Annotated in this window: 58 protein-coding genes (2 of these 58 cut by a window edge); 32 read left to right on the top strand and 26 right to left on the bottom strand. The window is 73.3% G+C overall.

The window, feature by feature from the left end; translation table 11 throughout:
- Nucleotides 1–3,234 carry the 3' portion of a methionine synthase gene (metH, locus tag J2S44_RS41385; protein ID WP_374727952.1) on the top strand. 357 nt of this gene lie to the left of the window's left edge, so 3,234 of the gene's 3,591 nt are visible here — the last part of the coding sequence; its start codon lies beyond the left edge, outside the window; the stop codon is at nt 3,232–3,234.
- A 30-nt stretch (nt 3,235–3,264) separates the two neighbouring features.
- On the opposite strand, the gene J2S44_RS41380 is transcribed toward metH, so the two are convergent.
- Nucleotides 3,265–3,840: a hypothetical protein gene (locus J2S44_RS41380; protein ID WP_310428890.1), complete on the bottom strand. Its 576-nt coding sequence runs from the start codon at nt 3,838–3,840 to the stop codon at nt 3,265–3,267.
- A 22-nt stretch (nt 3,841–3,862) separates the two neighbouring features.
- Between J2S44_RS41380 and J2S44_RS41375 the strand changes: the two genes are divergently transcribed.
- The 5 genes from J2S44_RS41375 (at nt 3,863) to J2S44_RS41355 (ending at nt 8,898) form a co-directional block, all read left to right on the top strand.
- Nucleotides 3,863–4,525 (top strand): maleylpyruvate isomerase N-terminal domain-containing protein, encoded by a 663-nt coding sequence (locus J2S44_RS41375; RefSeq protein WP_310428888.1) that lies wholly within the window; start codon nt 3,863–3,865, stop codon nt 4,523–4,525.
- Between the two features lie 76 nt (nt 4,526–4,601).
- On the top strand, nt 4,602–5,126 hold the full coding sequence (locus tag J2S44_RS41370) for a PadR family transcriptional regulator (RefSeq protein WP_310428885.1): 525 nt from the start codon (nt 4,602–4,604) through the stop codon (nt 5,124–5,126).
- Nucleotides 5,123–5,797 (top strand): ABC transporter ATP-binding protein, encoded by a 675-nt coding sequence (locus J2S44_RS41365; protein WP_310428883.1) that lies wholly within the window; start codon nt 5,123–5,125, stop codon nt 5,795–5,797. The genes J2S44_RS41370 and J2S44_RS41365 overlap by 4 nt, the downstream gene beginning before the upstream one ends.
- Entirely contained in the window at nt 5,794–8,055 is a 2,262-nt protein-coding gene (locus J2S44_RS41360; RefSeq protein WP_310428881.1) for an ABC transporter permease, read from the top strand. The genes J2S44_RS41365 and J2S44_RS41360 overlap by 4 nt, the downstream gene beginning before the upstream one ends.
- A 243-nt stretch (nt 8,056–8,298) precedes the next feature.
- Entirely contained in the window at nt 8,299–8,898 is a 600-nt protein-coding gene (locus J2S44_RS41355; protein ID WP_310428879.1) for a hypothetical protein, read from the top strand.
- Between the two features lie 21 nt (nt 8,899–8,919).
- Here the strand turns inward: J2S44_RS41355 and J2S44_RS41350 are convergent, their stop codons facing one another.
- The gene (locus tag J2S44_RS41350) at nt 8,920–9,345 is read right to left on the bottom strand and encodes a hypothetical protein (RefSeq protein ID WP_310428876.1); all 426 of its coding nucleotides are present in this window, start codon (nt 9,343–9,345) and stop codon (nt 8,920–8,922) included.
- Nucleotides 9,346–9,628: 283 nt separating this feature from the next.
- Here J2S44_RS41350 and J2S44_RS41345 point away from each other — a divergent pair, with 283 nt between their 5' ends.
- Together J2S44_RS41345 and J2S44_RS41340 are read left to right on the top strand one after the other, a co-directional pair.
- A complete protein-coding gene (locus J2S44_RS41345; RefSeq protein WP_310428873.1) occupies nt 9,629–11,527 on the top strand; it encodes an ABC transporter ATP-binding protein in 1,899 nt (632 codons plus the stop codon).
- A complete protein-coding gene (locus J2S44_RS41340) occupies nt 11,448–12,380 on the top strand; it encodes a helix-turn-helix transcriptional regulator (RefSeq protein WP_459837188.1) in 933 nt (310 codons plus the stop codon). The genes J2S44_RS41345 and J2S44_RS41340 overlap by 80 nt, the downstream gene beginning before the upstream one ends.
- On the opposite strand, the gene J2S44_RS41335 is transcribed toward J2S44_RS41340, so the two are convergent.
- Complete coding sequence (locus J2S44_RS41335; RefSeq protein ID WP_310428869.1) at nt 12,358–12,921, bottom strand: TIGR03086 family metal-binding protein; 564 nt, start codon at nt 12,919–12,921, stop codon at nt 12,358–12,360. The two genes, J2S44_RS41340 and J2S44_RS41335, sit on opposite strands and share 23 nt — an antisense overlap.
- A gap of 324 nt (nt 12,922–13,245) precedes the next feature.
- Here J2S44_RS41335 and J2S44_RS41330 point away from each other — a divergent pair, with 324 nt between their 5' ends.
- From J2S44_RS41330 to J2S44_RS41320, 3 genes are read left to right on the top strand one after another with little or no spacing between them, the layout of a single operon-like run.
- On the top strand, nt 13,246–14,760 hold the full coding sequence (locus tag J2S44_RS41330; protein WP_310428867.1) for a S8 family serine peptidase: 1,515 nt from the start codon (nt 13,246–13,248) through the stop codon (nt 14,758–14,760).
- Nucleotides 14,761–14,794: 34 nt separating this feature from the next.
- Nucleotides 14,795–15,202 (top strand): SCP2 sterol-binding domain-containing protein, encoded by a 408-nt coding sequence (locus tag J2S44_RS41325; protein ID WP_310428865.1) that lies wholly within the window; start codon nt 14,795–14,797, stop codon nt 15,200–15,202.
- A gap of 20 nt (nt 15,203–15,222) precedes the next feature.
- Complete coding sequence (locus J2S44_RS41320; protein WP_310428863.1) at nt 15,223–15,498, top strand: hypothetical protein; 276 nt, start codon at nt 15,223–15,225, stop codon at nt 15,496–15,498.
- Between the two features lie 28 nt (nt 15,499–15,526).
- Here the strand turns inward: J2S44_RS41320 and J2S44_RS41315 are convergent, their stop codons facing one another.
- Nucleotides 15,527–16,441 carry an SDR family oxidoreductase gene (locus J2S44_RS41315; RefSeq protein ID WP_310428861.1) on the bottom strand — a complete coding sequence of 305 codons (915 nt, stop codon included), beginning with the start codon at nt 16,439–16,441 and terminating at the stop codon, nt 15,527–15,529.
- Nucleotides 16,442–16,487: 46 nt separating this feature from the next.
- Nucleotides 16,488–17,087: an ElyC/SanA/YdcF family protein gene (locus J2S44_RS41310; protein ID WP_310430142.1), complete on the bottom strand. Its 600-nt coding sequence runs from the start codon at nt 17,085–17,087 to the stop codon at nt 16,488–16,490.
- 196 nt (nt 17,088–17,283) lie between these two features.
- Here J2S44_RS41310 and J2S44_RS41305 point away from each other — a divergent pair, with 196 nt between their 5' ends.
- Nucleotides 17,284–18,687: a sensor histidine kinase gene (locus tag J2S44_RS41305; protein ID WP_310428859.1), complete on the top strand. Its 1,404-nt coding sequence runs from the start codon at nt 17,284–17,286 to the stop codon at nt 18,685–18,687.
- A 16-nt stretch (nt 18,688–18,703) separates the two neighbouring features.
- The gene (locus J2S44_RS41300) at nt 18,704–19,366 is read left to right on the top strand and encodes a response regulator (protein WP_310428857.1); all 663 of its coding nucleotides are present in this window, start codon (nt 18,704–18,706) and stop codon (nt 19,364–19,366) included.
- Here J2S44_RS41300 and J2S44_RS41295 read toward each other — a convergent pair whose 3' ends face one another.
- The 5 genes from J2S44_RS41295 to J2S44_RS41275 form a co-directional block, all read right to left on the bottom strand.
- Nucleotides 19,367–20,125: a maleylpyruvate isomerase family mycothiol-dependent enzyme gene (locus J2S44_RS41295; protein WP_310428855.1), complete on the bottom strand. Its 759-nt coding sequence runs from the start codon at nt 20,123–20,125 to the stop codon at nt 19,367–19,369.
- 40 nt (nt 20,126–20,165) lie between these two features.
- Entirely contained in the window at nt 20,166–20,897 is a 732-nt protein-coding gene (locus J2S44_RS41290) for a VOC family protein (RefSeq protein ID WP_310428853.1), read from the bottom strand.
- Nucleotides 20,898–20,907: 10 nt separating this feature from the next.
- On the bottom strand, nt 20,908–21,864 hold the full coding sequence (locus tag J2S44_RS41285) for a catalase family protein (RefSeq protein WP_310428851.1): 957 nt from the start codon (nt 21,862–21,864) through the stop codon (nt 20,908–20,910).
- A gap of 231 nt (nt 21,865–22,095) precedes the next feature.
- Nucleotides 22,096–23,076, bottom strand: coding sequence for a hypothetical protein (locus J2S44_RS41280; protein WP_310428849.1), 981 nt, complete (start codon nt 23,074–23,076; stop codon nt 22,096–22,098).
- Nucleotides 23,073–23,417 (bottom strand): PadR family transcriptional regulator, encoded by a 345-nt coding sequence (locus tag J2S44_RS41275; protein WP_310428847.1) that lies wholly within the window; start codon nt 23,415–23,417, stop codon nt 23,073–23,075. The genes J2S44_RS41280 and J2S44_RS41275 overlap by 4 nt, the downstream gene beginning before the upstream one ends.
- Before the next feature lie 433 nt (nt 23,418–23,850).
- Here J2S44_RS41275 and J2S44_RS41270 point away from each other — a divergent pair, with 433 nt between their 5' ends.
- A complete protein-coding gene (locus J2S44_RS41270; RefSeq protein ID WP_310428845.1) occupies nt 23,851–24,585 on the top strand; it encodes a methyltransferase domain-containing protein in 735 nt (244 codons plus the stop codon).
- A 224-nt stretch (nt 24,586–24,809) separates the two neighbouring features.
- On the opposite strand, the gene J2S44_RS41265 is transcribed toward J2S44_RS41270, so the two are convergent.
- Nucleotides 24,810–25,547: a GbsR/MarR family transcriptional regulator gene (locus J2S44_RS41265; protein ID WP_310430140.1), complete on the bottom strand. Its 738-nt coding sequence runs from the start codon at nt 25,545–25,547 to the stop codon at nt 24,810–24,812.
- Between the two features lie 222 nt (nt 25,548–25,769).
- Between J2S44_RS41265 and J2S44_RS41260 the strand changes: the two genes are divergently transcribed.
- On the top strand, nt 25,770–26,441 hold the full coding sequence (locus J2S44_RS41260; RefSeq protein WP_310428843.1) for a DUF4097 family beta strand repeat-containing protein: 672 nt from the start codon (nt 25,770–25,772) through the stop codon (nt 26,439–26,441).
- Between the two features lie 38 nt (nt 26,442–26,479).
- Complete coding sequence (locus J2S44_RS41255; protein ID WP_310428841.1) at nt 26,480–27,295, top strand: alpha/beta fold hydrolase; 816 nt, start codon at nt 26,480–26,482, stop codon at nt 27,293–27,295.
- 77 nt (nt 27,296–27,372) lie between these two features.
- On the opposite strand, the gene J2S44_RS41250 is transcribed toward J2S44_RS41255, so the two are convergent.
- The 3 genes from J2S44_RS41250 to J2S44_RS41240 all read right to left on the bottom strand — a co-directional run bounded on the left by J2S44_RS41250 (nt 27,373) and on the right by J2S44_RS41240 (nt 29,913).
- Nucleotides 27,373–27,975 (bottom strand): TetR/AcrR family transcriptional regulator, encoded by a 603-nt coding sequence (locus J2S44_RS41250; RefSeq protein ID WP_310428839.1) that lies wholly within the window; start codon nt 27,973–27,975, stop codon nt 27,373–27,375.
- 100 nt (nt 27,976–28,075) lie between these two features.
- The gene (locus J2S44_RS41245) at nt 28,076–28,792 is read right to left on the bottom strand and encodes an SDR family oxidoreductase (RefSeq protein WP_310428837.1); all 717 of its coding nucleotides are present in this window, start codon (nt 28,790–28,792) and stop codon (nt 28,076–28,078) included.
- Nucleotides 28,793–28,905: 113 nt separating this feature from the next.
- A complete protein-coding gene (locus J2S44_RS41240) occupies nt 28,906–29,913 on the bottom strand; it encodes an NADP-dependent oxidoreductase (RefSeq protein WP_310428836.1) in 1,008 nt (335 codons plus the stop codon).
- A 105-nt stretch (nt 29,914–30,018) separates the two neighbouring features.
- On the opposite strand from J2S44_RS41240, the gene J2S44_RS41235 reads away from it, so the two are divergent.
- Nucleotides 30,019–30,510, top strand: coding sequence for a winged helix-turn-helix transcriptional regulator (locus J2S44_RS41235; protein ID WP_310428834.1), 492 nt, complete (start codon nt 30,019–30,021; stop codon nt 30,508–30,510).
- Nucleotides 30,511–30,600: 90 nt separating this feature from the next.
- A complete protein-coding gene (locus J2S44_RS41230) occupies nt 30,601–31,752 on the top strand; it encodes a right-handed parallel beta-helix repeat-containing protein (protein WP_310428832.1) in 1,152 nt (383 codons plus the stop codon).
- Between the two features lie 73 nt (nt 31,753–31,825).
- Here the strand turns inward: J2S44_RS41230 and J2S44_RS41225 are convergent, their stop codons facing one another.
- A complete protein-coding gene (locus J2S44_RS41225; protein WP_310428830.1) occupies nt 31,826–32,488 on the bottom strand; it encodes a lytic polysaccharide monooxygenase auxiliary activity family 9 protein in 663 nt (220 codons plus the stop codon).
- 152 nt (nt 32,489–32,640) lie between these two features.
- Between J2S44_RS41225 and J2S44_RS41220 the strand changes: the two genes are divergently transcribed.
- Both J2S44_RS41220 and J2S44_RS41215 read left to right on the top strand, forming a co-directional pair.
- On the top strand, nt 32,641–32,970 hold the full coding sequence (locus J2S44_RS41220) for an ArsR/SmtB family transcription factor (RefSeq protein WP_310428828.1): 330 nt from the start codon (nt 32,641–32,643) through the stop codon (nt 32,968–32,970).
- Complete coding sequence (locus tag J2S44_RS41215; RefSeq protein WP_310428827.1) at nt 32,970–33,677, top strand: cation efflux transmembrane domain-containing protein; 708 nt, start codon at nt 32,970–32,972, stop codon at nt 33,675–33,677. Before J2S44_RS41220 ends, J2S44_RS41215 begins: the two co-directional genes overlap by 1 nt.
- A gap of 19 nt (nt 33,678–33,696) precedes the next feature.
- Here J2S44_RS41215 and J2S44_RS41210 read toward each other — a convergent pair whose 3' ends face one another.
- Both J2S44_RS41210 and J2S44_RS41205 read right to left on the bottom strand, forming a co-directional pair.
- Nucleotides 33,697–34,425, bottom strand: a complete 729-nt coding sequence (locus J2S44_RS41210; protein WP_310428825.1) for an alpha/beta hydrolase family protein — start codon at nt 34,423–34,425, stop codon at nt 33,697–33,699.
- A 135-nt stretch (nt 34,426–34,560) separates the two neighbouring features.
- Nucleotides 34,561–35,058 carry a VOC family protein gene (locus J2S44_RS41205; protein WP_310428823.1) on the bottom strand — a complete coding sequence of 166 codons (498 nt, stop codon included), beginning with the start codon at nt 35,056–35,058 and terminating at the stop codon, nt 34,561–34,563.
- A gap of 17 nt (nt 35,059–35,075) precedes the next feature.
- Between J2S44_RS41205 and J2S44_RS41200 the strand changes: the two genes are divergently transcribed.
- From J2S44_RS41200 to J2S44_RS41175, 6 genes are all read left to right on the top strand, one after another.
- Complete coding sequence (locus J2S44_RS41200) at nt 35,076–35,888, top strand: AraC family transcriptional regulator (RefSeq protein ID WP_310428821.1); 813 nt, start codon at nt 35,076–35,078, stop codon at nt 35,886–35,888.
- A 103-nt stretch (nt 35,889–35,991) separates the two neighbouring features.
- Nucleotides 35,992–36,333, top strand: a complete 342-nt coding sequence (locus J2S44_RS41195) for a YbaB/EbfC family nucleoid-associated protein (RefSeq protein ID WP_310428819.1) — start codon at nt 35,992–35,994, stop codon at nt 36,331–36,333.
- A gap of 5 nt (nt 36,334–36,338) precedes the next feature.
- Entirely contained in the window at nt 36,339–36,722 is a 384-nt protein-coding gene (locus J2S44_RS41190) for a YbaB/EbfC family nucleoid-associated protein (RefSeq protein WP_310430138.1), read from the top strand.
- A complete protein-coding gene (locus tag J2S44_RS41185; RefSeq protein ID WP_310428817.1) occupies nt 36,715–37,041 on the top strand; it encodes a hypothetical protein in 327 nt (108 codons plus the stop codon). Before J2S44_RS41190 ends, J2S44_RS41185 begins: the two co-directional genes overlap by 8 nt.
- 1 nt (nt 37,042) lies before the next feature.
- Nucleotides 37,043–38,014, top strand: a complete 972-nt coding sequence (locus J2S44_RS41180) for a hypothetical protein (protein ID WP_310428815.1) — start codon at nt 37,043–37,045, stop codon at nt 38,012–38,014.
- Nucleotides 38,011–39,120: a hypothetical protein gene (locus J2S44_RS41175; protein ID WP_310428813.1), complete on the top strand. Its 1,110-nt coding sequence runs from the start codon at nt 38,011–38,013 to the stop codon at nt 39,118–39,120. Before J2S44_RS41180 ends, J2S44_RS41175 begins: the two co-directional genes overlap by 4 nt.
- 80 nt (nt 39,121–39,200) lie before the next feature.
- Here the strand turns inward: J2S44_RS41175 and J2S44_RS41170 are convergent, their stop codons facing one another.
- The 4 genes from J2S44_RS41170 to J2S44_RS41155 all read right to left on the bottom strand — a co-directional run bounded on the left by J2S44_RS41170 (nt 39,201) and on the right by J2S44_RS41155 (nt 44,240).
- Nucleotides 39,201–40,271, bottom strand: a complete 1,071-nt coding sequence (locus J2S44_RS41170; protein ID WP_310428811.1) for a serine hydrolase domain-containing protein — start codon at nt 40,269–40,271, stop codon at nt 39,201–39,203.
- Between the two features lie 261 nt (nt 40,272–40,532).
- Nucleotides 40,533–42,026, bottom strand: a complete 1,494-nt coding sequence (locus J2S44_RS41165; protein ID WP_374728057.1) for a pectate lyase family protein — start codon at nt 42,024–42,026, stop codon at nt 40,533–40,535.
- 214 nt (nt 42,027–42,240) lie between these two features.
- A complete protein-coding gene (locus J2S44_RS41160) occupies nt 42,241–43,383 on the bottom strand; it encodes a serine/threonine-protein kinase (protein WP_310428807.1) in 1,143 nt (380 codons plus the stop codon).
- 11 nt (nt 43,384–43,394) lie between these two features.
- On the bottom strand, nt 43,395–44,240 hold the full coding sequence (locus J2S44_RS41155; RefSeq protein ID WP_310428805.1) for a helix-turn-helix transcriptional regulator: 846 nt from the start codon (nt 44,238–44,240) through the stop codon (nt 43,395–43,397).
- Nucleotides 44,241–44,364: 124 nt separating this feature from the next.
- Here J2S44_RS41155 and J2S44_RS41150 point away from each other — a divergent pair, with 124 nt between their 5' ends.
- Nucleotides 44,365–45,363 carry an aldo/keto reductase gene (locus tag J2S44_RS41150; RefSeq protein ID WP_310428804.1) on the top strand — a complete coding sequence of 333 codons (999 nt, stop codon included), beginning with the start codon at nt 44,365–44,367 and terminating at the stop codon, nt 45,361–45,363.
- A gap of 21 nt (nt 45,364–45,384) precedes the next feature.
- On the opposite strand, the gene J2S44_RS41145 is transcribed toward J2S44_RS41150, so the two are convergent.
- The gene (locus J2S44_RS41145) at nt 45,385–46,590 is read right to left on the bottom strand and encodes a citrate synthase (RefSeq protein WP_310428802.1); all 1,206 of its coding nucleotides are present in this window, start codon (nt 46,588–46,590) and stop codon (nt 45,385–45,387) included.
- A gap of 67 nt (nt 46,591–46,657) precedes the next feature.
- Here J2S44_RS41145 and J2S44_RS41140 point away from each other — a divergent pair, with 67 nt between their 5' ends.
- Nucleotides 46,658–47,749, top strand: coding sequence for a citrate synthase 2 (locus tag J2S44_RS41140; RefSeq protein ID WP_310428800.1), 1,092 nt, complete (start codon nt 46,658–46,660; stop codon nt 47,747–47,749).
- A 66-nt stretch (nt 47,750–47,815) separates the two neighbouring features.
- Here the strand turns inward: J2S44_RS41140 and J2S44_RS41135 are convergent, their stop codons facing one another.
- The 3 genes from J2S44_RS41135 to J2S44_RS41125 all read right to left on the bottom strand — a co-directional run bounded on the left by J2S44_RS41135 (nt 47,816) and on the right by J2S44_RS41125 (nt 49,737).
- Nucleotides 47,816–48,610: a hypothetical protein gene (locus J2S44_RS41135; RefSeq protein WP_310428798.1), complete on the bottom strand. Its 795-nt coding sequence runs from the start codon at nt 48,608–48,610 to the stop codon at nt 47,816–47,818.
- Nucleotides 48,607–49,185 (bottom strand): RNA polymerase sigma factor, encoded by a 579-nt coding sequence (locus J2S44_RS41130; RefSeq protein WP_310428796.1) that lies wholly within the window; start codon nt 49,183–49,185, stop codon nt 48,607–48,609. The genes J2S44_RS41135 and J2S44_RS41130 overlap by 4 nt, the downstream gene beginning before the upstream one ends.
- A 138-nt stretch (nt 49,186–49,323) precedes the next feature.
- Nucleotides 49,324–49,737, bottom strand: a complete 414-nt coding sequence (locus J2S44_RS41125; protein ID WP_310428794.1) for a DUF6924 domain-containing protein — start codon at nt 49,735–49,737, stop codon at nt 49,324–49,326.
- 138 nt (nt 49,738–49,875) lie between these two features.
- On the opposite strand from J2S44_RS41125, the gene J2S44_RS41120 reads away from it, so the two are divergent.
- Nucleotides 49,876–50,274, top strand: a complete 399-nt coding sequence (locus tag J2S44_RS41120) for an NUDIX hydrolase (RefSeq protein ID WP_310428792.1) — start codon at nt 49,876–49,878, stop codon at nt 50,272–50,274.
- Nucleotides 50,275–50,478: 204 nt separating this feature from the next.
- Nucleotides 50,479–51,285: a nitroreductase/quinone reductase family protein gene (locus J2S44_RS41115; RefSeq protein ID WP_310428790.1), complete on the top strand. Its 807-nt coding sequence runs from the start codon at nt 50,479–50,481 to the stop codon at nt 51,283–51,285.
- A gap of 470 nt (nt 51,286–51,755) precedes the next feature.
- On the opposite strand, the gene J2S44_RS41110 is transcribed toward J2S44_RS41115, so the two are convergent.
- Entirely contained in the window at nt 51,756–52,751 is a 996-nt protein-coding gene (locus tag J2S44_RS41110) for an ArsR/SmtB family transcription factor (RefSeq protein ID WP_310428789.1), read from the bottom strand.
- Nucleotides 52,752–52,817: 66 nt separating this feature from the next.
- Between J2S44_RS41110 and J2S44_RS41105 the strand changes: the two genes are divergently transcribed.
- Both J2S44_RS41105 and J2S44_RS41100 read left to right on the top strand, forming a co-directional pair.
- Complete coding sequence (locus J2S44_RS41105) at nt 52,818–54,002, top strand: MFS transporter (protein ID WP_310428787.1); 1,185 nt, start codon at nt 52,818–52,820, stop codon at nt 54,000–54,002.
- 340 nt (nt 54,003–54,342) lie between these two features.
- Nucleotides 54,343–54,488, top strand: the start of a protein-coding gene (locus tag J2S44_RS41100) for a hypothetical protein (protein WP_310428785.1). It continues 877 nt past the right edge of the window; only the first 146 of its 1,023 coding nucleotides appear in the window; the start codon lies at nt 54,343–54,345; the stop codon falls past the right edge of the window.

The following is a 54,488-nucleotide window of genomic DNA, read 5'->3' as shown; positions in this document are numbered from 1 at the left end:
GAGGCCGGCGGCAAGTGGGTCGCCGGTTCCGTCGGTCCGCTCAACGTGACGCTGTCGCTGTCGCCGCGCGTCGACGACCCCGCCTACCGCGCGGTCACCTTCGACCAGGTCAAGGCCACCTACGCGGAGCAGATGTCGGCGCTGGTCGAGGGCGGCGTCGACATCTTCCTGATCGAGACGATCTTCGACACGCTCAACCTGAAGGCCGCGATCTCGGCCGCGCGTGAGGTCGCGCCGCAGATCCCGCTGTGGATCTCCGTGACGATCGTCGACCTGTCCGGGCGCACGCTGTCCGGGCAGACCGTGGAGGCGTTCTGGCGGTCCGTCGAGCGCGCCGAGCCCCTCGCGGTCGGTGTGAACTGCTCGCTGGGCGCGGCGGAGATGCGGCCGCACGTGGCGGAGCTGGCCAAGCTGTCCAACGTGTACGTGTCGTCGCACCCGAACGCGGGCCTGCCGAACGCGTTCGGCGGCTACGACCAGACGCCCGCGGAGACCAGCGCGCTGGTCGCCGAGTTCGCCGAGTCCGGGTTCGTCAACATCGTCGGTGGCTGCTGCGGCACGTCGCCGGCGCACATCGCGGCGATCGCGTCGGCCGTGCGGTCGTTCCCGCCGCGCGCGATCAACCCGCCGGCGCCGACCACCCGGTTCTCCGGGCTGGAGCCGTTCGAGATCGGGCCGGACACCGGCTTCGTCATGATCGGTGAGCGGACCAACGTCACCGGGTCGGCGAAGTTCCGCCGGCTGATCGAGGCCGAGGACTACCAGGCCGCGGTCGACGTGGCCCTGGAGCAGGTGCGCGGCGGCGCGAACCTGCTGGACGTGAACATGGACGCGGACCTGCTCGACAGCGAGCGGGCCATGACCACGTTCCTCAACCTGATCGCGACCGAGCCGGAGGTCGCCCGGATCCCGGTCATGATCGACAGCTCGAAGTTCTCCGTGCTCGAAGCGGGCATGAAGTGCGTGCAGGGCAAGGGTGTCGTCAACTCGATCTCCCTGAAGGAGGGGCCGGAGTCGTTCCTCGCGCAGGCCCGGGTGATCAAGTCCTACGGGCTCGGCGCCGTGGTGATGGCCTTCGACGAGCAGGGGCAGGCGGACACCACCGAGCGCAAGGTCGCCATCTGCGGGCGCGCCTACGACCTGCTGGTGTCGGAGGCCGGGTTCGCGCCGGAGGACATCATCTTCGACCCGAACGTGCTCGCGGTCGCGACCGGCATCTCCGAGCACAACGGGTACGCGAAGGCGTTCATCGACGCGCTGCCGCTGATCAAGGAGCGGTGCCCGGGCGCGCGTACGTCCGGCGGCATCTCCAACCTGTCGTTCGCGTTCCGCGGCAACGACGTGGTCCGCGAGGCCATGCACTCCGCGTTCCTGCTGCACGCGGTGCGCGCCGGCCTGGACATGGGCATCGTCAACGCCGGTCAGCTCGCCGTCTACGCCGACATCCCGGCCGACCTGCTCGAGCTCGTCGAAGACGTGATCTTCGACCGGCGGCCGGACGCCACCGACCGGCTCGTGACGTTCGCGTCCACCGTCACCGGGTCCGGCACCAAACGCGAGATCGACCTGTCCTGGCGCGAGGGCACGGTCGCGGAGCGCCTGTCGTACGCGCTGGTCCACGGCATCGTCGACTACGTCGAGGCGGACACCGAGGAGGCCCGGCAGGAACTGCCCCGGCCACTCGACGTGATCGAGGGTCCGCTGATGGACGGCATGAAGGTCGTCGGTGACCTGTTCGGCTCCGGAAAGATGTTCCTGCCGCAGGTCGTCAAGAGCGCCCGCGTGATGAAGCGCTCCGTGGCCTACCTCGAGCCGTACATGGAGAAGGAGAAGGCGTCCGGCCGCGGGCAGGGCAAGGTCGTGCTCGCCACCGTCAAGGGCGACGTCCACGACATCGGCAAGAACATCGTCGGTGTCGTCCTCGGCTGCAACAACTACGAGGTCATCGACCTCGGCGTGATGGTGCCGGCCGCCAAGATCCTGGAGACCGCGCTGGCCGAGGGCGCGGACGCGATCGGCCTGTCCGGCCTGATCACGCCGTCGCTGGACGAGATGGTCGCGGTCGGTCAGGAGATGCAGAAGCGCGGCATGACCATGCCGCTGCTGATCGGCGGCGCCACCACCTCCAAGCAGCACACCGCGGTCCGGATCGCGCCCGCCTACACCGGCGACACCGTGCACGTGCTGGACGCCTCCCGCGTCGTGGGTGTCGTGTCCGACCTGCTCGACGCGGACCGCCGGGTGACGCTGCGGACCGCGAACCTGGCCGAGCAGGAGCGGCTGCGGATCGCGCACGAGAACCGGCACTCCCAGCCGATCCTGAGCCTCGCCGAGGCCCGCGCGAACCGGGAGCAGGTGTCGTTCGACGAGATCCCGACGCCCGAGTTCACCGGGGTCCGGCGGGTGGAGCCGACGATCGCGCAGCTCCGCGAGATGATCGACTGGCAGTTCCTGTTCCTGGCCTGGGAGCTCAAGGGCAAGTACCCGGCGATCCTGGACCAGCCGGTCGCGCGCGAGCTGTTCGACGACGCCAACGCCATACTGGACCAGATCATCGCCGAGGGTACGCTGCGGGCCGCGGGCGCGTACGCGTTCTGGCCCGCGCACGCCGACGGGGACGACATCGTGCTGCCGACCGCCGGCGTCACCTTCCCGATGCTGCGGCAGCAGACGCAGAAGCCGGCCGGGCGGGCGAACCGCTGCCTCGCCGACTACATCGCGCCCGCCGGTGCGGGCGATCACCTCGGCGGGTTCGCGGTGGCGATCCACGGGGCCGAGCAGCTGGCCGCGCGGTACGAGGCCGAGCAGGACGACTACAAGGCGATCATGGTCAAGGCCGTGGCGGACCGGCTCGCTGAGGCGTTCGCGGAGTACCTGCACCTGCAGGCGCGCCGCGAGTGGTTCGAGCCGGACGCGCAGCCGGAGCTGGCCGACCTGCACGCCGAGCGGTTCCGCGGCATCCGGCCCGCGCTCGGCTACCCGGCCAGCCCGGACCACAGCGAGAAGCGCGACCTGTTCACACTGCTCGACGCGGAGGGGATCGGGATCGGGCTGACCGAGTCGTTCGCGATGACGCCGGCCGCCGCGGTGTCCGGCCTGATCTTCGCCCACCCGGACTCCCGCTACTTCACGGTCGGCCGCCTCGGCCGCGACCAGATCGAGGACTACGCGGCCCGCCGCGGCATGCCGGTCGACGAGGTCGAGCGGTGGCTGCGCCCGAACCTCGCCTACTGAGGCCCGTAGCGCCGTCGGCCGTGACCCGGATCAGCCGTTGATCCAGGTCACGGCCCTGCCGTCGGTGCCGTAGCCGACCACGCCGGTGATGTGCTCCGAGCCCACGCCGTCGCCGGCCGGCAGCCAGACCGCGTACGCGCCGATCGTGTCGCCGACGGCCGTCACCGCACCGGTGGCGGCGTGCCCGGCCATCGTCACCGTCACCTCCGCGATCTGCCCGCGGACCGTACCGATCAGCAACACGCGGTGCCGCGCGTAGTCGTGGATCGGCAGCTGCGGCACCGGTTCCGTGCCGAGCGCAGGCGGGCCCGGCTCGGCCAGGTCGCCGAGCCCCAGGCACTGGCCGCCGTGGTCGTGGAACTCCGGGTCGATCACGCGGGTGCAGAACCCGGAGTCGCCCCTCAGCCAGGCCTCCACGGTCCAGCCCGGCAGCGTGGCGTCCAGGACGACGGCGCCGGGCTGCGCGGACGCGGTCGCGCGCGGCGGATCGTCGCCGAAGCCGACGGTGATGTCGGCGGCGATGCCGGTGGCGGCGCAGGCGATGCCGGTGGCGGCGGTGCAGGCCAGGACGGTCAGGACGGGGACGGGCGGCACGCGCGGGCGCATGACCGGATTATGCTCGGGCACCATGCAAGATCGTGCCCTGGACGCCTTCGCCGCGGAGGCCTCGGCGCTCGCGGCCGCGCTGTCCGGCGTACCCGCGGCGGCCTTCGCACTACCGTCGCCGTGCCCACCGTGGACGGTCGCCGGGCTGTTCGGGCACGTCATCATAACCGTCGACCGGGTGCCCGGGATGCTCGACGGGCCGGCCCCGGCGGTCGCGACGGTCGACGCGGCCGGCTACTACCGGGCGGACGAACGATTCTCGCCGTCGGCGAACGCCGCACGGATCGCGGCCGGTGACGACCGCGCGGCCCGGCCGGGACCGTCGCTGGTCACCGAGTTCACCACCATCTGCGGGTACGTGGTGCGCCGGTGCCGCGCGGAGCCGGCCGGCCGGGTGGTGTGCACCCGGCACGGCGACGCGATGCTGCTCACCGACTTCATGCTGACCCGGGTGGTGGAGGTGGCCGTGCACGGGCTCGACCTCGCGGCCGCGCTCGGCCGGCCCGCCTGGACCACGCCGCCCGCGGTCGCGGAGGTCGGCGCGCTGCTGCTCGGCGACGCGCCGGTGCCGCTCGGCTGGGACCCGCTGACGTTCGTCCGCAAGGCGACCGGCCGGCTGCCGATGACCGCGGACGAGCGGGCCGCGATCGACCGGCGCGAGATCCGCTGGCTGTCCCTCGGATGAGTTCGTGCGGTATTCGGCAAAACGTCACTGAGCTGCGTACACACCGAGTGTATAGGCGGGGTGTACAGTGGCTGGCATGTCAGTGGGATTCGCGTTGCTGGGGCTGCTCGAGACGGGCCCCAAGCACGGCTACGACCTGAAGCGGACCTATGACGAGCGGTTCGGCGCCGGGCGGGCGCCGCTGCACTACGGCCAGGTCTACTCCACGCTCGCGCGGCTGCTCAAGCACGGCCTGGTCGAGGTGGAGTCCGAGCCGGGCGACGGGCCCGATCGCAAACGCTACGCGATCACCGACGCCGGCATCACGGACGTCTCCGAGTGGCTGGGCCGCCCGGAGAAACCGGAGCCGTACCTGCAGAGCACGCTGTTCACCAAGATCGTGCTCGCGCTGCTGACCGGCCGGGACGCGAACGATCTGCTGGACACGCAGCGCCACGAGCACCTGCGCCTGATGCGCGAGTTGACCCAGCGCAAGATGAACGGTGACCTCGCCGACGCGCTGATCTGCGACCACGCGCTGTTCCACCTGGAGGCCGACCTGCGCTGGCTGGAGCTGACGGCCGCGCGCCTCGACCAGCTCGCCGAGCGGGTCACCCGATGACGCTGCTGACCGCGTCGGACCTGCGCCTGAGCTTCGGCCCGACCACGGCGCTGGACGGCGCCTCGCTGACCGTGCACGCCGGGGAGATCCTCGCGCTGATGGGACCGTCCGGTTCCGGCAAGTCCACGCTGCTGCACTGCCTGGCCGGCATCCTCCGCCCGGAGTCCGGCACGGTCGCGTTCGACGGCCGGGAGCTGGCCGCGATGACCGACGCCGCGCGCAGCGAGCTGCGGCGCACCGCCTTCGGGTTCGTGTTCCAGTTCGGTCAGCTGGTGCCCGAGCTGACCTGCCTGGAGAACGTGGCGCTGCCGCTGCGACTGTCCGGCACCGGCCGCCGCGCCGCGCACGCCGAGGCCGCGACCTGGCTGGACCGGCTGGAGGTCGCCGACCTGGCCGGCAAACGCCCCGGCCAGGTCTCCGGCGGGCAGGGGCAGCGCGTCGCGGTCGCACGGGCGCTGGTCACCCGGCCCCGCGTGGTCTTCGCGGACGAGCCGACCGGCGCGCTCGACTCGCTCAACGGCGAGCGCGTCATGCGGCTGCTCACCACGGCCGCCCGTGACACCGGCGCGGCCGTGGTGCTGGTCACGCACGAGGCACGCGTCGCGGCCTACTCCGACCGGGAGGCGATCGTCCGCGACGGCCGGGTCCGCGAGCAGGAGTTCGCCGGATGAGCCTGCGCCGCCGCGCCGCCGACGTCGCGCTCGGCATGCGGTTGTCCGTCGCCGGCGGCCGGGCCGGCTGGACCCGGCTGGCGCTGATCGCGGTCGGTGTCGGGCTCGGCGTCGCCATGCTGCTGATCACCGCCAGCATCCCCACGCTGGTCGCCGCGCGCAGCGCCCGGCTCGCCGAACGCGCCGAGGCGATCAACTTCTACCATCCCGTGCCGCGCGGCGACAGCACCGTGCTGGTCGCCCCCGCCGACACGGACTTCGCCGGCCGGTCGATCCACGGCCGGTTACTTCAGGCCGACGGCACCAGCCCGGTGCTGCCGCCCGGCGTCACCGTCATGCCGAAACCCGGCGAGATGGTCGTCTCCCCGGCGCTCGCCGCGCTGCTGCGCTCCGGCGACGGCGCGCTGCTGCGCGGCCGGTGGGACGCGCGCACGATCGGCGAGATCGGCCCGGCCGGGCTGGCCGGCCCCGCCGAGCTCGCGGTCTACCTCGGCACCGACCGGCTGACCGACGACGCCACGCGCCGCGTCGACCGGTTCGGCCGGCCGGAGCTGGACGAGGGCAACGACCCCACGCTCGTGCTGCTCGGCGCGGTCGGCCTGGCCGTGCTGCTCGTCCCGGTCGCGGTGTTCGTCGCGACCGCGGTCCGGTTCGGCGGCGAGACCCGCGACCGGCGGCTCGCCGCGATCCGGCTGATCGGCGCGGACGCGGACATGACCCGGCGGATCGCGGCCGGCGAGACGCTCGCCGGCGCGCTGCTCGGCCTGCTCACCGGCACCGTCGGCTACGTGCTCGTGGCGAGCGTCGGCGGTGGGCTCGTGCCGGCCGGCCTCAGCTTCTACGCCGCCGACGCCCGCCCGCACCCCGCGCTCGCGGTCCTCACCGCGCTGCTCGTGCCGTCCGCGGCCGTGCTGGTCACGCTCGCCACGCTGCGCCGCGTCGTGGTCGAGCCGCTCGGCGTGGTGCGGCACAGCGCCGACCGCCGCCGGCGGCTGTGGTGGCGGCTGATCCTGCCGGCCGTCGGCCTCGCGTTGCTCTGGCCGATCCACGACGGCATCGGCGACGAGGACGTCGGCTTCGAGGTGCCGGTCCTCGGCGGCCTGATCGCGCTGCTGCTCGGCGTCGCGCTGCTGCTGCCCTGGTGGGTCGAGGCCACCGTGCGCCGGCTCCGCGGCGGCAGCGTCGCATGGGAGCTGGCCGTCCGCCGGCTGCAACTGGACAGCGGCACCGCCGTCCGCGCGGTCTCCGGCATCGCGGTCTCCGTCGCCGGCGCGATCGCGCTGCAGGGCCTGATGATCGCGGTCCAGACGCAGTACACGTCCGACTTCGGCCGCAGCACCGCGGACTTCCAGGCCACCGTCTGGCCCAGCGACACCGACACCGACCGCTGGCTGCGCGCGCTCCGCGCCGCCCCCGGCGTCACGGCCGTCACCACCGAGACGACCGTGGCCGGCACCGACGTCACCAACGACCAGGTCGTCCGGCTCCAGATCGGCGACTGCACCATGCTCCGGCAGTACGCCGTCATCGAGACCTGCGCGGACGGCGACACGTTCGTCGCCGCCGGCTCGCCCGCCACGCCCGGCGGCGTCTACGCGCTCGACGGCGGCGACACCCGGTGGACACTGCCCGCGGACGCGGTCACCGTCCCGCCGCTCGGCAACGACCTGCTCGGCATCGCACCGCATGTCCTGGTCACCCCGGCCGTGCTCGCCGGCCTGCGGTACGAGTCGTACCGGCTGGAGTACTACGCGGCGCTCGACCCGGCCGACCCGGCCGCGATCGAACACCTGCGCAACGCGGCCGCCACCGTCGACCCGACCGCGCGGGTCAGCCTGATCAGCGACACCACCATCACGTCCGTCCTGACCGGCATCCGCCAGGCCATGCTCGTGCTCGCCACCGCGCTGCTGCTGCTCATCGGCGCCAGCATGGTCGTCAACCTCGGCGAGCAACTCACCGCCCGCCGCCGGCCGCTCGCGATCCTGATCGCGTTCGGCACCCGCCGCTCCACGCTGGCCGCGTCCGTGCTGTACCAGGTGGCCGTCCCGGTCCTGCTCGGCATGGTCCTGGCGGTCCTCACCGGCGCCGGTCTCGGCGCCATCCTCCAGACCGCCGCGTCCGCCCCGATCAGCTTCGACTACGTCGGCATCACGCTGACCACCACCGCAGCCGTCCTCGTCACGTTCCTCACCACGGCCGCCACCCTGCCGCTGCTCTGGCGCCTCACCACACCGGACGGCCTGCGCACCGAGTAACCACCCCCGCCGCCCGTCACCGGCCCGGCCGCGCCACCACACGCACGGCTCGCGCGGTGGCCACCCCGTGCGCGGTCACCTGGTGCGGCCGGCCCGGCCGGTTGGTCCCCGCGGCCGGCCGCACCAGGTGACCGCGGGGGTGAGGACAAACGGGCGGTGGTCAGCACGGGAAGCGATCGATTGTGCGCGGTCGGCCGCTGGCGGACGGTGTCAACAGCTGATGCCCGCGGAAGGTGGAGGTCGATGAAACAGCCGGTCTGGTTGCTCGATGTCGACGGTGTTCTCAACGCGGCCCGGCCCGGCTGGGACGCCGAGGCCCGCACCGGCACCGCGTACGGCGGTGGTCATCCGTACCGGCTGTGCTGGGCGCCGGCGCTGATCAACCGCATCCGGGCCCTGCACCACGCCGGAAGCGTCACCTTGCGCTGGTGTTCCACCTGGTGTGCGGACGCCGATCAGGTCGAGCGCCTGTTCGGCCTGCCGCCGCTGGAACGCGCCTGGACCGACCCGGTCGATCACGGTGTGGCGCCCGGGGTCAAGCTCGCCGCCGCGCGCGCGGTGCTGGACCGGGGGCACCGGCTGATCTGGACCGACGACGACGCCGTGCCGGCCGGCGGGCCGGTGCACGACGAGCTCGTCGCGGCCGGGCGCGCACTGCTGATCGCGCCGACGGCCACCCGTGGTCCACAGCCCGCGCACCTCGACGAGATCGAGGCCTTCGCGTCGGACACCAGCACGCCGGACACGGCCGGCACCGACGCGACCCATGGCTACGCCGGCACCGCTGACGGTGGCGCCGATGCTCTGCGGAGGGCGCGGCGCCTGCTCGGCCACGCCACGTGAGTCACCGGGCGTGGCCGACGATCACCAGTCTCGCCAGGAGTCGGTCAGCTCGGCGCGGTCGATCCCGCGCCGCGCGGTGAGGGCGGTGACGTCCACGCCGGCATCGGTCAGCACGGCGTCGACGTATTCGGCCAGCTCCTCCCGTTCCCCGGTCTCGATGGCGCCATGACTCTCGTCGGCGGCGTTCAGGCCCAGGACGACTCGTTCGATCGCTGCCCAGACCGCGTCGTCCGCGGCCGGATCGTCCGCGGCCGGGTTCGGCGCGGCCGGGTTCAGGGTGGCGACGTCGTGCTCGTACGCGTCCAGGACGGCGTCGACCGCCGCGATGAAGTCGGCCGGCCACAGCTCGGCGGCATACGCCTGGGCCGGGTTCAGTTCTCCGGCGGCGACGGCCGCCTCCTGGGTGGCCACCCTGCGCCGCCAGCTCCGAGTCGGCCTCTCGATCATGGCCATCAGCGTAGACGCCCACGCCCACGCCAGCCATCAAGCCGTCACCCGCCGACGGAGAGGGCTCACCGGCGGATGAACCATCCCCGCCGCGCCACGCGCTGCTGGCCCGCCCCACGTGCGGCGTGCCGGTGGCGCGGCGGGCCGGAAAATGCGGTGCGGGATCGCGGGGAGCGAGCCTAGCCTCGGGGGAGAAGCGGCCACCCGGAGAAGGGATCGATCATGACGGATACCGGCGGCGTTCCCGGTCCTCTGTTCGATCTCACCGCCGGAAAGGCACTCCGTGTCAGGACTCTTCGAGAACCCGATTGACCCCTTCCCGCACGACGACCGGCCGCTACCGCGAAGCGTGCTCCGGTTCCTGATCGATGAGCTGCGCCCACTGCGGGCGCTCGTCGCGGTCGCGGTCACCGCCACGGTGCTGTGCGCCGCGCTGGAGGTGTGGCTGATCGCGTACGCGGGCCGGCTCGTCGACTCGCTCGCCGCCGGCCGCCCGGACACGTTCTGGGACGCGCGCGGCGCCGAACTGGTCGCGGTCGCCGCCCTGATTCTGCTGGTCAGGCCCGCACTCAACCTGGTCAGCGAGGCGCTGGACGACATCGCGTTCCGGGCGAACGCGCGTCCGCTGGCCCGCTGGCGGATGCACCGCCACGTCTCCCGGCAGTCGGTCGGCTGGTTCCGGGACGACTTCGCCGGGCGGATCGCCAGCTGGGTCCGCGACGGCGGTGACGCGGCCGCGACCGCCGCGTATTCCGTCATGCACACGCTGGTCCACGTGGTCGCCTACGTCGTCGGGTCGGTGTGGGTGATGGCCGCGATCGACGTGCGGCTGCTGTTTCCGCTCGGCGCCTGGATCGTGGCGTACGCGGTGCTGGCGGCCGTGATCGTGCCGCGTTTCCGGCGGGCGTCGGAGCGGCTGCAGGACGCCGAGTCGGCGTTGACCGGCCTGCTCGTCGACGCGTACGCGAACGTCGACACGCTCGCGCTGCTCGGTGCGGCCGGCGACCGGGAGAACGGCGACCGGGAGATCTTCGCCCGCGCCCGGCGGGCCCACCTGGACCTGCAGCGCGTCGAGGTGACGATCAACAGTTCGATGATGGCGCTCGGTGGCGCGCTGCTCGTCGGGCTGGTCGGGTACGGCATCGCGCTGTGGCGTACCGACGCGGCGCCTCTGGGTCTGGTCGCGGCCGCTCTCGCGCTCAGCTTCCGGATCACGTCGATGGCCGAATGGCTGCTGGACGCCGTGTCGTCGCTGTTCGGGGCCGTGGGCGCGCTCGACCGTGCGCTGCGGACCGTCGCGCAGCCGCTCGCGGTCCGGGACCGGCCGGGGTCGACGCCGCTGCGGGTGCGGGGCGGCGCCATCATGTTCAGCCGGGTCAGTCACCACTACGGGCGCGGGGCCGGCGGCCTCGACCGGCTCGACCTGCACGTGCGCGCGGGGGAGCGGGTCGGGATCGTGGGCCGGTCCGGTGCGGGCAAGTCCACGCTGGTCGGGCTGCTGCTGCGATTCCACGACGCGGAGTCCGGCACGATCACGATCGACGGCACCGACGTCACGGCCGTCACCCAGGAGAGCCTGCGCGCCCGGATCGCCATGGTCACGCAGGAGGCCACGCTGTTGCACCGCTCGATCCGCGAGAACATCGCCGGTGTCGCCGCGGACGAGGGCCGGCTGCGTGAAGCGCTCGACCGGGCGTCCGCCGGTTTCGTGACCGCGCTGCCCGGCGGGCTGGACGCGCAGGTCGGTGAGCGCGGCGTGAAACTCTCCGGCGGGCAGCGGCAGCGGATCGCGCTGGCCCGCGCGTTCTATCGGGACGCGCCGATTCTGGTGTTGGACGAGGCCACGTCCGCGCTCGACTCGGAGGCGGAGGCCGCGATCCACGACACGCTCGACGAGGTGATGCGCGGCCGTACCGTGCTGGCGATCGCGCACCGCCTCTCCACGATCGCCCGGATGGACCGGATCGTGGTCCTCGACGCGGGCCGGGTCGTGGAGCAGGGCACGCACGCGGAGCTGCTGCACCGCGGCGGCCTCTACGCCGGCCTGTGGGCCCGCCAGTCCGGCGGATTCCTGGGCGACGACAACGGCGACAATGGCGGTCGTGCGCGCTTCCCGGCTGATGAACCTGGTGCTGTTGCTGCAGGCGCGGGGGACGCTGACCGCCGCGCAGATAGCCGCTGAGCTGGGCGTCTCCGAACGCACCGTGTACCGGGACGTCACCGCGCTCAGCGGCGCGGGCGTCCCGGTCTACGCCGAGCAGGGCCGGGCCGGCGGATACCGCCTGGTCGACGGCTACCGGACCCGGCTGACCGGCATGTCACCGACCGAGGCCGAGGCCGTGTTCCTGCTCGGCCTGCCCGGACCGGCCCGCGACCTCGGGCTCGGCGAGCTCGTCACGGCCGCGCACCTGAAGGTGGTGGCCGCGCTGCCCGCGTCCGCCCGCGCGGTGCAGCGCTTCCACCTCGACGTGCCCGGCTGGTTCAGCGACCGGGCCGCGCCGCCGTTGCTGGCCGAGCTGGCCACCGCGGTCTGGCGCGACCTCGCCGTCGACCTCGTCTACCGGACCGCGACACGGCGGGTGCTGCCGTACGGCGTGATCCTGAAGGCCGGTGTCTGGTACCTGCTCGGCCGCGTCGGCGACGACCTGCGCGTCTACCGCGTCGACCGGATCGGCGCGCTGACCGTGACCGATCAGCCCTTCACCCGGCCGCCGGACTTCGACCTGGCCGCCGCGTGGGACGAGCGCGCGGACGCGTTCGTGCGCGGCATGCTCGCGGACACGATCGAGGTGCGCCTGCACCCGGACGGCGTGCACGCGCTGCGCTGGGCCGTCGAACCGCAGGCCGTCACCGGGATGCGTGTGACCGGCGTCGACGAGCACGGCTGGACCCGCGCGCACCTGCCCGTGGAGTCGGCCGACGTCGCCTACACCCAGATGCTGCGCCTCGGCCCGCTCGTCGAGGTGCTCGCGCCCGCCGGGCTCCGCGACCGGCTGCGCGTGGCCGCGACGCTCACGGCCGCGCTCTACCGCTGAGCGCCAGCGCCTCCGCGAACACGTCCGTGCCGTCCGCGACCGGCTGCGGTGCCGCGTAGATGCCCATCCGTCGTCCCTGTTCCGCCGACCCGGCCACGAAGTCCCGCGTCACCCGCGCGACCGGGGGCGCGCACGCGTACCCCTGGCCGGTCGCCTGCGCCAGATCCCAGCCGTGGATCGCCAGGTCGCTGACCAGCATCGACACGGCGGCCGGGGCCGGCATCGGCATCCCGCCCACGTCCACGGTCGCGTCCCACGCCGACGGTTCCGACCAGCCCTCCAGCGCCGCGCGCCGGTCGTCGTCGAACCTGTCCCCCGGCGCGTCCGCGGTCATCAGGTCCCGTCCCCACAGCTCCGCCGGCACCGGCAGCCGCCGGCCGGCCAGGCTGAGCGCGGCGGCGACCTGCAGCAGATGGTTGGTCAGCGCCCGCACGTCCCAATCCGCGCACGGCGTCGGCGCACCGAGCTGCTCCGGCGTGACGCCGTGCACCACCCTCGCGGTGTCCGCGAAGGCGGTACGAAGTACCTCGTGAAGTTGCATACGTGCAGGCTAAAGGCGAGCGGGATCCGCTTTCCCGCACACCCGCGACTTGCCCGCGCGCGGACGCCGAAGATCAAGAGCTGGCTCTGCCCGCTTCCGGCGTGGTCGCGTCGCGGTGCTCCCGCGGGCACCGTTCGGCCGTGGCCGGCCTCTCTGCCGGTCCCGGCGTGGCCCGGCCGTGCACGGGCGGGCGCCGCGCGTCCCCGGGTGTCGCATATCGGCGGGCCGGCCCGGGACTGTATGTCGATCTGGACCGGCGGCTCATTCCAGGTGTGACCCGGTCGCACCCGCCGTGACCGAGACGACGATGGACGGAGGGACACGATGACCGATCACCGGCCTCGGGTGCTCGACGATCGGGACTACTGGTACCCGGACAAGCTCACCGGCCGCCGGGTGGAGCTGCGGGCCAAACCGGGCGAGGCCGTGGTCACCGTGACCGCGGGCGACCTGGACCGGCTCACCGCACACCCGGCCGTGCGGTCCCTCAGCCGCGGCGCCGACCTACGACGCGGGTTCGCCGCGGTGTTCGTCGCACCCGGCCGGGCCGCCGCGGACCTGCCCGGCACGGACGGCGTCGCGAACTCCGTGCCGGTGCTGGTGGACGGCGACGGGCTCGACCGGTACTTCCTGCCGGACGAGCTGACGGTGCAGTTCACCGACGGCGTGACCGACGCCGGCGCGCAGGCGGTGATCACGGCGCTGGGCAGCCGGATCCTGGTCCGCCAGCGCACCCCGGGCTACTACACCGTCGCGGTGCCGGACGGGCGGGCGCTGTTCGCCACGATCCGGGCGTTCACCGACCGCGCCGAGGTCGCGTTCGCGGAGCCGAGCGAGGTGGGTTTCGACGACGCGCAGCACGTGCCCGCCGACCCGGACTTCGGGCTGCTGTGGGGCCTGCGCAACACCGGGCAGACCGTCAACGGGGTGGCCGGCACGACCGGGATCGACATCGGCGCGACCGTGGCCTGGGACGTGCTGCGTGGCGACCCCGACGTCATCGTCACCGTGATCGACACCGGCGCGGACCTGGACCATCCCGACCTGGCGGCGAACCTGCTGCCGCGCGGCAACGAGGACTGGGACTTCGCCGACGCGGCCGACGGAAGCCCGGACGACGCCGACGAGCACGGCACCCACGTGGCCGGCACCGCCGCGGGCGTGGAGAACGCGGTCGGCGTGGTCGGCGTCGCACCACGGTGCCGGATCATGCCGTTGCGGATCGACCTGTCGGCCGGCCTGAACCAGAACCGCGCCGACGCGATCAACTACGCGGCCGCGCAGGCGGCCGCGTTCCCGGACCGCCGCTACGTGATCAACTGCAGCTGGCGGACCAGCGGTGACCACGCCGGCGTCCGCACCGCCGTCCAGAACGCGGTGGCCGGCAACGTGGTGGTGGTCTTCGCGGCCGGCAACGACAACACGAACACCGACGTCACCCCGCAGTACCCGGGCGTCTACCCGGAGGTGATCGCGGTGGCCGCGCTCGACCAGAACGGCGCCCGGGCCACGTTCTCGAACTTCGGCACGAACGTCGACGTGGCCGCGCCCGGCGTCAACATCTGGTCCAGCAAGCCCGACGACACGCACGGCTTCCTGAACGGCACGTCGATGGCCGCGCCGCACGTCGCCGGCCTGGCCGCGCTGGTCTGGTCCGCGGCGCCGGAGCTGTCCGGTGCCGAGATCCGCGCGGTCGTGGAGGACACCTGCGACAGCGTCGACGCGCTCAACCCCGGCTTCGCCGGGCAGCTCGGCCGGGGCCGGGTCAACGCCGGCCGCGCGGTCGAACTGGCCCAGTTCATGGCCGGTTACGTCCCGTCCCTTCCCGCCATGTCGTAGTCCTGAGCCATGTCGTAGTTCTGAGAGAGGTGTGATGAGCGCACTGGAGCAGATACGCAAATCCCCGTCGATGGCCGAGTTCTGTGACCCGCTGCCGCGTCTGATCGACGCGGGCACGGCCGACCTGTCCCGCAGCTTCCGCCGGTTCGGTGAGCTCGCCGGGCCCGGTCAGCGGGAGCCGGTCACGCTCGGCTTCCACCTCGTCGACGCCACCCGGTACTGGCGGCTGCGGCTCGGCCCGGACGGTGCCACGGTGTCCGAGGAGACCCCGGACGACGTCACCCCGCCACGGCCGGAGATCGAGGTCATCACGGACGAGCGGACCTGGCGGGACATCGCCGAGGGCACGCTCGCCCCGATGGCCGCGGTCATCGCCGGCCGGATGCGCTTCCGCGGCGACGTGGCCGGCGCCCGTCTCGTCGTGCGCCGGCTGCGGCGCTGATCTCGTCGAAGGAGAGACACATGGCATCCCAGACCGGAAAAGTCGGCTGCATCCAGATCTTCTCGGACGACGTCGCCTGGACGCAGATCGTCGACTCCGCCGGGGTCGGCGAGGTCTTCGTCCTGTGGTCGGACGTCACGAACCCCAATCCACCGATCAACGACCGGATCACCCGCAGCAACTGGATCTCCTTGCTGCGCCAGGCGATGGCCGACGACCTCGACGTCACGGTCGTCGGCGACAACGCCACCTCCGCGCTGACCACCAGCGTCCAGCTCGGCACGTTCACGCTCTGAGCCGCCGGTGGTCGCGCACCCCGGCCGGTCAGCGGTAGCCCGTGACATCCGCCGGCCGGCCTGGGTCCTGCACCTCGACGAGGTAGCGCCACGCGTCCGGGCGGCTGCCGTCGACGTCGGTGAAGCCGTAGACCCGCGCCAGGCCACCGCTGGACAGCGACGTGCCGTTCCAGCGTGCCCGGTCCGGGTCGGCGGCGAGCGCGGCGACGGCCCGTCCGGTGAACCGCGGTGTCTCCGAGATCGCGAAGTGCGGTTCCCGGGCGAGCGCGTCCCGCCAGGTCGGCTCCGTCACGCCGAAGTGCTCGAGCATGATCTCGGAGCGCATCCAGCCCGGGGTGAGCGCGACCGCGGTCGCACCGAGCGGGCCGATCTCCTGCGCCTGCGCGTACGCCATCCGCAGCACGGACGTCTTGGCCAGGTCGTAGAAGAACGAGACCCGGTAGTGGTCGCGGTTGTAGTCGGCGGTGCCGTCGGTCATCTCGACGACCAGCCCGCCCGGCGTGCGCAGCAGCAGCGGCAGCGCGACGTGGCTGGTGACGATGTGCGTGTCGATCGCCAGCCGGAGGATGCGCATCCCGTCGTCGAGCGAGTGCTCCCACAGCCGGTCCGTCCAGCTGAACAGCATCTCACCGCCCCAGATGTCGTTGACCAGCACGTCCAGCCGGCCCTGCTCGGCCTCGATCCGGGCGACCAGCGCGCGCACCTCGTCCGGCACCAGGTGATCGACCCGGACCGGGACGCCGGTGCCGCCGGCCGCGGTGACCAGTTCCGCGGTCTCCTCGATCGTCTCGGGCCGGTCCATCTCCGAACGTGCCGCGCGCGTGCTGCGGCCGGTCACGTAGACCGTCGCCCCGGCCGCGCCCAGCTCGACCGCGATGCCCCGCCCGGCACCCCGGGTCGCGCCGGCGACCAGCGCGACCCTGCCTTCCAGCGTGTGTTCCATCCGGGCACTCTCGCAGGAATACCTGACAACCGATGGCAGGGAAACCTCAGCGGGACGACCAGAGCCAGCCGAGGTACGCGCGGAGCTCGGCCGGCGTGGCCAGCCAGCCCCGGTCGGCGTAGGTGAGGATCCGCTGGATCTCACCCGGCAGCAGCTCGTACGCGGTCGCGCCGGTCTCCGGCACGCGCGCGTCCGGTGACACCGCGACCGGCACCGGCCAGACCGGCACCCGCAGCCCGCGCCGGTCGAGTGCCTTCAGCACGGTCAGATAGGCCCGGAGCAGGTGGTACGGCGACACGCACAGCCCGAAACCGCTGATCCCCAGCTCGGCCACCCGGTCGGCGATCCACCCGGCCTGCAGCGCCGTGTTCGGCGCCGGCTCGGCCTGCACGTGCACGCCGTCCCACCGTCGTAGCCCGAGCCCGCGCAGGTAGCCGGGGCTCAGCTCGTCGTACGTGGTCTCCGCCGGGTTCCCGTTCGCGATCAGCAGGAGGCGCAGCTCCGGGCGGGTCTCCCAGAGCCGGATCGCGTGCGTGATCCGCCACTCCTCGCCCTGCCCGCTCGGCACGATCAGCGCGTCCGCCCGCTCCGCCGCCGCCTGCGGCAGGCTCAGCACCGCGGTCATCGCCCGCATCACGTCCAGCATCCGCCCGGCCGGGACGTCGCCGAGGTCGTCGTCCCGCACGATCCGGGGCGTGGTGGTGTTGCCGAGGTGCACCTGTTCTCCTGATCCTGAGCGGTCCATCCTGCCCTGCCGGAGTGGAGAACGGGACCGGGCCCCGTCCCGACACGGGTGCACCCGGGCGACCGATCGGCGCGAGCGGGGCCATATCCTCGGCCGGATGATCCTTCTCGCTCTCGGTGCGCTCGCCGTCAGCGCGCTCGACTGGCGGCTGCTCGCGATCCTGCCGGTGCTGTCCTATCTCGCCGGCCGCCGCCGGGAGCTCGGCCTGCCCGCGCTCACCGGGCTCGGCGGCGTGCTGGTCCTCGGCACCGCGGTCCAGGCCGTCCGCGGCGCGGAGGTCTACACGTGGCTGGTGTGGATCGCCGGGGTGATCGGCTGTGCGTTGTTCCCGGCGCTGCTCGGCTCGTTCCGGCGGTTGCGGGCCGCGCTGGAGCGTTCCGGCTGGGAGCAGGCGGCGCAGCTGGAACGGGAGCAGCAGGCGGTCGCCGAGCAGGCCCGGCTGCGGGAGCGCGCGCGGATCGCGCAGGACATGCACGACTCGCTCGGGCACGAGCTGAGCCTCATCGCGTTGCGTGCCGGCGCGTTCGAACTGGCCGCCGGCCTGACACCGGAGCAGCGGGCGGCCGCGTCGGGACTGCGCGCCGGCGTGACGGACGCGGCCGAGCGGCTCAGCGACATCGTCGGTCTGCTGCGCGACGAATCCGACGAGGTCCCGCTGCGGCCGGCCGACGAGCGCATCGAGGACCTGATCACCCGCGCGGCCGCCTCCGGCATTCCCGTCTCGCTGCACGTGGACGGTCCCGGCTCGCCGAGCGCGCCGGACGTACCCGGGAACGCCGGTTCTCCGCACTTCGCTGACGTGGCCCCGGTGCAGTACCGGGCCGCGTACCGGGTGGTGCAGGAGGCCCTGACCAACGCGACCAAGCACGCGGCCGGCGCGTCGGTGCGGGTGCGGCTCGGCCGGGACGGCGACGAGATCGCCGTGACCGTCCGGAACACCGCCGGGTCCGCCGCGCCCACCGTGACCGCGTTGCCGCACGGCGGACGTGGGCTCACCGGTCTCCGGGAACGTGTCGGGCTGGCCGGTGGCGCGCTGCGGGCCGGTCCGCTGCCCGACGGCGGGTTCGAGGTGGCGGCGCGGCTGCCGGTGCGGTCCGGGCCGGTGGTGCCGCCGTTCGACGCGGAACCGGCCGGGTTCCGGCGCGCCCGGCGGCGAGCCCGGCGCGGGCTGATGCTGGCGCTCGCGGTGCCGACGGCGCTGATCATCGTGCTGGTCGGTGCGCTGATGGCGGTCTACGCCCAGGACAGCCTCAGCTCGCACCTGCCACCGGACCGGTTCCGGGCGATGCAGGTCGGTGCGCACCGCGACGACGTCGCCGGTCTGCTGCCGGCCCGCCAGGTGCCGGAGCGGCGCGACGAGGCCGGGCCGACGCCGCCGGCCGGGAGCACCTGCGAGTACTACCGGTCGGCCGCGGGTTTCCTGCCGGCGCCGTTCGACGTATACCGTCTGTGTTTCCGCGACGGCCGCCTCGTGGCCAAGGACGCGTTCCCCGCCGGCTGAAAGGAATCCCGCCGCCGTGATCCGTGTGCTGCTGGCCGACGACGAGACGATGATCCGGGCCGGGGTCGCCGCGATCCTCGCCACGGAGCCGACCGTCGAGGTGGTCGCCGAGGCCGGGAACGGGCGCGAGGCCGTCGACCTGGCCCGCCGGCACCGGCCCGACGTCGCGCTGCTGGACATCCGCATGCCGGTGATGGACGGCCTGGAGGCGGCCGCGGAACTGCGCCGCGCGGTGCCGTCCGTCGCCGTGATCATGCTGACCACGTTCTCCGAGGACGAGTACATCGCCCGCGCGCTCGACGCCGGCGCCGGCGGGTTCGTGCTCAAGACCGGTGACCCGCGCGAACTCGTCACCGGCGTGCGCGCGGTCGCGGACGGCGGCGCGTACCTGTCGCCGAAGGTCGCCCGCCGCGTCATCACCCGCTTCGACGGCAGCGGCACCGGCGGCCACCTGACCCGCGGCGTGGCCGCCCGGGAGCGGCTGGCCGCGCTCACCGACCGGGAACGCGACGTGCTGCGGCTGGTCGGCTCCGGTCTGTCCAACGCGGAGATCGCGGCCGATCTGCACCTGGTCGAGGGCACGGTCAAGACGCACGTCAGCGCGATCCTGTCGCGCCTCGGCCTGCGCAACCGCGTCCAGGCCGCGCTGCTGGCCTACCAGGCCGGCCTGACCGGCTGACTACGCGCTCGGATCCCAGGCGATGAGCCGCTCGAAGACCCGCAGGTCACCGTCGGCCTTGACCGCGTCCATCGGGATCCGGCCGTAGAAGAACAGGACCAGGTCGCTGGCGCAGGCGGTCGCGGAGGCGTCGGCGCCGGTCGCGGTGTCGCTGCCGGTCGCGGTGTCGCTCAGGCGGGAGACCTCGGCGCCGTCCGCCGACAGGCGCACACGCCAGCCGTACCCCTCGGTGGCGTGGTAGTGGATGACCGCGGGCTCGTGCGGCCAGGCCGTGCTCGTCGCCACGCAGGTGGTCAGGAACTCGTCCACCCCGTCCAGCGCCACCGACGCCGGCAGCGGCTCCGGTGCTCCCACGGTGAGCTGGGCGTCGTAGGTGTGCACCGCCATCTGCTGCAACTGGTGCCGGGCGACCGCGCCGCTGGTGTGCGGTGCCTTCTCCCACCACGTCCAGCACTCCCGGTCCGGCCCGGCCTCGCGCAGCGCGTCCACCAGCTCCCGCGTCGTCGCGGCCAGCCACCCGAGGTGATCCGCCGGCGCCGTGGTCTCCCAGGCGGACCGCGGCGGGGGAGCGTCGGCCGGCCCGGCCGCGACCGTGACCGCCCAGCGCCGGCGCCCCTCACCCAGGTGCTGGACCAGGTCGGCCAGCGTCCACTCCGGACACGACGGCACCAGCGCGTCCAGGCTGGGGGCGGCGGCGACCACCGCACGGAACGCGGTCGACCGCTCGTCGATCAGGCGCAGATGCTCAGCGAAGTCCACCGTGGCTGTCTACCACCGATCCGTGCCCGCGTCGACCGGGTTATCCGGCGCTGAGCACGCAGAACTCGTTGCCCTCCGGGTCGGCCAGACACCGCCACGGCACGTCGCCCTGCCCCACGTCGATCGCGGTCGCACCGAGCCCGCGCAGCCGCGCCACCTCGGCCGCCTGGTCATCCCCCGGGTACGGCCGCAGGTCGAGATGCACCCGGCCGTCCTCCGGCCCGGCACCGCGGATGAACTCCAGGTACGGCCCGACACCCGTCGCCGACCGCAGTGACGCGAACTCGTCGGTCACCTCGTGCACGGCCCAGTCCGTCGCCGCACCCCAGAACCGGGCCATCGCCCGCGGATCCGCGCAGCCGACCACCACCGCCGCGATCGGGCCGGTGTCCCGGTACACCTCCCGCGGCTCCAGCACGCAGAACAGGTTGCCCTCCGGGTCGGCCAGCACCGTCCACGGCACGTCACCCTGCCCGATGTCGGCCGGCGTCGCCCCCAGCGCGGTCAGCCGCGCCACCAGCTCCGCCTGCTGGCCCGGGGACGTGGTGGCCAGGTCGAGGTGCGCGCGGTATCGCACCGTCTCCGGGTCCGGCACCGTGACGACGTCGATGTAGAACACCGCCGGGTCCGGATAGGTGTACCCGGCCGGCTCGACATTGGTCACGCCCGGCCCCTCGCTGGAGACACCCCAGCCGAGCGCGTCCGCCCAGAACCGGCCGAGCACCGAATCACTCGTCGCCTTGATGTTCACCTGCACGGGACGCAGCGGCATACCGGACACCCTACTGTCGCTGCCACCCGGCCGCGCTCGCCGCGTAGACCGCGCGCCGGGCCCGGTTGAGGTTCCCCAGCGGCCGGAACTCCGCCGGGCAGTGCCACGGGCTGAACGCCATCCCGTGCACCCGCTCGTCGTCGAGCGCCTCCGGCCCCGGAACGGTCAGCGTCGCCACCGGCGTCCACGGCGCGTCCCACTCCACCGCACCGTCCTCGATCGGCGTCCGCTCCCGCGACACGAAGCGCTGCACACTCAACCCGAACCGCACCGGCCCCCGCGCCAGCCGCGCCCGGAACTCCACCCCCAACCCGTCGAACCCATCGGCGGGTACGCCGTGCGCCGCCCCGACCGGGCTCAGCCGGAACCGTACCGGCCCGGCGTCACCCCAGAGGATCGCACCCCGGCTCCAGTACGACTCCAGCGCCAGGCTCTCGCTGCGCCGGGTGGCCCGCCGCAGGTTCCCCACGATCCGCAGCGTCTCCCGCACCCCGACCGCCGCCACCATCCGTGGCAGCGCCAGTGCCCGCGGCCCCGCTCCGATCTCCGCCACGGCCACGAACTGCTGCGCGTCCCGCACGTGCGACACCGGATAGCTGGTCATGAGCAGGTCGTGCACGTCACCACCCGGCAGCGCCACCTTCAGCGCCGCCCCACGCAGATCCGGCTCGGTGTCCGCCCGGGGCACGCCCGAGGCGTTCGACAGCCGCACCGTGGTGGCCAGCCGCGCCCTGGCCACGAACGCCCCGACGTTGAGCTCGCCCGGCAGGTCCTCGGCGAACACCAGCTCCGCCCCGGTCACCCCGACCACGGTCTTGGCGTGCAACGTCCGGTGCGCGGCCCGCGCGCCAGCCGTCCGCGCATGCGCGTTCTGCACCTCGGTCATCCGCCGCGCGTACTCACGAAACGCCCGCTCCTCGGCCTCCGCCGAGCCACCGACGTAGTCCTCACGCCACTCCACCGTCATAGTCGTCGATCATGCAGCGTCCGCCCCGCGGGCGATCGCCCGGGGCTTGGATCACCCACTCGCCTCCGCGCTTCTGTCAGAGCCGTTCTCCTGCGATTTCGGAAGTCCCTCGACGCCGGGCGAGAGGTTTCCGGCCGGACGAACGCTGCGGCGCCGGGCGGTTCCGCACCGCTCACGTCCGCTCCCGGTGCCGGCTGTTTCCGCGGTACCGCCGGTACGCGTCACCCGCGTCTACCGGTGGACTCCGTTCCGGTGTTCCGCGCGGGCCGGGAAGGTGATCCGGCGCCGGACCGTCACCGCGGCTGACGTGGCGATCACCGCGCCGGCCACGGACACGACGATCGCCGCGGTGGCCAGGGTCGTGGTGTCCGCGTGCGGCCCGCCGCCGTACCGGCTGACCGCGAGCCCCTCGGCCAGCGGGTGCAGCCACAGCAAGCCGATCGGCGTGAGCAGCACCGACAGCGCCCACACGCGGCGGCGGCCGTGGCCCGCCGCCAGCGCCGCCACCAGGAGAAGCGCGAGCCCGGCGCCCGGAAGGACCTGGCCGGCGGGCCATCCGTAATACCCGAACGTCTCACCACCGCGGTACGCCACGGCCGCCGCCACGGGCAGGGCCGCGGCGGCGCCGGCGAGGGGCAGCAGTCGCCGCCACACCGGCGGCCGGCCGGGGGAGCCGAGCGCCACGAACCCGAGGCCGGCCTGGGCGAGGAGCACGAACAGCGGCGGCCGGGCCTGGTCGACGACGGCCGCGAACGGTACGACGGCGACCGTGACGACGAGGGCCAGGCCGATCGCCGGCCGCGTCCACCGGCCGGGCGCCACCAGGTGCACCACCGCGGCGAGCAGCCAGGCCGCCCACACGCCGACGCCGAGCGAGACCGGCGTGCCGTGCTGCGCGAAGCCGAACCACGCCACCGTCCACGGGTTGACCTCCAGCACGGCCCAGCCACCGGCCAGGGCCGTGGCGGTCGACAGCGCCAGCGTCGCGGCCAGCCGTACGCCGGCGCCGATCTCGGTGGCGCCGGCCGCGCGCGCGTGCTGGCGCAGCCCGCCGGCGGCCAGGTCGGTCACGTCCGCCGCGGCGGGCCACCGCCGGTCCGGCGAGGCCAGGGCCAGGTACGTGTCGATGATCTCGGTGCCGCGCGCGTCGTGGTGGCCGGCCGGATAGAAGATCCGGACCAGGCGCCGATAGCGGCGTTCCAGGTCGGTCACGCGGTCCCTCCACGGAGGCGGGGCGTGCGCGTGGTCAACCGCGCGGTGGCGGCCTCGACGTTGCGGCGCATCCGCTCGGTCTCCGCCGCGAGCAGCTCACCGCCGTGGTCGGTGAGCCGGTAGTAGCGGCGCAGCCGGCTGTCCACCACCTCCTCCCGCTCCACCGCGACCAGCCCCGCGTCGACCAGCCGGTCGAGCGCGCCGTACAGCGTGCCGGGCCGCAGCGACACGCGCCCGTCGGACAGCCGGGCCACCTCGGTGATCAGCCCGTACCCGTGCAGCGGCTCCGCGGCCAACGCCGTGAGGATCAGGAACGTGGGTTCGCGTACTGGTGTCTCCACGCCCCCAATATATCGGCTCCGAAGGTATACCGGCAGGCATAGCTTTCGGTACTGCTGCGCGTCGTTGCCGACCGGTCCGGCTACGCCGCACATGCGACCGCGGGCGTCGAGTCGTTCGCCCGTCGTTGACCGTGCGGGCCTGCCGACACGGCCCTCCACCGCGACGCCGGTCCTCCGGCCGCCTCGGATTCCTCAGGCTTGCCGTTCGCCCGCCGCGACTCCGTCCGGCGGGCGTCAACTTCTGACCGTTTACCGAATTGCTAATAACAGTAATTCAGTAATCCCGGATGACCGCGCAAAACGGACATTCGGGGCGCCGCGAGCGATACACCATAATGACAGTTATGTTGTGTTGCGGTGGTGCCGGCATGAGCCGGTCTGGAACATCGCTAAATGCGGTGAACCGCGGATCGAGGACTGCCACACTGGCGCGATGCCTTCAGTCGACGATCCGAGCTCGGCACGCTACGCGCGGATGCGCTGGAACACGCCGCTGTCGCAGACCCACGCGGACCTCCTTCTGCAGCGGCTTGACACTCCCGCCGGCGCCCGGGTGGTGGATCTCGGATGCGGCTGGGGCGAACTGCTGTTGCAGGCGGTCGGCGCCGACGACACCGGCTCGACGACGGGGACCGGCGTGGACACCGACGACGCGGCCCTGGCGCGCGGCCGCACGCTCGCCGCCGACCGGTCACTGGACCAGCGGGTGACCTTCCTGAAGCGGGAAGCGTCCGCGTGGCGGGAACCGGCGGACCGGCTTCTGTGTGTCGGCGCTTCTCACGCGTGGGGAGGAACGGCCGAGGCTCTCACGTCGCTCGCCGACCTCGTGCGGCCGGGCGGCCGGCTGCTTCTCGGTGACGGTTTCTGGGAGCGTCCGCCCACCACGGAGGCGACCGAGATCTTCGGCCCGGGGGTCATGCCGCTCACGGAACTCGTCGAGCATGCCCGGGCGCTGGGCTGGCGCGTCCTGCACATGAGCGTTGCCGACCAGCGGGAATGGGACGATTTCGAGTCAACGTGGCTCGCCGGCCGCCAGGCGTGGTTGCTGCGCCATCCCGAGGATCCCCGAGCGGCCGAGCTCCGGGACGAACTCGACGTCCGCCTACGCGAGTACGTCGGCGTCTACCGCGGCGTTCTCGGTTTCGCATATTTCGTACTCGGTCGCTGACGCCTTGAGCTCCGGCCACGTCCGCGCGGTGCCGGTCAGGCGTCGCGGCGCAGCGACGAGGACAGCTCCCGCTGTGCGCCCGACACCCGGATCCCCGGTAGCGGGCGGATCGAACCCGGCGTTCAAGCCGAGGACCGCCCGCCGAGTCTCGACGTCGAGTGGGCGGCCGGCCACCGTCGGCCGCCGCTACACCCGCCGTACCGTCGCGGTGGGTCGGGGTGGGGTCAGGAAGTGCTGTCCGCGCCGGGTGCGGGCTTGGTGTGGAGGATCTCGCGGGCCTGGTCGGCGGCGCGCGCGATGCCCTCGGAGACGAGGTCGACGAAGCGCGCGATGTTCTCCAGGCGGGCCGCGGCCGGGGTGCCGGGGCCGAGGATGTCCGCGCCCTGCCGGGCGATCTCGCCGAGCTGGGCGGTGGACCGGGCGCTGGCCATCACGGACTGGTACATGACGTCGTCGTCGACGACGTAGCGTTCGCGGCGGCGTTCGTCGCGCTCGCGGCGGATCAGGCCCTGGCTGTCGAGGAACGCGACCGCCTTGGAGACCGATCCCGGGCTGATCTGCAGTCGCCGGGCGAGCTCGGCGGCGGTGAGGCTGCCGGTGTCGGTGGTGTACAGGCCGGCCAGGGCCCGGGCCGTCATGCGGGGGAGACCCGACTGCATGAAGACGGTGGCGAACGCGTCCTCGTACGCGCGAAGGGCTTCGGTGTCCCGCCCGTCGGCGGCCGGCCGGGATGCGGATGATCTCCCGGGTACGGCTTTCGCGCGGCGGCGGGCGCGGTGTTCGGTGGCGTGCTGGGCGAGGTCGCCGCGGTAGCCAGCCGGGCCGCCGTTGCGCATGACCTCCCGGGTGACGGTCGAGGTCGGACGGTCGATGCGCCGGGCGATCTCCGCGTAGGCGAGCCCCTCGGCCAGTCCGAGCGTGATCTGCTGGCGTTCCTGTTGGGTGAGCCTGCCGCCCGGCATCGCGGTCTCCTTCGCAGTCGGCAACGGACGCCACCTTAGCGTTCACCCGTCATCCATTGCAACGCCCGCTCGCCATTCATTGCGTTGCATTCTCGTTCATTGCAATGAGTTCAAGCCTTTGAACAGTGAAAACAAGCGGCCATCGCAACGTGAGCGTTGCCGAATCGGTGAAGGCAACGTAGCTTTTCCGGTGTCAGAAACAACTGATCGAAGGAGTTCACGATGCACACGTTCACCACGCCCGCCCCGGTCTCGGCCGTGCTCACCATCCCCGCGGGCCGTATCCGGGTCGTCGCCGCCGACCGGGCCGACACCACGGTCGAGATCCTCCCCGCGGACGCCGGCAAGGCCCGCGACGTCAAGGCGGCGCAGCGGGTCGAGGTCGCCTACGCCGACGGTGTCCTGCGGATCGCGGCCGAGGAACCGGCGAACCGGATCCTCGGCGCGTCCGGTTCCGTCGAGGTGACGATCCAGCTGCCCGCCGGCTCCCGGGTCGAGGCCACCGCGGCCGACGCCGAATTCCGGAGTGTCGGCCGCCTCGGGGACGTCACCGTCGAGAGCGCGAACGGCTCGATCGCGCTGGACGAGACGGCGAGTGCCCGGCTGACCCTGCAGGCCGGAGACGTGCAGGTCGGCCGGCTGGGCGGGCCGGCGCGGATCAGCACCCGCAAGGGTGACCTGCACGTCGTCGAGGCCGTCGCCGGCGCCGTCACACTGCGCACCGAGGACGGCAACATCTCGATCGGTGCCGCCCGCGGCGCCTCCGCGACCCTGGACGCCGGCACCACCCTCGGCCGCGTCCACAACGCACTGAACAACACCGACGGCGCCGCCGCCGGCCTCACCATCCACGCGACCACCACCCGCGGCGACATCACCGCGCGCAGCCTGTGACGACATCCGAGAACATCCGACCCGAGCAGGTGGAACGCATGACGGAGAACAGCAACGGCCCGACCGCGTCGGCGTGGTCCGGCACGGTCGCGGTCGACGACACGGCCCTGGCGGTCACCGACACCGGGGGTGCCGGCACTCCCGTGGTCTACCTCAACGGGCAGTTCGCCACCCAGGGGTACTGGCGGCGGGTCATCGCCGAACTGGGCGACGGGTGGCGGCACATCACCTACGACGAGCGGGCCCGCGGCAGATCGCGCCGCTCGGCGGACTACTCCTTCGAGGCCGCCGTGCGGGACGTCGACGCGGTCCTGTCGGCCCGCGGGGTCGACCGGGCACTGTTGGTGGGCTGGTCCTACGGAGCGGTGGTCGCCGCGCACCGGGCCCACCGGCACCCGGACCGCACGATCGGCGCGGTCATGGTCGACGGCGCCTTCCCGCACGACTGGCTCGACGAGGCCATGGAACGCCGGATCCGCACGATGTTCCGCCGGATGAGCTGGTTCCTCCCGCTGCTGCGCCCGACCGGTCTGGCCCCGCGGATGACCGCCGCGCAGCAGGCCGACAGCAACATCGAGCTCGGCAGGCTGTCCCGCGAACGCGAGCTGGGGCCGGTGCTCGACGCCCTCACCGTACCCACGCGTTATGTGGTTGCCTCGGGAACCTCCCTCGGGAGCCGCGGCGACGAACAGGAACGGATCCGGGCCGGCCTCGATGCGGTCACCGCCCGCAACCCGCACGTCCGCATCCACGCGAAGGTCGCCAGCAACCACGGCGCGTTGCTCAAGAAGGACTTCCGGGTCATCGCCGCAGCCGTACGCGAGGTCGCCGCCTCCGGCCAGGAGCGGCGCTGAGCGTCCCTCGGCGCCGCGGATCGATCGGTGCTGGATGGCAGTGATCGCGCCCGCGACCGTCGACGGCGGGCCGGTCCTCAGCGGGGGAGCAGGGCGCGCACGTGTTCGCGGATGCGGGCGGTCAACGCGTCCGGCGTCGCGCCGATGTTCGCGGTCACCGACAGTTCGAGGAACATGACGGCGGAGACGACGTGCGCGAGCGTGGCCGTGTCGGCGACGGGTATGCGCGGGTCGCGTTGCAGCAGGGTGGCGATCGCGGCCTCGGTCCGGTTCACGATGGTCAGTGCCGCCCGGTGCCGAGGTTCCGTGGGGTCGCCGAAGACCATCTCGCGCAGGTACGTGCGCCCGTTGTCGACCTGCACCCGGTTGCACGCCACGACCTGCGCCACGACGGCGGTGATCGCGTCCAGCACGTCGGGCTCGGTCTCGGCCGCGGCGATGCCCCGGTCGAGCGCGTGGGCGTAGTGGGTGTTCTGGACGAGCAGCAGGAGCTCGCCCTTGGTCTTCGCGTAGAGGAACAGTGTGCCGGTGCCGATGTCGGCGGCGTCGGCTATCTGCTGGGTGGTCACCTCGTCGACACCGTGCTCGGCGAACAGCGCGGCGGCCGCGGCGATGATGCGGTCGAGTTTCTCCTGTTTGTTGCGCTCGCGCCGGCCGAGCGGAGCGGATGCGAAGGACATGCTGCTTCCTCCGGGTGGGTGCGCGGGCCTGCGCCCATTCTCCCGGTCGCCACGGTGCGCCGTCGACGGGCCCGGCGGGTCACCCGCCGGGCCCGGGCCGTCACCGCGAGGCGAGGGCGGCCAGCTGCGGGTAGACGGTCTCGACCGGCGCGCTGAGTCCGGCCTTGGCCACGACGGAGACCTGGTCGGCCAGGACCTCGTACCGCCCGGCTTCGGTCGCGTCGAGGACGGCGCGTACGAGATCCGCGGGGTCGGTCTTCGGATCGGTGACGTGCCGGGCCATGGCGGTGTCGACGTATCCGACGTGCACGCCGACCACGTGCACGCCGGCCGGGGCGAGCTCGAGGCGCAGGGAGTTGGTCGCCGACCACAGGGCCGCCTTGGTGGCGCTGTAGATGCCGGCGACCGCGTACCAGCTCAGCACGGAGTGCATGTTGATGAGCGCGGACCGGTCGTGGCCGGACAGGATCGGGGCGAACGCGCGGGACAGCAGCAGCGGGCCGACGAAATTCGTCTCGATGTTGGCGCGGATCTCCTGGTCGCTGTGGGTGAGGATGCCGGCGCTGCGCACCGACGTACCCGCGTTGTTGATCAGGACCGTCACGTCGGGCGCGGCGTCGACAGCCGCGCGTACGGACTCGGGATCGGCGACGTCCAGTGCGAGGGGAACGATCCGCTCGTCGTCCCAGGCCCGCGGGCTGCGGGCGCTGGCATAGATCTTGGTGGCGCCACGGTCCAGGGCCTGGCGGACGAACTCGGTTCCGATGCCACCGTTCGCGCCGGTGACCAGGACGACTGCTCCATCGAGGGTGGGCATGAGAGGCCTCTCAGTTCTGTGGGGTCGAGCGCCAAAGTTGATGACTGCACTCATAACTGAGGGCGGTCAGTTTTAATTCCGGCATGTGCCGCCGTCAAAAAAGCGGGGACGGGTCACGCCGTCATGCGGATGACGACCTTGCCCGCCCTCGCGCGTCCCTGCTCGACGTGGGCCAGGGCGTCGCGGGTCGACGCGAAGTCGAAGACGCGGTCCACGACCGGCCGGATCGTCGCGGCGTCGAGCAGCGCGGTGAGCTCGCGGAGCTGGTCGCCGCTGGCCCGCATGAACAGGTACGAGTACCGGACGCGCCGCCGTTGGGCACGCCGCCGGACCCGGAAGCTCAACGCGGCGACGGCCAGCCGGACGACCGGGCTGGCGCCGACCTGCCTGGCGAAGGCCGGGTCGGGCGGTCCGGCGACGCTGACCACGATGCCGCCCGGCTTGAGCACCCGCAGCGACCGGTCCAGGGTGTCGCCGCCGACGGTGTCCAGCACGACGTCGTAGTCGTGCAGCACCGTCTCGAACGCCTGCCTCGTGTAATCGACCACGACGTCCGCACCCAGGCTCCTCACCAGCTCGGCCTTGGCGCCGCTCGCGGTCGCGGCGACGTGGGCGCCGAGGTGCTTCGCCAGCTGGACGGCGACGGTGCCGACGCCGCCGGCCCCGGCGTGGATCAGCACCCTCTGGCCCGGCCGCAGGTCCGCGCGCTCGACCAGGGCCTGCCATGCGGTCAGGCCGACCAGGGGGAACGACGCCGCCTCCGTCATCGTGAGGCTGACCGGCTTGGCCGCCACGTCGTCCTGGTGCATCGCGATGAGCTCGGCGAACGCGCCGATCCGGTGCTGGTCCGGGCGCGCGTAGACCTCGTCGCCGACGGCGAACCGGGTCACCCGGGAGCCGACGGCGACGACGGTGCCGGCGAGGTCGTTGCCGAGGACGAACGGCGCCCGGTACGGCAGGATCGCCTTGAGGTCACCGGCCCGGATCTTGAGGTCGAGCGGGTTGACGCTCGCCGCGTGGACCCGGACCAGGACGTCGTCGTCGCCCACGGCCGGCTCCGGCACGTCACGGGCCTGCACGGTGTCGGCGTCGCCGTAGCGCTCGACCACGAATGCCTTCATTGCTCTCCCCATCCGTCGGTGCCACCGGTGGCGGCGAGCCTTCGTATCGGCCCCGCTCGCCACCAGCTGAGTACAAAAAGTAAACCTAGCCGGTAGGCTGTCCGGATGGACCCGCACCCCGGCCCGTTCGCCGACCGCGACCCGGCGAACTGCTCGATCGCCCGCACGCTGGAGGTGGTGGGCGAGAAGTGGACCCTGCTGATCCTCCGCGAGATCTGGTACGGCTCGTCCCGCTTCAGCGATCTGCACCGCATGCTGGGCTGCCCCCGCAACCTGCTCGCGGAGCGCCTTCGCAAGCTCGTCGAGCACGGCATCCTGGACACCGAGCCCTACCGGGAGGACGGCGCCCGGAGCCGCGCGAGGTACGCGATCACCGCGAAGGGCAACGATCTCGTACCGGCGGTGCTGGGCCTGCTGCAGTGGGGTGACCGGTACCGCGCCGATCCCGCCGGCCCCGCCGTCGTCACGCGCCACCACGGCTGTGGCGCCACGCTGTCCGTGCAGGTCCGCTGCGAGCACGACCACCACGTCCCGGCGGGCGAGGTGGACGCGGTGCCGGGGCCGGGCTTCCGGACGAGAGCGGCCGCGACCGGCTGAATGTTCCGCGCGGCTCGGCGGATCAGGCGTCCTGTGACACGATCAGTGATCGTGATGGATATCTGGCAAACTCATCGACGGGGGAAGCTGATGAGCAACAGGCGCCTGACGGTGTGCGCGCTGCTGGCGGCGGTCGTCGCCGCCGGCCTGGCCGCACCGGGTGTCGCACGGGCCGCGGTGGCCGTGCAGACCGTCTACATGAACGCGGCCGGGTCGGACGCCGGTTCCGGTGCGACGCCGGCGACCGCGGTGCGGACGCTGGGCCGGGTGGAGGAACTGGTCGCGGCCGGACCGGTGGATCAGGACGTGGAGGTGCGCATCCACGCCGGGACGTACGTGGCCGGCGGTGTCACCTGGGACACCTACCGGCCGGGGCGGACGATCTCGTTCATGCCGGACGACTACACCGTGGGCGAGGGCCGGGACGGGATCGCCGCGCTGCCGGTCTTCGAGAACGCGCGGTCCTCCTCGGGCCGTTACCTGCCCGGCTTCTGGTTCTACGCCTGCCTGCCGTCGGACGGCCGGCCGCTGACCGACGGCGGCGTGGCGGGGCTGCGGTTCTACTACCTCCAGGCCCAGCGGTACTCCAGCGGCGCGCTGTCGCTGGACGGGTCCGCGGGTCCCTGCGGCGGCGGGTACCAGCCGTCGTCCGGTCCGGGGCAGCCGTCCGCGCGTGGGCTGGACGGCAACACCGTGTTCGGCATGGTGTTCACCGACCTGGGGAACGCGTACACCGGTGGCGGTTGCGCCGACGAGGACTTTCCGCGCTGCGGGTTCGGCGGGGTGGTGCTGACCGAGTCGTCCGGCAACCGCATCGAGAACAGCCACTTCGTGGATCTGCGCAACACCGAGGTCAGCTACGTGCACGGGATCTACGTGACGCACAAGAGCTCGTCGAACCGGTTCACGTCCAACCGGGTGACCGGGGTGAGCAGCGACCCGGTCAAGGTGCGCGACGCCAGCAACTTCAACACGTTCGAGAACAACGTGTTCGGGGCGAACTCCTGGCCGCGCACCTCCACGCCGGGCGTGCACTACCTGGACGAGGTCGGCGCGTCGGAGTGCTCGTCGTACCACAACCGGTTCGCCTACAACGATCTCGGCACGTACCTGGCCGGCAGCTCCGCGAACCTGCCGGTCTGGTACCTGAGCCCGGAGGGCGCGACCTGGCCCGGCCCGTCCGGCTGCCCCGCGCTGCCGTCCGGCGAGACGCGCCTGATCACGGCGGGCAACACGTACTGACGGTACGGACACGGTGCGGCCGGCCCCCGGACGGGAGCCGGCCGTGCCGTGTCAGGTGCTCAGCGTCAGGTGCTCAGCCGAACGTGATGTCGCTGCACCACATGTAGGCCTGGTCGCTGTGCGACGCCTGCCAGATGACGAACAGCAGGTGGTGACCGGTGTATCCGGACGTGTTGACGTTGAACCGGATGTCGGTCGCCGGCGCGTACCGCCCGGTCTGCGTGATGAAGTCGAGGTTGCCCCAGCCGAGCGACTGCGTGGCGGGGTTGAACCCGTTCTTGCTCACGTAGACCCGGAGGTAGTCAGCGCCGTGACTCGCCTGGTCGTACAGGTGGACGGTGAAGTTGTTCGAGACCCTGGTGGTCTTCCACGCGCCCGGCCGGTTGAGGCTGTCGTTGCGGGCCAGGCCGTTGCTGCACAGCTGGCCGTCCGGCGTCCTGGCCTGGAACTGGCCGCCGAGGCCGTCCCGCAGCGCGCTCATCCAGTTCCACATGGTGTCCGAGTTGGCCTGCCATGCCTGCCAGCACATCGGGTCCTGCTGCTGCATGGCCGGGTTCATGTGGTCCGCGCCCCAGGTCTTCCAACACTGGTAGGCCCGGGAGGCGGGGTCGACGATGTTTCCGTGTGCCTGCGCCGGAGCCGCCCAGGGCAGCAGTCCGGCCATCACGGTGAACAGAAGTACCAACGCCCGGGTGGCTGGGCGCTTGCCGGACTGTCCGGACTTAGGGGTACGCATGGCGCATCCTCCGTTCTTCGACGTAGATGTCTGGTTGGGAGCGCTTCCAGCAGCGTTACATCCATGACTATAGATGTCAAATATGATCTATTTAAAGGCGATGTACGGGTACAGCGCTCGCTGAATACAGCCGATGCTGTACTGTCTGCCGCATGGAGACGGCGACACACGGGCAGATCCTGGCCCGCTTCGGCCACGCCCTGTCCGACCCCACCCGCGCGCGCCTGCTGCTCGCGCTGCGCGACGCACCCGGATACCCGGCCGAGCTGGCCGAGCTGATCGGCGTCACCCGGCAGAATCTGTCCAACCACCTGGCCTGCCTGCGCGGCTGCGGCCTGGTCGTCGCGGTCCCGGAGGGGCGGCGCACCCGCTACGAGCTCACCGACGACCGCATCCGGCACGCGCTCGGCGACCTGCTCGGCCTCGTGCTGGCCGTCGACCCGGCCGCCTGCCCCGACGCCGCGGCCGAGGGGTGCTGCTGATGAGCCTGCCCCTGCTCCCGGTCGTCCCGGCCGGGCCCGCGCCCGGCCGGCGGGCGCTGCTGACCCGGCGGATCCGCTGGCTGGTCGCGGCCACGATCGGCTACAACGTCGTCGAGGCCGTCGTCGCGATCGGCGCCGGCACCGTGGCGGGCTCGACCGCCCTGATCGGATTCGGTCTCGACTCGGTCATCGAGGTCTCGTCGGCCGCCGCGGTCGCCTGGCAGTTCGCCGGCGCGGACCCGGGCCGGCGGGAACGGACCGCACTGCGCGTCATCGCGGTCTCGTTCTTCGCGCTCGCCGCCTACGTCGGCGTCGCGTCCGTGCGCGCGCTGCTCGGCGGTGACGAGGCCGCGCACTCCACCGCCGGCATCGTCCTGGCCGCGGTGTCGCTGGCCGTGATGCCCGGCCTGTCCCACGCCCAGCGCCGGGCCGGCCGCGAGCTCGGCTCCCGCACCGCCGTCGCCGACTCGAAACAGACCCTGCTCTGCACGTACCTGTCCGCGGTCCTGCTCGTCGGCCTCGTCGTCAACAGCCTGTTCGGCTGGGGCTGGGCCGATCCGGTCGCCGCACTGGTCATCGCCGCGGTCGCGGTCAAGGAGGGCCGCGAGGCGTGGCGCGGCGACGCCTGCTGCGCACCGCGGCCCCCGGTCACCGGACCGGCACCGGCCGGCGCCGACGGGTGCGCGGACCGCTGCTGCGCGCGGTGAGCGTCGCCGGCCGGCGTGCCTACAGGTGGCGGCGGAAGAACCGCAGGTTGCTCTCCGTCTCGTACGGTGGGATCGTCGCGTGTGGGCCCGGGTTCGCGTGCAGCGACTTCTCGGCGGAACCGAGGGCGTCGAACAGCGCCAGGGCCTGGTCCCGGGGCACCCGCTCGTCGTCCCACTGCACCAGGAACTCCACCGGTACGGTGATTCGCGCGGCCTCCGCCGCGGACGCGAGCGCGCCGCCGAGCCCGAGCACGGCCGCCCGGACCCTCGGCTCGGCCGCCACGAACGGCACACCGAGACCGCAGCCCAGCGACACGCCCCAGTAGCCGGCCGGCCCGGGCCCGACCACGTCCAGCGCCTGGAGCGCGTCGAGCCCGGCCCGCCACTCCGGCACGGTCCGCCGGGCGACGAGTGCCTGGAACGCGGCGATCAGCGGCGCGACCGGCTCGCCGGCCTCGACGCGGGCCTGGTTCTCGGTGGCGATCCGGTCGAACTCCGGGTCCGTCGGGCGGTCACCGTGGCCCGGCACGTCGAAGCAGGCGGCCGCGAAGCCGCCGCCGGTGACGAAGCGGTGCGCGCGGGCCAGCACGCCCGGTGCCCGCTTGTGCTGGCCGCCGCCGTGACCGAGCAGGATCAGCGGGCGGGGGCCGGTGGAGTCGTCCGGCGTCCAGAGCACGCCGGGCCGGCCGTCGAGGGTGAAGAGCTGTTCACGGACGCCGTCGGCCGACGTCTCGGAGAGAAAACGCATGACTGCCTTTCGCGCAGTACGCGGGCGTCTCCCTCAGGCCATGCGGGGGAGGGAGGCCCGGATCGTCACTGTCTCGGTGGCGTTGATGGGTCTCACCTCCTCGGGTCGCTGCGGTCGCACGGCGGCCCGAACGTATCACGCCTGCTGCGCGGCCCAGGCGGCGACACGGCGGGCGCTCTCCTCCTCGGAGAGGTCCTCGACGCGGGTCATCACCGACCAGCGGACCCCGAACGGATCACGGATGCTGGCGAACCGGTCACCGGAGACGAACGTCGCCGGGGCCTCCCGGACGGTGGCGCCGGCCGCGACCGCCCGCTCCACCACGGCGTCGACGTCGGGGCGGTACAGGCCGATGGAGTAGCAGTCCTGGTCGCCCGCCGGGGCCGGGACCAGGCCGAACTCCGGCATCGGCTCGCCGATCTGCAGCAGGCCGGCGCCGAAGTCCAGCACCGCGTGCGCCACCACCCCACCCATCTCCGTGACGTCGACGACGCGTGCGCCGAAGATGTCACGGTAGAACTCGATGGCGCCCTTCGCGTCCGCGACGGCCAGGAACGGGGTGAGGCTGGTGGCGCCGTGCGGGGTGCCGTCGGTGGTGTGTTCGCCGGTGGCCGCGGTCGTGGTTTCCGTCATGAGACACGATGCTAGGTATGCCGATGCCGGACGGTCTTGAAGATTCGCGACAGCACCCGCTGCGAGGTGTGCTCTACCCGGCGCGGCTGCCCACGTTCACCCGGGTGCCCGCCCCGGCCGCCGTCGCGGAGCTGGTGCGCTGGTTCTGGATCCCGCGGTGGGACATCCAGCCGGGGCGCAGCTCCCGCCAGCAGCTGCTCCCGTTCCCGGCCTGCAACCTGGTCGTCGAGGGTACGGCGGTGGAGCTGGCCGGCCCGTCGACGCGCACCTCGCACCGGGACCTGCGCGGGACCGGGTGGGCCGTGGGCGCGTTGCTGCGCCCGGCCGCGGTCCCGCACTTCACCGCCGACCCGGCCGCGCTGCGCGACGCGTCCACCGTGGTCGACGCGCCCGACCTGGTCGCCGCGGTCCGGGACGCCGGGCCGGACGCCGCGCCGGACGTGTTCGCCGAGTGGCTGGCGGCGACGGTCCCGCCGCCGCCCCGGGAGGCGCGGCTGGCCAACGAGATGGCCGACCTGATCGACGCCGACTCCGAGATCCGGACGGTCGAGGACGCGGCCGGCCGGCTCGGGCTGTCCGCGCGCACCCTCCAGCGGCTCGCCGCACGGTACGTGGGACTGCCGCCGCTGGCCATGATCCGGCGCCGGCGGCTGCAGGAGGCGGCCGTGCGACTGCGCGCCGACCCGTCCGTGACGCTCGCCGACATCGCCGCCGACCTGGGCTACAGCGACCACGCGCACCTGGCCAACGAGTTCCGGGCCGTGCTCGGGCTGACGCTCGGCTCCTACCGGCGATCCTCCGTGATCCACGTCTCAGACCCGGCCGGCTGACGTCCGCTTCGTCCCTCGCCGTGCCCGCACGCGCAGGTCAGGCCTGGCACGCCTGGCCTACCGTCACCGCGCACACGGACGGACAGGATCAGCGAGGTACGGCGTGGACACCGCAGCGATGGTGGAACGTGCCCGGCGGGTACGGGAAACGGTGGCGACCGCCGCCGTGGAGGTGACCAGCGCGGATCACGAGGTCACCGTGGTCGCCGGCCCGAACGGCGTGGTCCGCGACCTGCGGCTCACGCCGCGCGCGTTCCGGCTGACCGGCGCGGAGCTCGGCGAGCTGGTGGTCCGCACGATCACGGCGGCGAACGCGCGGATGGCCGTGGAACTGCGGGAGACGCTCACCGACCTGCTCGGCGAGCGCGGCCCCGGCGTGCCGGACCCGCTGGCGCCGCTGCCCAGCCCGGCCGCGATGCGCGCGGAGATGGACGGCACCGCGTGACCACGATGCCCGGCGCGGACGAGGTGCGGGCGCTGGTCGACCGTCTCCGGCGGCGCAATCAGCAGGTCATCGACCGGTACGAGGAGTTCGTCGCACACTCCGGCGAACTCACCGGCGAGGGTCGGTCGCTCGACGGCGCGGTCCGCGTCCGGATCGACCCGAACGGCGCGGTCACCGACGTGGACATCCCGGACTCGGCGCTCCGCCACGGCGCGTACCTGGCCGAGATGATCCTGACCGCGATCCGGGAGGCGCAGGCGGACCGCGCGCTGAAGATGACCGCGCTCGGTGAGTCGCTCGGCACCGGACGGGTGCGGCCGATGGTCGAGGACGCCATCCCGGAGCACACGCGCGAGCGGATCGAGGAGAGGGAGGACCGCCGTGAGTGACGGCATCTACGTGCCGACCGACAGGCTGACCAGCACCGCGCAGGTGTTCGAGGCGCTGTCGACGAGCGCGTCCCAGATCCACGGCGCGCTCCGGGACGCACACCCGGAGCCGGTGCTGTGGGGCCTGCTCGGCCAGCCCTTGCGGTTGATGTACGAGTCGAAGGCGACGGGGGCGGACGAGCACATCGGCAAGATCGCGGAGGCGTTGAGCGCGCAGGGCAAGGCGATCCAGGCGGCCGCCGACAACCACCGGCAGCTGGACGAGGCGACCGCGGCCGCGTTCAAGCGGTTCCTGGACAAGCTGGCCGGGGGTAGCTGACATGGCCGACGCGTACCTCTCCAACGACGAGAACACCGGCTCCCCGTACGCGGGCGGTGTGATCGACACCGGCTGGGACTCGGTCGTCCCGCTCGGCGGCGCGGCCAAGTCGCTGATGGACGGCTTCTCCCACGACGGTGAGGTCGCCGACATCGCGGCCGGCATCACCGACCTGGGCTTCAACGCGTTGTCGTTCGGAATGGACCCGCTGAACTGGCTGATCTCGGCCGGGCTCACCTTCGTGATCGACTTCTTCCAGCCGTTGGAGGACGCGCTCAGCCTGGTCACCGGCAACGCCGAGCGGATGGAGCCGCACGCCAAGCAGTGGGCCGCGATCGGCGCGGCGCTCGCGCCGCTGTCCGCTGCCATCCGGCAGGCGGTCGACGACGACCTGATCGAGTGGAAGGGCCAGGACGCGGACGCGGCACGGGCCCTGCTGCGGGAGTTCGCATACGCGGTCGAGGCGACCGGCGCCGAGGCCGGCACCGTCGGTGACCTGTTGATGCTCTTCTCCAAGCTGATGGGCGTCGCGCAGTCGCTGATCATCAGCATCATCGCGTCCGTGGTGGAGTGGGCGCTGATCGAGTGGGCGCTCGCGCTCGGCCTGGCCGTGCCCAGCGCCGGTGCCTCCGTGGCCGCCGCGGCGACCGCGACGACCGTGCAGATCGCGACCGGCACCACCCGCGCGATCCGGATCATCAACAAGGTCGTTCAGATCATCTGGAAGATCGGCGCCGTGCTTCAGAAGATCATGCCGGCGTCGCTGGTGGGCAAGGTCGGCGCGAGCGTGGTCGACACGGCGGGCTCCGGCTTCGCGATGTCCGCGATCCTCAAGATCGCCGGCGGTGTCGCGGCCGACGGCCTGACCTACTCGCCCGCCATGTGGGGCATGGTCTGGCAGGGCGCGAAGAACAGCGATCAGCCCTCGATGTCGGACGAGCGGATCGACACGGTCCTGGACCGCTCGGCATGAGCGCGCCCTGGGGCATCACCGCGTTCGCCGGCGCGCCGGTCGTGGAGTGGCCACCCGGTGCGCCGGCGCCGCAGCCGCCGCCCGGAACGGCCGGGATCTCCGTGTGGCTGCGCAACCGCGCCACCGACCCGCCGCACTACGGGCACCGGCACCAGGTCGGCATCGACGACACGCCGCTGTGGTCCGGGATCGGGCGGGCGGTCGCGTTCGTCGCGCCGGGTGAGCACCGCGCCGAGGTGCGGCACAACGCGGTCATCGCGTCCGTGCGTGCGGTCCGGGTGCACGCCGGTGAGGTCGCCGAGCTGGAGTTCTGGACCCCCGCCACGTTCGGGAGCGTCTCGCAGGGCGTTCTCGTGCCGGCCCCGGCCGGCCGCCGGATGGGCTCCGGTCCGGGTCTGCACGTGAGCGTCACCGTCGTCTACGGCACGCTCCTGCTGCTTCTGCTGCTCCGGCCGGATGACAACAGCACCCCGATGAAGTGGTTCTTCCTCGTGTTCGGGCTCGCCGGGCCGTTCGTCGGCGTGCTGGCGATCAGCCGGATCAAACGCCGCCTGGACCGTCGCTACCGCGTCGCCGTCTCCGCCGAGGCTCGCGCGACGCCGCGCGACGTCATGTTCCTCGCCGAGGGTGACGCGCCCGCCGGCCTGGCCGACGCCGGCACCGGGCACGGCGCGCTCGTCGTGACGTGCGTGCTGGCGGAGCGCTACATCTGGAACGGCCGCACCGGCCTGATACCGATCGACCGGGACCCGAACTCCTGGGTGCCCGCACCGGCGCTGACGATCGACGGCCGGCCGCAGCCGTTCGGCTTCCTCACCTGGGCGTACCGTCTGCCGGCCGGACCGCACACGCTGACCGTCACACCCCGCCCGCCGGTGCCGGCACCGATCGGCGCGGCCTGGGCGCACGTGCCGCCGCCGCGGGTCACGCCGGAGGTTGCCGTCACGCCCGGCACCGTCCCGGTCGAGATCGTGGCCGGGCGGCTCACCCGCCTGGTGATCACCCTGGACGCGACGGTAGCGGTCCGGTTCCTGGCGCCGTCCGACTCCGCCCCGACGGTGCCGACCGGGTTCACCGCGACGGTCTCGGCGAGAACGGTGTCGTAGCGACGCGACTCCTCGCTCCGGTCGCCGCGCCGGAGCCGCGGTGGCCGTCGCGGATCGATCCGCGACGACCACCGCCCTCGTCACGCGGTGAAGACCGTCCGGACCAGGGTGTCCAGGGCGGCCGGGAAGAATTCGGCCGGGTCGGCGGGGACGTCGCCCATGGTGATGCCGGCGGTCATGGTGCGGGTGCCGTCCGGGGTGCTGTACATCAGCGCGCCGTAGCCGCCGGGTGCGCCGCCGTTGTGGTGGTAGACCGTGACGTCCTCGCTCAGTTGCTGCACGAAGATGCCGAGACCGTAGTCGATCGGGCCGTGCGGGGTGCGCATCTCGGCCAGCAGCGGCGCGGGCAGCAGCGTGCCGGCGTTGAGCGCGGCGAAGAACGTGGCCAGGTCGCGGGTGGTCGAGATGGCGCCGCCGGCGGCGGGGAGCATGGACAGGTTCTGGCGGGAGACGTCGGTGACCACCCAGTCCTCACCGTCCCGGTAACGGTGGTAGCCGTGGGCGTACGGCTCGGGCAGGTCCGTCACCTCGCCGGCCAGCACCGTGTCCCGCAGGCCGAGCGGGCGCAGAATCCGCCGGTCCAGCTGGTCGCCGAAGGAGCCGTCGCCGACCGCCTCGATCAGCAGCGCGACCAGCGTGTAGTTGGTGTTGGAGTAGCTCCAGCCGGTGCCCGGCGCGAACCGGGCGGGCTTGGCCAGCGCCAGCTCCACCAGTTCCCGCATCCGGTAGGCGCGCAGCCGGGTGTCCACCCACTCCTTGCCGGTGGCCGGGATGCCGGGCGCGAACGTGCCGTCCTCGTAGTACTCGCCGGTGTAGTTGAACACGCCGCTGGTGTGCCGCAGCAGCATCCGCAGCGTGATCCGCTCGTCCAGCCCGAGTCCGGGCAGGTGACCGGCGACCGGCGTGTCCAGGTCGGTCCGGCCCTCGGCGACGAGCTGCAGGACGGCGGTGGCGGTGAACGTCTTGGTGACGCTGCCGGCCCAGAAGTGGCCGTCGACCGGCGGTTCCGCGGTGCCGCCGAGCTCGCGCACGCCGGCGCTGCCGGCCCACTCGCCCCGCTCGTCGCGGACGCGCAGCTGCATCCCGGCGAAGCCGGCGCCGACGAACGTCTCCATGGCCTTCCGCAGGTCCGGGCGGTCCTGGCTGCTCATGTGCGGTGCTCCCTCAGTGGCGACGCATGTTTCCGACCTGAGAAACGCTACGTTGCCTTGCGCCCAAGCGAAACACCGGAAGAGGGAAATCGAGCCAACTTAGCTGGTAGATTCGCTGCAATCATTGCAATGGCCCTATCCGCAACGCAACCGGCGCATCGCAGTTGTTGCAATGGGCGAGCGTGAACGCCGACCGGGCGCGCACGCAACGGTGGACGGGGGCCGCCGTGCGGCGACCCCCGTCCGTTCGGTGCTCGATCGTCAGGAGGCGTAGGTCTCGAACTCCGCCACTCTCGGCGTACCGGACGCGCCCGTGATCTCGAATGTGATCTTCTTGGCCGACGTGGCGCCGAACGTGATCACGCCGGCGCCGGACCCGGTCTTCAGCACCGCGCCGGTGTCGCCGTTGAGCACGCGGTACGCCCCGATCAGCCCGGTCGCGCCGGCCGCCTCGCGGATGTTGATCCGGGAGACGGACGTGGCCGACGACCACTTGACCGAGATCGAGCCGGTCGTCCCGCTCGGCGACCAGTACGTGGCCGGATCGCCGTCCTTGACGTTGCCGTAGCTGGTGCCGGCGGCCTTGCTGGAGCCGTCCGCGCCGGCGGAGAGGCTGAGGTTCGTGCCGGACGGCGGCGGCGTGGTGGGCCCGCCCGTGGTCGGCGGCGGGGTCGTCGGGCCGCCCGTGGTCGGCGGCGGCGTGACCGGGCCACCGGTCGGCGACGTGGGCACGCAGTTGCCGTTGGAGACCTGCAGGCCCTTGTTCGCGCCCGCGGTCTGGGCCACGATGTTCGGCACGCAGCTCGCGCCGTCCAGTGTGTACGCGTACGGGATGCTCACGGTCGTGGTCGACGTGACGTTCGGCCCGGCCGGCTTGTGGTCACCGCTCGCGGCCGACCAGGTCACGTTGTCGAAGATGTTGCCACTGACCTGCCAGTAGCCGGCCTCGGTGGTGTAGAACGTACCCAGGACGTCCTTGGAGTCCTTGAAGTAGTTGTTGTCCACCTTCGCCTTGCCGCCGGCCCGCGAGTTGATCCCGGACTCGACCAGGTTCGTGTACGAGTTGTTGTAGATGTGCGCGGTCCCGCCCCGCAGCAGCGGCGTGCGCGAGTCGATGTTCGAGTACGCGTTGTGGTGGAACGTGATGTAGTTGTTCCCGGTGTCGCTCTCGCTGGAGCCGATCAGCCCGCCGCGGCCGGAGTTGCGCAGGATGCTGTAGGACAGCGTGACGTACTCGACGTCGTCCTTCATGTCGAACAGGCCGTCGAAGCCCTCGTCCTCGCCGCCGGACGCCTCCAGCGTGACGTGGTCGACCCACACGTTGCGCACCGCGCTCTCCATGCCGATCGCGTCGCCGCCGTTCGACGTGGGCGATCCGGACTTCTTGACGTTCCGCACGGTCACGTTCTGAATGATGATGTTGCTCGAGTTGCGGATGTGGATGCCGAGCTGGTCGAAGACCGCGCCCGAGCCGACGCCGAGGATGGTGACGTTGCTGATGTCCTTCAGCTCGATCACCCCGGCCGCGGTGTTGCAGCTGTCGCCGGACACCTTCGTCGTGTTGCCGTGGTTGATCGTGCCGGACACCTGGATGATGATCGGCGTGCTGCTGCTGGCCCGGTTGCACAGCGCAGCATGGATGGCGGTGCCGGTGCTCGCGGACACGACCTGCCCGCCCTGGCCGCCGGTGGTGCCGCCGTTCTGGGTGGCGAATCCGGTGACGCCACCGGTCGCCGCGTTCGCCTGCATGGGCATCGCGACGGCCAGTGCACCGCCGATCGCGGTGACGGCGACGGCCGTCCCGATTCCGAGAGCCGCTCGTGGTTTCACGTGTCGATCCCTTTCGCCTGATGGCGTACGGCGTGTGCCCCGGCACCCTGGGCGAGGTGGCGGGCACGCCTTGACGCGCTTCTGGAAAGCGCTTTCCGAGCGCTCAGGATAGAGAACGATCGATCGGAAAGGCAAGGGTTCAGTACGGCCAGCGGCCGGCGGCCCGCGCTCGCGCCACGGTCCGCGGCGCCGCCATCCGCATCAACTGCGCGTGCCGGCCGGCCCGCGACGCGATCTCCGACGCGGGCGGGCCGAGCCGGGACAGCAGCGGCGCGGCCTCGGACAGGTGGGCCACGCCGTCCGCCCACCGCCGGCCCAGCGCGGCCACGCCGGCGCACATGACCAGCGTGTTCGCGTACTCCCAGACGGTCATCGGATCGGCCTCGGTGACGAACGCGGCGCGCAGCGTCCGGGCCCGGTCGGCCAGCGTGGCCGCCTCCGCCAGCAGCCGCGGCGGTCGCGCGCCCCGGGACAGCGTGGCGGCGTGCGCGTTCGCCAGGTTGTGCAGCGCGGTGCCGACCGCGCGGCGCACCGGGTCCTCGGTGGCGTGCTCACCCCGGCGGATCGCCTCGCCCAGCAGCGTGACGCGCTCGTCCGGCTGCCCGGCCGCGGCCGCGATCTCACCGGCGTCACACAGGTGGACGACGACGTGCTCCAGCGCCTCCACCCGCGCGTCCGGCCACCGTCCGGTCACCCCGCCGGGCCGGTCCCCGGCGGCGGCCGGCCACCACACGGGCGCATCGTCGCCGGTCCGGCCCGGCGCGCCGGCCGGCCACCACGGGAGCGAATCGTCGTCGAGGCGGCCCGGTGCACCGGCCGGCGGCCGTGCGGGCGCATCGTCGCCGGTCCGGTCCGTCGCACCGGCCGGCGGCCGCGCGGGCCGGTCGGCGCCGGGGTGCCGGGTGGCCGAGCCGTGCGCCGGCCGGGCGCCGTCCGTACCGTCGCCGGTGGGTGGGGTCCCGGCCGTCAGCCGGTCGAGGTACGCGACGGCGAACGCGACCGACAGGCGGGCCGGTTGCAGCGCGGCGGCCGGGCGGCCGGCGGCGTGCCGCACCTGCGCGAGCCGCCACAGCGCGCGGCCCAGCACCCGCTGGAGACCGGCGTGCCCGGCCGTGCCCCGGGCCGCGGTCTCCGCCACGGTCGCGTCCGCGACCAGCCGGTCGAGCAGCGCCTCCGACTCGGCCGGCCGGGCACCGCCGCGCGACATCGCGATCGCCTCCGCCAGCCGCGCCGCACACTCGTCCAGGGTGGCCGGTCTGCGCCGCCACGGCATTCGCACCATGCCGGTCGATGTTAGAGGCCGCCCGCGGGGAATGTCTCGGTGCCGAGCACGAGCAGCAGTTCGAGGCTCTCCCGGGTTGCGGCGTCCGCCGGGGTGAGGAGCAGCAGCAGCTGGCCGAGGTCCGGCGTGAGCAGCGTTTCGCAGTCCATCAGCAGGGTGCCGACGGTCGGGTGCACCAGCACCTTCCGGTCGGCCCGGCCGACCGTCACCTCGTGCGCGGCCCAGAGCCGGCGGAACTCCGTGCTCGCCGCCGCGAGGCGGGTGACCAGCCCGGTGATCACCGGGTCGCCGGGCTGCCGGCCGAAGACGGCGCGCAGGTCGGAGACGAGACGCCGGGACTGGACGGCCCGGGCGGCGACCGGATAGATCTCCCGGGCGGCGGGCTCGGTGAACCAGCGGTGGACCAGGAACCGGCGGTCGCCGGCGAACCCGGTGAGGTCGCCGAGGAGCAGCCGGGACGCGCGGTTCTGCGCCAGGACCTCGCCGAGATCGGAGGTCACCCAGGCGGGGTTGTCACCGAGCAGATCCAGCATGCGCAGCAGGCCGCCGCGGGCGATCCGGGCGGCGCCGGACGTGGGCGGCGGCTGGTGACCGGCCAGGTGGAACAGGTGCGCACGCTCGTCGTCGGTGAGCCGCAACGCGCGGGACAGCGCGGTCAGCAGCTGCGTGGAGGGCTGGCTGCTGCGGCCCTGCTCGAGGCGGACGACGTAGTCGACGGACATGCCGGCGAGCATCGCGACCTCCTCGCGGCGCAGGCCGGCGGTGCGGCGCCGCGGACCACCCTCGATGCCCGCGTCGGCGGGCCGGATCGCCTCCCGGCGCCGGCGGAGGAAGTCGGCGAGCTGGTCACGCTGCATGCACCCATGGTGCCCAGGGCCGTGCGGCGCATCCAGGGAGGGCCGCTCCCACGATGAGCGCTCCGCTCCCGCCGGGCGCGATCCCGGCGCACGGTGGTGACGTCCACACGACAGGGGAGACCGCATGCAGACACGACACCTGGGCACGACCGGACCGGCCGTCTCCGCGCTGGGACTCGGCGCGATGGGCATGTCCGACTTCTACGGCACGGCCGACCGCGCGGAGAGCATCGCCACCGTGCACGCGGCGCTGGACGCGGGCATCACGCTGATCGACACCGCGGACTTCTACGGCATGGGCCGCAACGAGCTGCTGCTGGCCGAGGCGCTGCGCGGCCGGGACCGGGACGGTTACTTGCTGAGCGTCAAGTTCGGCTCGCTGCGCGGGCCGGACCACGCCTTCGGGCCGATGGACCACCGGCCGGCGGCGGTGCGCAACTTCGTGACCTATTCGCTCGCCCGGCTCGGCGTCGACCACATCGACGTGTACCGGCCCGCCGGGCTGGACCCGGCCGTGCCGGTCGAGGAGACGATGGGCGCGATCAAGGACCTGATCGACGCCGGGTACGTCCGGCACGCCGGTCTCGGTGAGGTCGACGCGGCGACGATCCGGCGGGCCCACGCGGTCACGCCGATCGCCGACCTGCTGATCGAGTACTCGCTGATCTCCCGCGCGGTGGAGGCGGAGATCCTGCCCACGCTGCGCGAGCTCGGCATCGGGCTGACCGCGTACGGCGTGCTCAGCCGGGGGCTGATCTCCGGGCACTGGCGCGCCGGGCACGTGGCCGGGCCGGGTGACGTGCGCGGTGTGTTCTCGCCCCGGTTCGCCGACGGGAACGTGGCGCACAACCTCACGCTGGTCGAGGCGCTGCGCCGGGTCGCGGACGCGCGGGGCTGCACGGTCGCGCAGCTGGCCATCGCCTGGGTCGCGGCGCGGGGCGACGACGTGGTGCCGCTGGTCGGCGCGCGCACCCGCGGCCGGCTGGCCGAGGCGCTGCCCGCCGTCGACCTGGACCTGGGCCCGGACGTGCTGGCCGCGATCGAGGCGGCCGTGCCGAAGGGTTCGGCCCGCGGCGACCGCTACCCGGCGGCCATGATGCCGCACCTGGGGGCCGGCAACTGATGCCGTGCCGCGGCGCGCCGGTCACGGGTGCAGCGTGCCGCCGTTGAGCGGGGGCAGTCCGGCGTAGCGGCCGCTGGGGCGGAACCGGCTGGGCTGGTCCGCGTACTCCTCGATGGCGTGCGCGATCCACCCGGCCGTGCGCGCGACCGCGAAGATCGCCTCGCCGGCGTCGTCCGCCATGTCGTGCCGCAGCGTGAACGCGGCCAGCGCCAGGTCGATGTTGGGTGCGACGCCGGCCCGCCGGTGCATGGCGGTGGCGATCGCGGCGACCGCGGTGGCCTCCGCCGAGTCGGCCGGCAGCAGGCCGAGCAGCACGGCGGCGCGCGGGTCGCCCTCCGGGTAGAGCGGGTGGCCGAACCCGGGCACGCCGCCGCCGGTACGCAGCCGGTCGGCGATCGCGCCGAGCGGGTCACCGCTGTCGATCGCGGCGCGCAGCATCTCGGCCGCGAGCCCGCTGGCGGCGCCGTGCAGCGGGCCGTCCATCGCGGCCAGCCCGGCACCGACCACCGCGTACGGATGGGCCCGGGTCGACGCGGCGACCCGGGCCGCGAACGTGGACGCGGCCAGGTCGTGGTCGGCGAGCAGCACCAGGGCGGCGTTCAGCGCGGACACGTCCGCGCCGGACGGTGCGGTGGCGGTGAGCCGGCTCCACAGCAGCGCCGCGAGACCGTCGCCGGCCGGGCCGGCGCGCTCCGGCAGCGCGGCCACCATGGTGTGGATCAGCGTGCGCGCGGTGGCGACGACCGCGGCCGGGGTGGTGTCGAGCCGGAGCGGGTCGGTGGCGCCGAGCGCCGCGACGACGATCCGGAGCCGGTCGGTGAGGCGCGCGGTCGCGGGCAGCGGAGCGGTGACCGCCCGGGCGAGCGTGAGCAGCCGCGGCGGGACCGGCGGGAAGGGTGCCGGGTCGCCGAGCTCGCCGGTCCACAGCAGCCCGGCGGCGGCCTCGTACCGCTCGTCGCGGGCGAGCGCGCTCACGTCGTACCCCCGGTAGAAGAGGCGGTTCGTGGTGATCAGCGTGATGCCGGTGTGCACGGCGGGGGCGCCCGGACGCTCCGCGGCACGCCCGCGGGCGGACTCGAACGCGCGCACGTCCGCCTCCGCGAACAGCGTCTCCTTGCCGTTGGCGTTGCGGCGCCCGGCGAGCAGTCCACGACTGACGTAGGCGTAGACGGTGGTGCGCTTGACGCCCAGCCGCCGGGCGACCTCATCGGTGGTCAGCATGCGCATGTGGCCATCTTCTCATGTTGACTGGATCAACATTGACAGGTTGATTGTGCTGGCCGACAGTCAACACATGACTACCGTGAACCCGGGCCTGGCCGGCGTCGTCGCGTTCGACACCCGCATCGCCGAACCGGACCGCGACGGCGGCGCGCTGCGCTACCGCGGCATCAACGTGGAGAAGCTGATCGGCCGGGCGGGCTTCGCGGACGTGTGGGGCCTGCTCGCCGACGGCGACTTCACCAGCCCGCTGCCGCCGGCCGAACCGTTCGCGCTGCCGGTCCACTCCGGTGACATCCGCGCCGACATCCAGGCCGCGACCGCGATGATGGCGCCGTACTGGGGGCTGCGCCCGCTGATCGACATCGACGACGCGCAGGCCCGCTCCGACCTCGCCCGCACGTCCGGCATGATGCTGTCGTTCGTCGCCCAGGCCGCGCGCGGCGTCGGTCTTCCCGCCGTACCGCAGCGCCGGATCGACGAGGGCCGCGGCATCACCGAACGCTTCATGATCCGCTGGCAGGGTGACCCGGACCCGCGCCACGTCGAGGCGATCGACCGCTACTGGATCTGCGCGGCCGAGCACGGCATGAACGCGTCCACGTTCACCGCCCGCGTCATCGCCAGCACCGGCACCGACGTCGCGGCCGCGCTCTCCGGCGCCGTGGCCTCGATGTCCGGCCCGCTGCACGGCGGCGCACCGTCCCGCGCGCTGGAGATGGTCACCGAGGTGGAGAACTCCGGTGACCCCCGCGGGTACGTCCGGCAGGTCCTCGACTCCGGCCGCCGGCTGATGGGTTTCGGTCACGCCATCTACCGCGCCGAGGACCCCCGGGCCCGCGTCCTGCGTGCCGCCGCCCGTGAGCTGGGCGCGCCGCGGTACGAGGTCGCGCTGGCGCTGGAGGAGGCCGCGCTGGCCGAGCTGCGGGAGCGCAAGCCCGACCGGGTGCTGGAGACCAACGTCGAGTTCTGGGCCGCGATCGTCCTCGACTTCGCCGGTGTCCCCGCGGACCTGTTCACCCCGCTCTTCACGTGCGCGCGCACGGCTGGCTGGAGCGCGCACATCCTGGAGCAGAAGACCCTCAACAAGCTCATCCGCCCGTCCGCGGCCTACGTCGGACCCGCGGACCGCAACCCGTCCGACGTCCCCGGCTGGCACTTCTGAGGACCCGCCGGCCGGCCGGGTGGCCGGGACCCCGTGCGAGGTCCCGGCCGCCCGGCGCGCGGCGGATCAGCCCAGACGCGGCGCGTCGTGCAGGTCGCGGGCCGAGATGCTCGGGATGGTGGTGCCGTCGGTGAGGGTCAGCGTGAGCGCGGTGCTGTTGGTGGACGACTCCTCGACGCCCTCCGGGTACCAGACCAGGAAGTAGCCGTCCTGCAGCGACGCCTGGACGGTCCGGGAGTCCGAGCCGGTGATCGTGACGGTGACCGCGGTGACGTCGCTGCCGACCCGGCCGGTCATCAGGCGGGCGTGGCCCTCCGCCGTCCGGAACTGCGGCCAGGCCTGCATCTCCACGCCGGTCCGGCCCAGCTCGGCCGCGGTGACCGGGGCCTCGAACTGGCTCGGCGAGAGGATCGCGCCGTCCGCGGCACGGAAGCAGGCGATGGTCCACCCGTCGGTGATCACGCTCAGGTAGGCGTAGTCGCCACGGGTCTCCCCGATCACCCGGCCGGCGCGCGCCTCGTCCAGCGAGTAGCCGGCCGCGGGCACGCAGTCGTCGACGATCGCGGTCGCCTCGGCCGCGGGCAGCGGTGCCGGTGCCGGCGTCCAGGACGCGAACGCGGGCTCGGCGCCGAGGTGCGGCACCGCGATCGTGGCGCCGACCGCGGCCACCGCCACCACGCCGGCCGCGAGCGCGAGCCGGGTCCGGCGCACCGTCGCTCCCGGCACCGCGCCGCGGGGCATCGGGGCCGGCGCGGCGGCGACGATCCGGTCCGCCATCGCCTGCGCGGACACGGAGTGCACGCGGGACGGCACCGGCTCGGCCGCGTCGCGCAGGGCGGAGAAGACGTCGGGACGGTTCATGCGGAGGCTCCAGTCTCGGCAACGCGGCCCGCGGCGGCGTTGGGGGCGGTGGACGGGGTGGGGATCGGGCCGGCCTGGTCGAGGTGCCGGCGCAGACGCCGCCGGGCACGCATCAACCGCACGCTGAACGTGGCCCGCGTGATGCCGAGGACCTTCGCCGCCTGCGACCCGGTCAGGTCCTCGAACACGGTGAGCGTCAGGACCTGCTGGTCGTCCGGGCTCAGGTGCCGCCAGGCCTGCACCAGGTCGAGCCGGGCCGCGACCCGGTCGGACTCGGTGCGGGCGACGGTGTCCGGCTCCCGGAGGATGCGCAGCGCGAGACTCTGCTGCCGATGGTCACTGCGGCGCGAGTTGCGCATCGTGTGGTACGCGACCGTGAACAGCCAGGCACGGGCCTCGTCACGGGGGACAGGTACGTCCGCGAAGCGCCGCCAGGCCACCAGGAACACGTCCGCGACCACGTCCTCCGCGACCGCCGGATGTGTCCGGCGCTCCACGAAGAGCAGCAGATCGTCGTACGTGTCCCGGAACAGTTCCCGGAACGCGCCCGCTGGATCGGGGGTGGATGGGTTCACATCCCTCACATGTCCCACACCCGCCCGGCCGCTACAGCTCCCACGGCTCCGTCGTGCGGAAACCCCGTGCCGGGACCGCCCGGACGTGCGCCCGGTGCACGGGCCCCGGCGCCGGGCGGCCCCTGAAAGCGGGAGCGGTCAGACGCCGCCGCGGTAGACGCCACCCCGGCCGGCCGCGCGGGCGTAGCCGGCGAAGTCCGTGGTGGCCAGGTCGAGGTTCGTCTGCACGCTGAAGACCTCGTCCGCGATGACCCGGAACGCGCGCCCGGGCTCGTCGGCGAGGTCGACCGCGACCACCGGGTACTCCGGGTCGCGCAGCGCCTCGCCGTCGACCAGGAACGCGATCGCCAGGTCCTCGTCGCCCTCGGCCAGCCGGACCAGGCCGCCGGGCGTGAGACCGTCGTGCGCGCGGTCGTCGAGGAACATCATCGACGCGCGGTAGTCGTCCAGGTGACGCTGCAGCGTCTTGCGGAACGTGTCCCAGGCCGCGTCGTCCGTGAAGTCGGTGCGGATGAGCAGGCCTTGCGCGTCCGGGGGGATCGGGAGGGTCATCATGTCCTCGGGTGAATCGGGTCAGGTGCCATGCGGGCGCCAGACTACAACGCGGTGAGCTGCGCACCCTCCGGTGGACCGCACGCCGCGCCACACCCTTTCGGGTCGCGGCGGCCCGGGCGAGGCAGGATGTGGCGCATGCGCATCATCGACAAGGTCGCCTGGCTCCGGATCGAGGACGGCCGCATCCTCTCCACCCGCTCGCACGGCAAGGACGTCTTCTACTTCCCCGGCGGCAAGCGGGAACCGGGAGAGTCCGACCTGGACACGCTGACCCGGGAGATCGCGGAGGAGCTGACCGTGACCGTCGATCCGGCGACCGCGGTCCCGGCCGGTGTGTTCGAGGCCCGGGCGCACGGCCACGCGGAGGACGTGCTGGTCCGGATGACCTGCTACACCGCGGACTACACCGGCGCGCTGAGGCCGGCCGCGGAGATCGCCGAGGTGGTGTGGCTGACCTACGCCGACCGGGACCGTACGTCCCCGGTCGACCGGATCATCTTCGACCACCTCCGGGAAAAGGGACTGCTGAGCTGAGCACCGTCGAAAACGGGGTTGCTGAGCCACCCGTGCGCCACTACAGTCACGAACCGTGACTGCCGGGTCGGCCTTTGGCCACTACCGGATCGGGCGCCCGGCCGGCGCGTGATCCTTCGGCGGGCCCGTGGCCCGCCCCTCCTCTGTCTGCACCTTCACGCCTCCTTTCCGAGCGCCGCGAAACAGACAGGGGATACAGCGCGCGTGTCTGACGACTTCAACAGCCGCAACATCGAGGAGTTCCGGGCCAACCGGGGCCGGATCGCGCTCTTCGGCGACGCCCGGCTGCTGCTGCTCACCACGACGGGCGCCCGCACCGGGCGCCCGCACACCACCCCGCTCGGCTACCTGCCGGACGACGAGTTCCGCCTGCTCGTGGTCGCCTCCGCGGGTGGCGCCGACCGGCACCCGGCGTGGTACCACAACCTGCGGGCCGACCCGAAGGTCACCGTCGAGGACGGCATCTTCACCTACCCGGCCGTCGCCGAGGTGATCACCGGTGCGGAGCGCGAACGGCTCTTCGCCCGGATCGTCGAGGCCCAGCCCGGCTACGGCGACTACCAGCGCACCACGAGACGCGTCCTGCCCGTGGTCGCGCTGCGCAACGCGTCGGAGGGCCCGCCACGCGCCGGCACGTCGTTCGGCGAGACGCTCAAGGCGATCCACGACTCGTTCCGCCGCGAACTCGCGCTGGTCCGGTCCGAGGTCGCCGCCGCCGGCCCGGCACTCGGCGCGCAACTGCGCGTCAACTGCCTCGCGGTCTGCGGCGGCCTGCACGTCCACCACCGCGGCGAGGACCGCGGCATCTTCCCGGCCGTCGTGGCCCGCTCACCCGAGCTGGCCCCGGTCATCGAACGGCTCACCGCCGAACATGTGAAGATCGCCGCCCTGATCGACGAACTGGAGGCCGCGGTCCGCACCGACAACCCGCTGCCGCAGGTGGAGCGCCTGATCGACGAGTTGGAGGCGCACCTGCGCTACGAGGAGGAGATGCTGGTCCCGGTCCTCTGAGCCCACGACCCGCCGGCGGCGAGACGCAGGACCCACACACCTTTCGTCCCGCTCCCGGCGTGGTCACCTACCCAGTGCTCCCGCGGGCACCGGTCGTCGCTGGCGCTCCTCCCTGCCGGTTGGGCGGGCGGCCGGCCCACAAACCCGGTACCGGTCGCCGTCGCGGCGCGTGCCGCGGCGACGGCAGTCGTGGTTCTGCCCCGGCCGAGACGTGACCGCTCCGGCGCCGCACATCAGCGGCGACGGGGTCGTGGTTCCGTCCGGGCCGCGGCGGGACCGGCTGCCGCCGTCGCGGCCCGTGAGCGGCGACGGCAGCCGCGGTTCTGTCCCGGCCACGGCGGGACCGGCTCCGCCGCCGCGGGCGGAGCGGAGCGCCGGCGGAGCCGGAGCCCTCGGCGCGGTTGGCCCGCGGGAGCGTGCGGACCGGGCCACGCCGGGAGCGGGAAGAGAAGATTCTGGGTGTGGGGTCGTCAGGCCTGGGCCGGGGACCCGCCGGTGGCCGCGGCCGCGTCGATCAGGGTGCGGCCGGCGGCGGTCAGCGAGTAGAGGACGGAGCGGCCGGAGCGCCGGCGCAGGACCAGGCCGGCGTCGAGCAGGATGGCCAGGTGGCGGCCGACGCTGCCGAGCGCGAGGCCGGTCAGCGCGACCAGTTGCGTGGTCGACTTCGGCGGGTCGAGCAGCATCAGGAGCCGGGCGCGGACCGGGCCGAGCAGCCGGGCGAGCGCGTCCGGGGCCGGCCGGGACGGGCCGGTCAGGGCCAGCGGCGCGGACGCCGGATAGGTGATCGCCTGGCGGCCGCGGTCGCGTTCGTCGCCGGCGACCCAGCCGCGGCCGACCGTGATCGGCACGAACAGCAGCGTGCCGGAGACCTCGCGGGGCGGGTACCGGGCCGCGTTGATCTGCAGGCGACCGTTGCCGAGCCAGCGCATGTCCGCCTTCAGGTCGGCGAGCGCGGCCACCCAGCCGCCCTGGGTGAGCTGCCGGGTGCGGGCCACCACGTCGGCCTCCAGGATCCGCCGGCGGCGGGACCAGTCCGGCGCGATGGTCGTCTCCCACACCCATTCCAGCAGTTCCGCGACGAGCGGGCCGGGGGCCAGCGCGCCGAGCACGTCCGGCGGTGACGGGCCGCCGGTGAGCGCGAGCGCCCGGGCGATGTCCGCGTGGGCGTGCGCGTCCGGGGTCCGGCGGATCCGGTCGATCTCCTCCGCGATCGGGCGTTCCGTCACCGCCTGCGGCGGCGCGACGAAATCGGCCAGCCAGCCGGGCCGCAGCGACGCCGCGAGCACCAGTCGCAGGTCGGGCCGGTCGTCGATCCACCGGCGGTACGCGGCCCGGTGCGCCGCGACGAAGTCATGATCACCGCCGCCCTTGTGGAGGCGGAGCAGCGCGCCGGTCGCCTCCGCCACCGGGGAGATCACGAACCGGGCACCGGCCAGCGTCTCGGTGTCGATCTGCCACCACGTCATCGTGTTTCTTTCGCCTCCCCGCGAAAGATTAACGTCCGCCGCGCCGGCCTTCGCAGACTGCCGATCATGCATACGTACGGTGCGCTGTTCCGCACGCCCGAGTTCCCGCCGCTGTTCGTCGTCGTGTGCGCCGGCGCGTCCGCGTCCACGATCGGCGGCCTCGCGCTCGCCACGATCGTCTTCGCCGGCACCGGATCGCCGCTGCTCAGCGCGATCAGCATGTTCGGCCCGGCCGCGGCACAGCTGCTCGGCGCCACGCTGCTGCTGTCCGTCGCGGACCGGGTGCCGCCCCGGGCCGCGCTGGCCACCTGCGCCGCGCTGTCCGCGTGCTGCCTGGCCGTGCTCGCGATCCCGGGCCTGCCGCTCGCGGCCGTGTTCGGCCTGCTCGGCCTGATGGGCCTGGTCGCGTCCGTCGCCGGCGGCGTCCGGCTCGGCCTGCTCACCCAGGTGGTGCCGGCGGACGGCTACCTGCTGGGCCGCTCCGTGCTCAACATGTCGGTCGGATCCGTGCAGATCCTCGGCTTCACGGCCGGCGGCGCACTGCTCACCGTCCTGCCACCGCACGGCGTGCTGGCCCTGGCCGCCGGCTGCCAGCTGCTCGGCGCCGCGACCGCGCTGCTCGGCCTGCGGCCCCGGCGCCCGCGCGCGTCCGGGCGGCCGTCCGTGGCCGCGACCTGGCGGGCGAACGCACGCCTGCTGTCGTCCGTGCCCCGCCGGTACGTGCTGGTCGCGCTCTGCGTCCCGAACGGCCTGATCGTCGGCGCCGAGGCGCTGTTCGTGCCGTACGCGCCGGCGCACGCCGGAATCCTGCTGGCCGCGGCCGCGCTCGGCATGCTCACCGGCGACGTGCTGGCCGGCCGGTTCCTGCCCCGCGCGTGGCGGGACCGCGCCGGAGCGGCCCTGCGCCTGCTGCTCGCCGCGCCCTACCTGCTGTTCGCGGCCGGCCTCCCGCTGTGGCTCGCGGCCGTGCTGACCGCGGTCGCGTCGGTCGGCTACTCCGGCACGCTGGTGCTGCAGGAACGCCTGATCGCGCTGACCCCGGACGACCTGCGCGGCCAGGCGCTCGGCCTGCACTCGTCCCTGATGATGGGCATGCAGGCGGTCGGCGCCACCGTGGCCGGCGCGGCCGCCGAACTGGCCGGGTCCGCCGCGATCGGCATCACGGTGATGGCGGTCCTCTCCATCACCGTCACGCTGCTGGTCACCACGGGCCTGCGCACCCCGCTCCCACAGCCGGCCCCGGCCCACTGACGACCTCCCGGGCAGCTGCCGCGTCACCGGGCGGCCGACGCGGCTCGTCCCCGGTGCGGCCGTGGTGCGGCCCTGGGTGCGCCGGCGATCCTTCGGGCCGCTGGTGCGTCAGCGGCGGCCGGTCGGCGGAGCGGGCTCGTCCCTGCTGTCCGCGCATGCGCTGGGGGCCGTTGGGGTTCCTCCCTCCGGCGCGGTGGATTCGGCGGCGGGGTGGATCGGTGGCGGGTTTCTGCTCAGGTGCGGTTCGGGAGTGCCGACGGTGCACCAAACCCCGGACCAGCGCGAGGTGCCTGAGATGTCCTGCTCTTCGTGCGGTGCGCCGCGACCTGCGGATGCCGCCGTGACGTGCGCGGAGTGCGGCACCCGGTTCCCGGTGCGCGGACCGCGGCAGCTCACGCCGCTGTCCGCGCAGCATCCCGGCTCGTCCGGGTCGCCCGGCGTCCCGGACGGCGACACGGCGATCACCGTGCTCGACGGCGCCGTGGT

Source organism: Catenuloplanes niger (assembly GCF_031458255.1).
GTDB lineage: Bacteria > Actinomycetota > Actinomycetes > Mycobacteriales > Micromonosporaceae > Catenuloplanes > Catenuloplanes niger.
The sequence above is the reverse complement of the archived record's forward strand: the minus strand, read 5'-3'. Positions and strand labels throughout refer to the sequence as shown.

Coding starts and splice junctions, on each gene's coding strand:
- J2S44_RS41125 (WP_310428794.1), bottom strand. CDS start 49,737: ATGACCCTCCCGATCCCCCCGGACGCGCAAGGCCTGCTCATCCGCACC.
- J2S44_RS41190 (WP_310430138.1), top strand. CDS start 36,339: ATGCCCGGCGCGGACGAGGTGCGGGCGCTGGTCGACCGTCTCCGGCGG.
- J2S44_RS41290 (WP_310428853.1), bottom strand. CDS start 20,897: ATGCCGCTGCGTCCCGTGCAGGTGAACATCAAGGCGACGAGTGATTCG.
- J2S44_RS41175 (WP_310428813.1), top strand. CDS start 38,011: ATGAGCGCGCCCTGGGGCATCACCGCGTTCGCCGGCGCGCCGGTCGTG.
- J2S44_RS41360 (WP_310428881.1), top strand. CDS start 5,794: ATGAGCCTGCGCCGCCGCGCCGCCGACGTCGCGCTCGGCATGCGGTTG.
- J2S44_RS41200 (WP_310428821.1), top strand. CDS start 35,076: ATGCCGATGCCGGACGGTCTTGAAGATTCGCGACAGCACCCGCTGCGA.
- J2S44_RS41265 (WP_310430140.1), bottom strand. CDS start 25,547: ATGCCGGGCGGCAGGCTCACCCAACAGGAACGCCAGCAGATCACGCTC.
- J2S44_RS41230 (WP_310428832.1), top strand. CDS start 30,601: ATGAGCAACAGGCGCCTGACGGTGTGCGCGCTGCTGGCGGCGGTCGTC.
- J2S44_RS41145 (WP_310428802.1), bottom strand. CDS start 46,590: ATGCGCATGCTGACCACCGATGAGGTCGCCCGGCGGCTGGGCGTCAAG.
- J2S44_RS41240 (WP_310428836.1), bottom strand. CDS start 29,913: ATGAAGGCATTCGTGGTCGAGCGCTACGGCGACGCCGACACCGTGCAG.
- J2S44_RS41140 (WP_310428800.1), top strand. CDS start 46,658: ATGACTACCGTGAACCCGGGCCTGGCCGGCGTCGTCGCGTTCGACACC.
- J2S44_RS41305 (WP_310428859.1), top strand. CDS start 17,284: ATGATCCTTCTCGCTCTCGGTGCGCTCGCCGTCAGCGCGCTCGACTGG.
- J2S44_RS41180 (WP_310428815.1), top strand. CDS start 37,043: ATGGCCGACGCGTACCTCTCCAACGACGAGAACACCGGCTCCCCGTAC.
- J2S44_RS41170 (WP_310428811.1), bottom strand. CDS start 40,271: ATGAGCAGCCAGGACCGCCCGGACCTGCGGAAGGCCATGGAGACGTTC.
- J2S44_RS41220 (WP_310428828.1), top strand. CDS start 32,641: ATGGAGACGGCGACACACGGGCAGATCCTGGCCCGCTTCGGCCACGCC.
- J2S44_RS41105 (WP_310428787.1), top strand. CDS start 52,818: ATGCATACGTACGGTGCGCTGTTCCGCACGCCCGAGTTCCCGCCGCTG.
- J2S44_RS41380 (WP_310428890.1), bottom strand. CDS start 3,840: ATGCGCCCGCGCGTGCCGCCCGTCCCCGTCCTGACCGTCCTGGCCTGC.
- J2S44_RS41250 (WP_310428839.1), bottom strand. CDS start 27,975: ATGTCCTTCGCATCCGCTCCGCTCGGCCGGCGCGAGCGCAACAAACAG.
- J2S44_RS41310 (WP_310430142.1), bottom strand. CDS start 17,087: ATGCTGGACGTGATGCGGGCGATGACCGCGGTGCTGAGCCTGCCGCAG.
- J2S44_RS41245 (WP_310428837.1), bottom strand. CDS start 28,792: ATGCCCACCCTCGATGGAGCAGTCGTCCTGGTCACCGGCGCGAACGGT.
- J2S44_RS41285 (WP_310428851.1), bottom strand. CDS start 21,864: ATGACGGTGGAGTGGCGTGAGGACTACGTCGGTGGCTCGGCGGAGGCC.
- J2S44_RS41335 (WP_310428869.1), bottom strand. CDS start 12,921: ATGCAACTTCACGAGGTACTTCGTACCGCCTTCGCGGACACCGCGAGG.
- J2S44_RS41260 (WP_310428843.1), top strand. CDS start 25,770: ATGCACACGTTCACCACGCCCGCCCCGGTCTCGGCCGTGCTCACCATC.
- J2S44_RS41155 (WP_310428805.1), bottom strand. CDS start 44,240: ATGCAGCGTGACCAGCTCGCCGACTTCCTCCGCCGGCGCCGGGAGGCG.
- J2S44_RS41350 (WP_310428876.1), bottom strand. CDS start 9,345: ATGATCGAGAGGCCGACTCGGAGCTGGCGGCGCAGGGTGGCCACCCAG.
- J2S44_RS41355 (WP_310428879.1), top strand. CDS start 8,299: ATGAAACAGCCGGTCTGGTTGCTCGATGTCGACGGTGTTCTCAACGCG.
- J2S44_RS41255 (WP_310428841.1), top strand. CDS start 26,480: ATGACGGAGAACAGCAACGGCCCGACCGCGTCGGCGTGGTCCGGCACG.
- J2S44_RS41320 (WP_310428863.1), top strand. CDS start 15,223: ATGGCATCCCAGACCGGAAAAGTCGGCTGCATCCAGATCTTCTCGGAC.
- J2S44_RS41150 (WP_310428804.1), top strand. CDS start 44,365: ATGCAGACACGACACCTGGGCACGACCGGACCGGCCGTCTCCGCGCTG.
- J2S44_RS41270 (WP_310428845.1), top strand. CDS start 23,851: ATGCCTTCAGTCGACGATCCGAGCTCGGCACGCTACGCGCGGATGCGC.
- J2S44_RS41160 (WP_310428807.1), bottom strand. CDS start 43,383: ATGGTGCGAATGCCGTGGCGGCGCAGACCGGCCACCCTGGACGAGTGT.
- J2S44_RS41110 (WP_310428789.1), bottom strand. CDS start 52,751: ATGACGTGGTGGCAGATCGACACCGAGACGCTGGCCGGTGCCCGGTTC.
- J2S44_RS41365 (WP_310428883.1), top strand. CDS start 5,123: ATGACGCTGCTGACCGCGTCGGACCTGCGCCTGAGCTTCGGCCCGACC.
- J2S44_RS41330 (WP_310428867.1), top strand. CDS start 13,246: ATGACCGATCACCGGCCTCGGGTGCTCGACGATCGGGACTACTGGTAC.
- J2S44_RS41235 (WP_310428834.1), top strand. CDS start 30,019: ATGGACCCGCACCCCGGCCCGTTCGCCGACCGCGACCCGGCGAACTGC.
- J2S44_RS41370 (WP_310428885.1), top strand. CDS start 4,602: ATGTCAGTGGGATTCGCGTTGCTGGGGCTGCTCGAGACGGGCCCCAAG.
- J2S44_RS41165 (WP_374728057.1), bottom strand. CDS start 42,026: ATGCCCATGCAGGCGAACGCGGCGACCGGTGGCGTCACCGGATTCGCC.
- J2S44_RS41375 (WP_310428888.1), top strand. CDS start 3,863: ATGCAAGATCGTGCCCTGGACGCCTTCGCCGCGGAGGCCTCGGCGCTC.
- J2S44_RS41225 (WP_310428830.1), bottom strand. CDS start 32,488: ATGCGTACCCCTAAGTCCGGACAGTCCGGCAAGCGCCCAGCCACCCGG.
- J2S44_RS41120 (WP_310428792.1), top strand. CDS start 49,876: ATGCGCATCATCGACAAGGTCGCCTGGCTCCGGATCGAGGACGGCCGC.
- J2S44_RS41315 (WP_310428861.1), bottom strand. CDS start 16,441: ATGGAACACACGCTGGAAGGCAGGGTCGCGCTGGTCGCCGGCGCGACC.
- J2S44_RS41325 (WP_310428865.1), top strand. CDS start 14,795: ATGAGCGCACTGGAGCAGATACGCAAATCCCCGTCGATGGCCGAGTTC.
- J2S44_RS41215 (WP_310428827.1), top strand. CDS start 32,970: ATGAGCCTGCCCCTGCTCCCGGTCGTCCCGGCCGGGCCCGCGCCCGGC.
- J2S44_RS41210 (WP_310428825.1), bottom strand. CDS start 34,425: ATGCGTTTTCTCTCCGAGACGTCGGCCGACGGCGTCCGTGAACAGCTC.
- J2S44_RS41205 (WP_310428823.1), bottom strand. CDS start 35,058: ATGACGGAAACCACGACCGCGGCCACCGGCGAACACACCACCGACGGC.
- J2S44_RS41135 (WP_310428798.1), bottom strand. CDS start 48,610: ATGAACCGTCCCGACGTCTTCTCCGCCCTGCGCGACGCGGCCGAGCCG.